57 protein-coding genes and 1 other annotated feature (1 of these 58 running past the window's edge) are annotated in these 57,671 nt (G+C 38.4%); of the genes, 30 read left to right on the top strand and 27 right to left on the bottom strand.

Annotation, left to right across the window (positions count from 1 at the left end; genetic code table 11):
- Together ileS and PQ479_RS13570 are read left to right on the top strand one after the other, a co-directional pair.
- Positions 1-2,657 carry the 3' portion of an isoleucine--tRNA ligase gene (gene ileS / locus PQ479_RS13575; RefSeq protein WP_420535546.1) on the top strand. It extends 424 nt beyond the left edge of the window, so 2,657 of the gene's 3,081 nt are visible here — the last part of the coding sequence; its start codon lies off the left edge, out of view; it ends in the stop codon at positions 2,655-2,657.
- 161 nt (positions 2,658-2,818) lie between these two features.
- A complete protein-coding gene (locus tag PQ479_RS13570; protein ID WP_047989689.1) occupies positions 2,819-4,840 on the top strand; it encodes a HelD family protein in 2,022 nt (673 codons plus the stop codon).
- Here PQ479_RS13570 and PQ479_RS13565 read toward each other — a convergent pair.
- Positions 4,832-5,554, bottom strand: coding sequence for a MerR family transcriptional regulator (locus PQ479_RS13565; RefSeq protein WP_047989688.1), 723 nt, complete (start codon positions 5,552-5,554; stop codon positions 4,832-4,834). The two genes, PQ479_RS13570 and PQ479_RS13565, sit on opposite strands and share 9 nt — an antisense overlap.
- Before the next feature lie 154 nt (positions 5,555-5,708).
- Positions 5,709-5,922: a binding site (T-box leader), on the top strand.
- 53 nt (positions 5,923-5,975) lie between these two features.
- On the opposite strand from PQ479_RS13565, the gene PQ479_RS13560 reads away from it, so the two are divergent.
- From PQ479_RS13560 to PQ479_RS13545, 4 genes are all read left to right on the top strand, one after another.
- Positions 5,976-6,416 carry an HIT family protein gene (locus PQ479_RS13560; protein WP_047989687.1) on the top strand — a complete coding sequence of 147 codons (441 nt, stop codon included), beginning with the start codon at positions 5,976-5,978 and terminating at the stop codon, positions 6,414-6,416.
- A 24-nt stretch (positions 6,417-6,440) separates the two neighbouring features.
- Positions 6,441-7,244, top strand: a complete 804-nt coding sequence (locus PQ479_RS13555) for a class I SAM-dependent methyltransferase (protein ID WP_047989686.1) — start codon at positions 6,441-6,443, stop codon at positions 7,242-7,244.
- Positions 7,245-7,281: 37 nt separating this feature from the next.
- Entirely contained in the window at positions 7,282-8,055 is a 774-nt protein-coding gene (locus tag PQ479_RS13550) for an SDR family oxidoreductase (RefSeq protein ID WP_047989685.1), read from the top strand.
- Positions 8,056-8,451: 396 nt separating this feature from the next.
- Positions 8,452-8,925: a DinB family protein gene (locus PQ479_RS13545; protein WP_047989684.1), complete on the top strand. Its 474-nt coding sequence runs from the start codon at positions 8,452-8,454 to the stop codon at positions 8,923-8,925.
- Between the two features lie 93 nt (positions 8,926-9,018).
- Here the strand turns inward: PQ479_RS13545 and PQ479_RS13540 are convergent, their stop codons facing one another.
- From PQ479_RS13540 to PQ479_RS13515, 6 genes are all read right to left on the bottom strand, one after another.
- Positions 9,019-9,987, bottom strand: coding sequence for an ABC transporter ATP-binding protein (locus PQ479_RS13540; RefSeq protein WP_047989683.1), 969 nt, complete (start codon positions 9,985-9,987; stop codon positions 9,019-9,021).
- Positions 9,984-10,970, bottom strand: coding sequence for an ABC transporter ATP-binding protein (locus tag PQ479_RS13535; RefSeq protein WP_420535545.1), 987 nt, complete (start codon positions 10,968-10,970; stop codon positions 9,984-9,986). The genes PQ479_RS13540 and PQ479_RS13535 overlap by 4 nt, the downstream gene beginning before the upstream one ends.
- A 5-nt stretch (positions 10,971-10,975) precedes the next feature.
- Entirely contained in the window at positions 10,976-11,902 is a 927-nt protein-coding gene (gene opp4C / locus PQ479_RS13530) for an oligopeptide ABC transporter permease (protein ID WP_047989682.1), read from the bottom strand.
- A 14-nt stretch (positions 11,903-11,916) separates the two neighbouring features.
- Positions 11,917-12,873: an ABC transporter permease gene (locus tag PQ479_RS13525; protein ID WP_083991306.1), complete on the bottom strand. Its 957-nt coding sequence runs from the start codon at positions 12,871-12,873 to the stop codon at positions 11,917-11,919.
- A gap of 119 nt (positions 12,874-12,992) precedes the next feature.
- Positions 12,993-14,732 carry an ABC transporter substrate-binding protein gene (locus PQ479_RS13520; RefSeq protein WP_047989680.1) on the bottom strand — a complete coding sequence of 580 codons (1,740 nt, stop codon included), beginning with the start codon at positions 14,730-14,732 and terminating at the stop codon, positions 12,993-12,995.
- Between the two features lie 44 nt (positions 14,733-14,776).
- Positions 14,777-16,513: an ABC transporter substrate-binding protein gene (locus PQ479_RS13515; protein ID WP_420535550.1), complete on the bottom strand. Its 1,737-nt coding sequence runs from the start codon at positions 16,511-16,513 to the stop codon at positions 14,777-14,779.
- Positions 16,514-17,162: 649 nt separating this feature from the next.
- Between PQ479_RS13515 and exaC the strand changes: the two genes are divergently transcribed.
- From exaC to PQ479_RS13500, 3 genes are all read left to right on the top strand, one after another.
- Positions 17,163-18,680, top strand: a complete 1,518-nt coding sequence (exaC, locus tag PQ479_RS13510) for an acetaldehyde dehydrogenase ExaC (RefSeq protein ID WP_047989678.1) — start codon at positions 17,163-17,165, stop codon at positions 18,678-18,680.
- A gap of 33 nt (positions 18,681-18,713) precedes the next feature.
- Positions 18,714-19,079 (top strand): DUF779 domain-containing protein, encoded by a 366-nt coding sequence (locus tag PQ479_RS13505; protein WP_047989677.1) that lies wholly within the window; start codon positions 18,714-18,716, stop codon positions 19,077-19,079.
- 281 nt (positions 19,080-19,360) lie between these two features.
- Entirely contained in the window at positions 19,361-20,293 is a 933-nt protein-coding gene (locus PQ479_RS13500; RefSeq protein WP_053070453.1) for an alpha/beta hydrolase, read from the top strand.
- A gap of 38 nt (positions 20,294-20,331) precedes the next feature.
- On the opposite strand, the gene PQ479_RS13495 is transcribed toward PQ479_RS13500, so the two are convergent.
- Positions 20,332-21,087 (bottom strand): (S)-benzoin forming benzil reductase, encoded by a 756-nt coding sequence (locus tag PQ479_RS13495; RefSeq protein WP_047989676.1) that lies wholly within the window; start codon positions 21,085-21,087, stop codon positions 20,332-20,334.
- A 154-nt stretch (positions 21,088-21,241) separates the two neighbouring features.
- Between PQ479_RS13495 and PQ479_RS13490 the strand changes: the two genes are divergently transcribed.
- Together PQ479_RS13490 and PQ479_RS13485 are read left to right on the top strand one after the other, a co-directional pair.
- Positions 21,242-21,538 carry a hypothetical protein gene (locus PQ479_RS13490; protein WP_273717031.1) on the top strand — a complete coding sequence of 99 codons (297 nt, stop codon included), beginning with the start codon at positions 21,242-21,244 and terminating at the stop codon, positions 21,536-21,538.
- Between the two features lie 564 nt (positions 21,539-22,102).
- A complete protein-coding gene (locus PQ479_RS13485; RefSeq protein WP_047989674.1) occupies positions 22,103-23,161 on the top strand; it encodes an LLM class flavin-dependent oxidoreductase in 1,059 nt (352 codons plus the stop codon).
- A 105-nt stretch (positions 23,162-23,266) separates the two neighbouring features.
- On the opposite strand, the gene PQ479_RS13480 is transcribed toward PQ479_RS13485, so the two are convergent.
- From PQ479_RS13480 to PQ479_RS13455, 6 genes are all read right to left on the bottom strand, one after another.
- The gene (locus PQ479_RS13480) at positions 23,267-23,665 is read right to left on the bottom strand and encodes an ectoine synthase (RefSeq protein WP_047989673.1); all 399 of its coding nucleotides are present in this window, start codon (positions 23,663-23,665) and stop codon (positions 23,267-23,269) included.
- Between the two features lie 73 nt (positions 23,666-23,738).
- Positions 23,739-25,022 (bottom strand): diaminobutyrate--2-oxoglutarate transaminase, encoded by a 1,284-nt coding sequence (ectB, locus tag PQ479_RS13475; protein ID WP_047989672.1) that lies wholly within the window; start codon positions 25,020-25,022, stop codon positions 23,739-23,741.
- An 88-nt stretch (positions 25,023-25,110) separates the two neighbouring features.
- Positions 25,111-25,587 (bottom strand): diaminobutyrate acetyltransferase, encoded by a 477-nt coding sequence (gene ectA, locus PQ479_RS13470; protein WP_273717057.1) that lies wholly within the window; start codon positions 25,585-25,587, stop codon positions 25,111-25,113.
- Positions 25,588-26,212: 625 nt separating this feature from the next.
- Complete coding sequence (locus tag PQ479_RS13465) at positions 26,213-26,332, bottom strand: YfhE family protein (RefSeq protein WP_273717030.1); 120 nt, start codon at positions 26,330-26,332, stop codon at positions 26,213-26,215.
- A gap of 98 nt (positions 26,333-26,430) precedes the next feature.
- Positions 26,431-26,994, bottom strand: a complete 564-nt coding sequence (locus PQ479_RS13460; RefSeq protein ID WP_047989670.1) for a GNAT family N-acetyltransferase — start codon at positions 26,992-26,994, stop codon at positions 26,431-26,433.
- A 332-nt stretch (positions 26,995-27,326) separates the two neighbouring features.
- Positions 27,327-28,235: a TIGR01777 family oxidoreductase gene (locus PQ479_RS13455; RefSeq protein WP_047989669.1), complete on the bottom strand. Its 909-nt coding sequence runs from the start codon at positions 28,233-28,235 to the stop codon at positions 27,327-27,329.
- 781 nt (positions 28,236-29,016) lie between these two features.
- On the opposite strand from PQ479_RS13455, the gene recX reads away from it, so the two are divergent.
- Positions 29,017-29,838, top strand: coding sequence for a recombination regulator RecX (recX, locus tag PQ479_RS13450; protein ID WP_047989668.1), 822 nt, complete (start codon positions 29,017-29,019; stop codon positions 29,836-29,838).
- 13 nt (positions 29,839-29,851) lie between these two features.
- Positions 29,852-30,160 (top strand): YfhH family protein, encoded by a 309-nt coding sequence (locus tag PQ479_RS13445; protein ID WP_047989667.1) that lies wholly within the window; start codon positions 29,852-29,854, stop codon positions 30,158-30,160.
- Between the two features lie 70 nt (positions 30,161-30,230).
- On the opposite strand, the gene PQ479_RS13440 is transcribed toward PQ479_RS13445, so the two are convergent.
- Both PQ479_RS13440 and sspK read right to left on the bottom strand, forming a co-directional pair.
- Positions 30,231-30,380, bottom strand: coding sequence for a YpzG family protein (locus PQ479_RS13440; protein WP_083991305.1), 150 nt, complete (start codon positions 30,378-30,380; stop codon positions 30,231-30,233).
- Between the two features lie 27 nt (positions 30,381-30,407).
- Positions 30,408-30,557, bottom strand: coding sequence for a small acid-soluble spore protein K (gene sspK / locus PQ479_RS13435; RefSeq protein ID WP_047989666.1), 150 nt, complete (start codon positions 30,555-30,557; stop codon positions 30,408-30,410).
- Positions 30,558-30,648: 91 nt separating this feature from the next.
- Between sspK and PQ479_RS13430 the strand changes: the two genes are divergently transcribed.
- Positions 30,649-30,915 (top strand): YfhJ family protein, encoded by a 267-nt coding sequence (locus PQ479_RS13430; protein ID WP_047989665.1) that lies wholly within the window; start codon positions 30,649-30,651, stop codon positions 30,913-30,915.
- A gap of 52 nt (positions 30,916-30,967) precedes the next feature.
- On the opposite strand, the gene PQ479_RS13425 is transcribed toward PQ479_RS13430, so the two are convergent.
- On the bottom strand, positions 30,968-31,951 hold the full coding sequence (locus PQ479_RS13425) for a metal-dependent hydrolase (protein WP_047989664.1): 984 nt from the start codon (positions 31,949-31,951) through the stop codon (positions 30,968-30,970).
- Between the two features lie 188 nt (positions 31,952-32,139).
- Here PQ479_RS13425 and PQ479_RS13420 point away from each other — a divergent pair, with 188 nt between their 5' ends.
- The 3 genes from PQ479_RS13420 to PQ479_RS13410 all read left to right on the top strand — a co-directional run bounded on the left by PQ479_RS13420 (position 32,140) and on the right by PQ479_RS13410 (position 34,382).
- Positions 32,140-32,451: a hypothetical protein gene (locus PQ479_RS13420; RefSeq protein ID WP_047989663.1), complete on the top strand. Its 312-nt coding sequence runs from the start codon at positions 32,140-32,142 to the stop codon at positions 32,449-32,451.
- A gap of 1 nt (position 32,452) precedes the next feature.
- Complete coding sequence (gene mutY / locus PQ479_RS13415) at positions 32,453-33,538, top strand: A/G-specific adenine glycosylase (RefSeq protein WP_047989662.1); 1,086 nt, start codon at positions 32,453-32,455, stop codon at positions 33,536-33,538.
- A gap of 79 nt (positions 33,539-33,617) precedes the next feature.
- Positions 33,618-34,382: an SDR family NAD(P)-dependent oxidoreductase gene (locus tag PQ479_RS13410; RefSeq protein WP_047989661.1), complete on the top strand. Its 765-nt coding sequence runs from the start codon at positions 33,618-33,620 to the stop codon at positions 34,380-34,382.
- 548 nt (positions 34,383-34,930) lie between these two features.
- Here PQ479_RS13410 and PQ479_RS13405 read toward each other — a convergent pair.
- The 3 genes from PQ479_RS13405 to PQ479_RS13395 all read right to left on the bottom strand — a co-directional run bounded on the left by PQ479_RS13405 (position 34,931) and on the right by PQ479_RS13395 (position 36,578).
- On the bottom strand, positions 34,931-35,266 hold the full coding sequence (locus PQ479_RS13405) for a hypothetical protein (protein ID WP_047989660.1): 336 nt from the start codon (positions 35,264-35,266) through the stop codon (positions 34,931-34,933).
- A gap of 75 nt (positions 35,267-35,341) precedes the next feature.
- Positions 35,342-36,307: an NADPH:quinone reductase gene (locus PQ479_RS13400; protein ID WP_047989659.1), complete on the bottom strand. Its 966-nt coding sequence runs from the start codon at positions 36,305-36,307 to the stop codon at positions 35,342-35,344.
- 94 nt (positions 36,308-36,401) lie between these two features.
- Entirely contained in the window at positions 36,402-36,578 is a 177-nt protein-coding gene (locus PQ479_RS13395) for a hypothetical protein (protein ID WP_273717029.1), read from the bottom strand.
- A 350-nt stretch (positions 36,579-36,928) separates the two neighbouring features.
- On the opposite strand from PQ479_RS13395, the gene fabL reads away from it, so the two are divergent.
- Together fabL and PQ479_RS13385 are read left to right on the top strand one after the other, a co-directional pair.
- Positions 36,929-37,678: an enoyl-[acyl-carrier-protein] reductase FabL gene (gene fabL, locus PQ479_RS13390; protein ID WP_047989658.1), complete on the top strand. Its 750-nt coding sequence runs from the start codon at positions 36,929-36,931 to the stop codon at positions 37,676-37,678.
- 68 nt (positions 37,679-37,746) lie between these two features.
- Positions 37,747-37,902 carry a gamma-type small acid-soluble spore protein gene (locus tag PQ479_RS13385; protein ID WP_083991304.1) on the top strand — a complete coding sequence of 52 codons (156 nt, stop codon included), beginning with the start codon at positions 37,747-37,749 and terminating at the stop codon, positions 37,900-37,902.
- Between the two features lie 197 nt (positions 37,903-38,099).
- Here the strand turns inward: PQ479_RS13385 and PQ479_RS13380 are convergent, their stop codons facing one another.
- Complete coding sequence (locus tag PQ479_RS13380; RefSeq protein WP_047989656.1) at positions 38,100-39,155, bottom strand: NAD(P)/FAD-dependent oxidoreductase; 1,056 nt, start codon at positions 39,153-39,155, stop codon at positions 38,100-38,102.
- Between the two features lie 204 nt (positions 39,156-39,359).
- On the opposite strand from PQ479_RS13380, the gene PQ479_RS13375 reads away from it, so the two are divergent.
- From PQ479_RS13375 to PQ479_RS13350, 6 genes are all read left to right on the top strand, one after another.
- Positions 39,360-40,211 (top strand): ABC transporter ATP-binding protein, encoded by an 852-nt coding sequence (locus PQ479_RS13375; protein ID WP_047989655.1) that lies wholly within the window; start codon positions 39,360-39,362, stop codon positions 40,209-40,211.
- Positions 40,156-41,085, top strand: coding sequence for an iron-hydroxamate ABC transporter substrate-binding protein (locus tag PQ479_RS13370; RefSeq protein WP_047989654.1), 930 nt, complete (start codon positions 40,156-40,158; stop codon positions 41,083-41,085). The genes PQ479_RS13375 and PQ479_RS13370 overlap by 56 nt, the downstream gene beginning before the upstream one ends.
- A gap of 65 nt (positions 41,086-41,150) precedes the next feature.
- Positions 41,151-42,158, top strand: a complete 1,008-nt coding sequence (locus PQ479_RS13365) for a FecCD family ABC transporter permease (RefSeq protein ID WP_047989653.1) — start codon at positions 41,151-41,153, stop codon at positions 42,156-42,158.
- Positions 42,155-43,168 (top strand): FecCD family ABC transporter permease, encoded by a 1,014-nt coding sequence (locus PQ479_RS13360; protein ID WP_047989652.1) that lies wholly within the window; start codon positions 42,155-42,157, stop codon positions 43,166-43,168. The genes PQ479_RS13365 and PQ479_RS13360 overlap by 4 nt, the downstream gene beginning before the upstream one ends.
- A gap of 263 nt (positions 43,169-43,431) precedes the next feature.
- Positions 43,432-43,959 carry a nucleoside tri-diphosphate phosphatase gene (gene ntdP / locus PQ479_RS13355; protein ID WP_047989651.1) on the top strand — a complete coding sequence of 176 codons (528 nt, stop codon included), beginning with the start codon at positions 43,432-43,434 and terminating at the stop codon, positions 43,957-43,959.
- A gap of 146 nt (positions 43,960-44,105) precedes the next feature.
- Entirely contained in the window at positions 44,106-45,854 is a 1,749-nt protein-coding gene (locus PQ479_RS13350) for an ABC transporter ATP-binding protein (protein WP_047989650.1), read from the top strand.
- A 235-nt stretch (positions 45,855-46,089) separates the two neighbouring features.
- Here PQ479_RS13350 and PQ479_RS13345 read toward each other — a convergent pair whose 3' ends face one another.
- From PQ479_RS13345 to sda, 3 genes are all read right to left on the bottom strand, one after another.
- The gene (locus PQ479_RS13345; protein ID WP_047989649.1) at positions 46,090-47,169 is read right to left on the bottom strand and encodes an aromatic acid exporter family protein; all 1,080 of its coding nucleotides are present in this window, start codon (positions 47,167-47,169) and stop codon (positions 46,090-46,092) included.
- Positions 47,170-47,545: 376 nt separating this feature from the next.
- Positions 47,546-48,844: a glutamate-1-semialdehyde 2,1-aminomutase gene (locus tag PQ479_RS13340; RefSeq protein WP_047989648.1), complete on the bottom strand. Its 1,299-nt coding sequence runs from the start codon at positions 48,842-48,844 to the stop codon at positions 47,546-47,548.
- A gap of 96 nt (positions 48,845-48,940) precedes the next feature.
- Positions 48,941-49,117, bottom strand: a complete 177-nt coding sequence (gene sda / locus PQ479_RS13335) for a sporulation histidine kinase inhibitor Sda (RefSeq protein ID WP_083991303.1) — start codon at positions 49,115-49,117, stop codon at positions 48,941-48,943.
- Between the two features lie 199 nt (positions 49,118-49,316).
- Here sda and bcp point away from each other — a divergent pair, with 199 nt between their 5' ends.
- The 4 genes from bcp (at position 49,317) to perR (ending at position 51,709) form a co-directional block, all read left to right on the top strand.
- Positions 49,317-49,784 (top strand): thioredoxin-dependent thiol peroxidase, encoded by a 468-nt coding sequence (gene bcp, locus PQ479_RS13330; RefSeq protein ID WP_047989647.1) that lies wholly within the window; start codon positions 49,317-49,319, stop codon positions 49,782-49,784.
- Between the two features lie 30 nt (positions 49,785-49,814).
- The gene (locus tag PQ479_RS13325) at positions 49,815-50,771 is read left to right on the top strand and encodes a D-2-hydroxyacid dehydrogenase (RefSeq protein ID WP_047989646.1); all 957 of its coding nucleotides are present in this window, start codon (positions 49,815-49,817) and stop codon (positions 50,769-50,771) included.
- A 36-nt stretch (positions 50,772-50,807) separates the two neighbouring features.
- Positions 50,808-51,122, top strand: a complete 315-nt coding sequence (locus tag PQ479_RS13320; RefSeq protein ID WP_047989645.1) for a cyclic-di-AMP receptor — start codon at positions 50,808-50,810, stop codon at positions 51,120-51,122.
- Between the two features lie 149 nt (positions 51,123-51,271).
- Entirely contained in the window at positions 51,272-51,709 is a 438-nt protein-coding gene (gene perR / locus PQ479_RS13315) for a peroxide-responsive transcriptional repressor PerR (protein WP_047989644.1), read from the top strand.
- A 204-nt stretch (positions 51,710-51,913) separates the two neighbouring features.
- Here the strand turns inward: perR and PQ479_RS13310 are convergent, their stop codons facing one another.
- The 3 genes from PQ479_RS13310 to PQ479_RS13300 all read right to left on the bottom strand — a co-directional run bounded on the left by PQ479_RS13310 (position 51,914) and on the right by PQ479_RS13300 (position 56,404).
- Positions 51,914-52,771 (bottom strand): amidohydrolase family protein, encoded by an 858-nt coding sequence (locus PQ479_RS13310; protein WP_047989643.1) that lies wholly within the window; start codon positions 52,769-52,771, stop codon positions 51,914-51,916.
- Positions 52,758-55,823, bottom strand: coding sequence for a GNAT family N-acetyltransferase (locus PQ479_RS13305; RefSeq protein ID WP_053070452.1), 3,066 nt, complete (start codon positions 55,821-55,823; stop codon positions 52,758-52,760). The genes PQ479_RS13310 and PQ479_RS13305 overlap by 14 nt, the downstream gene beginning before the upstream one ends.
- A gap of 218 nt (positions 55,824-56,041) precedes the next feature.
- Positions 56,042-56,404: a YgzB family protein gene (locus tag PQ479_RS13300; RefSeq protein WP_047989642.1), complete on the bottom strand. Its 363-nt coding sequence runs from the start codon at positions 56,402-56,404 to the stop codon at positions 56,042-56,044.
- A 156-nt stretch (positions 56,405-56,560) separates the two neighbouring features.
- Here PQ479_RS13300 and PQ479_RS13295 point away from each other — a divergent pair, with 156 nt between their 5' ends.
- The gene (locus tag PQ479_RS13295) at positions 56,561-57,433 is read left to right on the top strand and encodes a nucleotidyltransferase-like protein (protein ID WP_047989641.1); all 873 of its coding nucleotides are present in this window, start codon (positions 56,561-56,563) and stop codon (positions 57,431-57,433) included.
- Positions 57,434-57,671: the final 238 nt, after the last annotated feature.

Here is a 57,671-nt window from a genome sequence, read left to right as displayed (position 1 = left end):
ACGTAACACTAGACAATGATTATATTGAATCTGTCTGGAATATTCTTGCTAACATTCATCAAAAGGATTTGTTATATAAAGGACATCGTGTCGTGCCGTATTGTCCACAATGTGAAACATCGTTAAGCTCACATGAAGTCGCACAAGGGTATGCTGACGTGACGGATTTATCGGCAACGGCAAAATTCAAAGTAGCAAATAGTGCTAACGAATTTTTCTTAGGATGGACAACGACACCGTGGACATTACCAGCTAACGTCGCCTTGGCTGTTCATCGTGATATGACGTATGTGAAAGTTCAACAGCAAAATGAAACATTTATTGTTGCCAAAACATTAGCACCGACTTTATTTGCAGAAGGGTATCAAGTCGTAGCAGAGGTAAAAGGTAGTGACTTAGTAGGTGTCCAATACGTCGCACCATTTGATTTCATCTCGGTACAAAAAGGACATGAAGTCGTAGCAGCTGATTTTGTTACCGATAAAAGCGGAACTGGGATCGTGCATATCGCACCAGCTTACGGTGAGGATGATTACCATGTCATTAAAGAAAATGGCTTTGATTTTGTTCATGTTGTCAATGAAAAAGGTCAGTATAAGGATGTCATCGTTCCACTTGCAGGGAAGTTTGTAAAGGATTGTGATGTCGAGATCGTCAAAATGCTTGCACATAACGGCCGTTTATTCCAAAAAGAACGTTACGAGCATAGCTATCCACATTGCTGGCGTTGTGATAGTCCGCTGCTATATTACGCAATGGAAGGCTGGTTCATTGAGACAACGAAGGTAAAAGAACAAATTTTAGCTAATAATCAAACGGTCGAGTGGTATCCAGATCACATGAAAAATGGACGATTTGGAAATTTCTTAGAGAATTTAGTCGATTGGAATATCGGTCGTAACCGTTATTGGGGAACCCCGTTAAATGTTTGGGTGTGTGATAATTGTGAGGAGCAAAAATCACCGGCATCACTTGAGCAGTTACGATCATGGTCTGAGCAACCACTTGCAGCTGATTTTGAGCTTCATAAGCCGTATGTCGACCAAGTCACGTTTAGCTGTTCATGTGGTGGCACGATGAAGCGTACAAAAGAAGTCATTGATGTCTGGTTTGATAGCGGATCGATGCCTTTTGCTCAATATCACTATCCTTTTGAAAATGAAGCGTTGATGCAAAGCCAATTCCCTGCTGATGTTGTCATTGAGGGGGTTGACCAAACGCGTGGTTGGTTTTACAGCTTACTCGCAGTCTCAACATTATTTACAGGAAAAGCTCCATACAAACGCGTCCTCTCACTCGGGCATATTTTAGATGAGAATGGTCAGAAGATGTCCAAAAGTAAGGGCAATGCCTTAAACCCTACCGAGTTAATCAATGAGTTTGGAGCAGATGCTTTAAGATGGGCCTTACTTGGTGACAGTGCACCATGGAATAATAAACGATTTTCGAAAAAAACAGTCAGTCAAACGAAGTCTAAAGTCATTGATACCTTTGCAAATGTGTACTCTTTTTATGCGATGTATGCAAAAATTGACCAATTTGAAGTTGAGACTGATTTTGTTGGAAAGCGTTCAAGGTTAGATGAGTGGGTTTTATCGAGATTAAACACGGTTGTAGCAGAAGTAACGAATAGTTTAAATGCCTATGATGTCACAAAAGGGGCAAGAGCAATTGCAACTTTCCTTGATGAGGTCAGTAACTGGTATGTCCGTCGCTCAAGACAGCGTTTCTGGAGTAGTGGTATGTCAGCCGATAAGAAAGCCGCTTATCATACGTTACAAGAAGTGCTTGTTAAAACGGCTCAACTAATGGCTCCGTTTGCTCCGTTTATGAGTGATGAAGTTTATCGGGCATTAGTTGGTGAGAGTGTGCATGTGTCTGATTTCCCAAGTGTAAATGAAGAGGCGATTGATGTTAACTTAGAGGAAAAAATGCAGTCTGTTCTTCAGATTGTTGAGTTAACTCGTTCGATTCGTAATCAAGTTGCGATCAAAACGAAGCAGCCACTATCAAAATTAACGGTCGTAACCTCTAGCGGTCATAGATTAGAAGGGCTTGATGAATATAGTGAAATCATCGCTGATGAGACAAATATGAAGCAGATTCAATTTGAAACATCGCTGCAAGATTATGTGACATATGAATTGAAGTTAAACTTCCCGGTTGCTGGTCCAAAATTAGGTAAACTGGTCGGTCTCGTGCAAAAGCAAGTGGCTCAGCTTTCAACAGAAGAAGTTCAAGCATTTGTTCAAACCAAAAAGCTAGAGTTTTCCGTGACGGAAGGTGAGACGGTCGTATTAGGGGAAGAGGATATTCTGATTGAAACTCGTGCTCCAGAAGGTTTAGCGTTAGCCGAAGGGGATATATTCACGGTATTACTCGATACGACTTTAACGGATGAATTAAAGCAAGAAGGCTTTGTGAGAGAGTTTATTCGTGCTGTTCAAACCTATCGTAAAGAGCTTAATTTACCCGTAGAATTACGAGTCGTATTAAATATTCATGCAAGTGAGACCGTGCAAAACGTATTACATGATTTTGACGCTTTCTTGTATGAGAATCTAATCATAGAATCCTACCGATTTGTAGAAGATACGGCAGGAATGGAGCGATTAGAAGTAGAAAGTGAAGAGGTTTATTTAGCGATACAATCATAATCGAACATAATAGTTAGAAGAGGCAGTGACTTTAAGTGCTGCCTCTTTGTGTTGGAAATACACTGTATAAAAGTGGCAATGAAAAAACAAACCCTCCATATAAACACCAGCGAGAATTTCTTTGGTAGACTTGATTTTATATTTCAAAAGGGGGGTCATTGATGAATCATAAAATAGAAGAAGTTCATCTAGAAAGTACGCTCATTCAATTAAAAAAAGCTTATTTAAAGTTAACAAGTAACATAGATGAACAAGATCAAAATTTTAAGAGTTTACAAAAATATATGGTTGATTATAAGAATGAACTCGATAAGTTTGAGGTGTATAATTATCAACAGTCATTAAGTATGATTGATAAACGGGGTTTTGCTGAGGTAATAGAACGCGAGCAAGTGAAAAAGTTGATTCAATCACCCTATTTTGGTCGTTTTGATTTTGTATATGATGGAGATGACAAGAGTGAGGCAGAAACGTTTTATATTGGGCGTTTCGGCTTTTCTGATGAGGACGGTTTACCGTTGATTTATGACTGGCGAGCTCCTGTTTGTAATATGTACTATGAATTTGAGCTAGGCAAAGCCTTTTATGTGACAAACGAGCGCCATTTCGAAGGAGAACTCACTTTGAAGCGGCAAATTAAAGTAGAAAATTCAGAACTAGAATATGTGCTGGATAGCTCTTTAACGATACAGGATGAAATTTTACAGCAAACTTTAAATCACTATGCTAGTGAAAAAATGAAAACGATCGTTACGTCGATTCAGCGTGAGCAAAATAAAATCGTACGTAATGAATCAGCCTATAATGTCATTATTCAAGGGGTAGCTGGCTCTGGGAAAACGGCTGTAGCTCTTCATCGGATTGCCTATTATTTATATAAATTTAGTGATACGTTACGGGCTGAACGTATTTTTATTTTGTCACCTAATCAAGTATTCGGAGATTATATATCAACGGTTTTACCTGAGCTTGGTGAGGAGCCGGTTCGTTCCATGACTCTTGATGAGCTTACAAAAAGTTTATTGCCTAGTAATTTCTTATTTCGTTCATTTGAGGATGAAACGAGAGAGATACTGGCGAATCCAGATAGTGCTTTAGTTAAACGGGCGAAATCGAAGGGGGATTACTCGTTCGTTGTCCAATTACAAACTTTCTTAGAAGAGCTAGATCTGACATTATTAAAAAAAGAGAATATCAAGATAGCGGGAGTAGAACTTTCTTATGATTATTTGCAAAGTCGTTTTCTTCATTATCGCAAGGAGCCGGTTTTTGACCGTTTAAAGCAAATGGTTGAAGACATTTGGCAAGTCCTTAAATCAAAGTCATTTCTAGAAGGTAAGATTCCGAGTAAAAATGAAATGATGAAACGATTAAAAAAACGCCTTCTGTATTCATCGACACTAGCCATTTATCAGGCTTTTCATGCAAGTTTTCAAATAAGCTTGTTTCAGTTCGAGGATAAAAGCTTTGAATTTAATGACGTCTATCCATATTTATACGTGAAGTTATATGTTGAGGGGATGAAGCAATATGAACATGTACAGCATTTTGTCTTAGATGAAATGCAGGATTATACACCGATTCAATATGCGGTATTATCTAAAGTTTTCACGTGTAAACGAACGATTATTGGGGATTTTGGTCAGGCATTATTTCCGTATGTAACGATTTCAAAAGAGGCATTTGAGGCTTTATTCAAACAGACTGAATATGTAGAGTTAACTACCACATATCGCTCTACTTTTGAAATTGCCGAATATGCGAACCGATTTATACGTCATGGACCTATGCAGCCAATCGCTCGACATGGGGAAAAACCGAAGGAAATCGCTTATTCAGACTTCGGACAAATGATGGCACTCATCCATCAAAGTGTTACAAAACGTTATCAATCGACGGCGATCATTTGTAAAAACGAGAGTGATCTTCATGCTATTCAAAAACACTTGCATGTTCCATTTTCCGTGCTTGATGGTCAAACGAAAAAGTTCCAAACAGGTATTATCCTAACGACGATTCAATATGCGAAAGGATTAGAATTCGATGCGGTTATTGTTCCTTTTGTCAGTGATGAGAATTATCATACTGCCTTTGATTGTGGATTATTGTATATTGCTGTTACAAGGGCCATGCATGATTTAACGATATTAAAGGATGCGACCGCACCTTCAAGCTTATTGTAATTCCTTTAAAATCGTGATGATTTGTTTGACGTTATTCATCGCTATGTTTAATTGGTTCAATAAATCATCCGTAACATGGAAGAATTCGCTTGTAAATGAAGTTGACTGTAATAAGTCATGGATATTTAAGATTTCATTTGTTTCATTCAGCTTAGAAAATAAGTGAGAGATACTCGTAAGGGAGAAATGGGCACTGCGTAATGTACGAATTATAAGTAGTTTTTGGATGTCACTCTCACGATAAATTCGACGGTTTTGCTTATTTCTTTCGACAGAATATAAACCATTTCTCTCCCAATTCCGTAATGTGCCCTCTGTTAATTGGAGGGTGGCAGCGGCTTCTTGATGTGAAAATGTCTGAGCTGAACAGGGCGCCACGTGTAAATTCTGTTCGACTGTTTGGATTGCCTGTAAGGCAAACTCATATTCCGTTTGCAAAAAAGCTAAGTATGATGTTGCTGCTTGTATACTTTTCTTAAATTGTTCATGACCACTATATTGGACAATTTCAGTTGCTTTTTTACGTAGATTGTTTTGAACAAATTCCTGTTTAAAAGCCAGTCTCGCTATTTTGATTTGTTTGAGATGTAGCTCACTATATTCTCGATAGCCATTTTCCTTCCTTGGTACAGGAGAGATGAAATGCCATGTTTCATATAGTCGAACGGTATTAGGATGGATATGGGTGAGTGCTGCGATTGTACTTGTTCGCATACGATCCCGCCTTTCGAACATATTCCATCTTTCTATTTTAAATCGGTTGTCTATGATTATTCAATCATTATGAGATTAGTCATTACCAAACATCATCAATGTTGGGAGGTATTGACAAGTGGTTGATTTGTGATAGAATATTTTAAAATCATATGAAAACACAATGAGTAGGATTAATAAGGAACCTCTATTTTTTAGAGAGCTGTCGGCGGGTGTAAGACAGTAAATAGATTCCCGAACTCGCCTAGGAGTGGATAGATTGATAAGTAAATCTATACGGTTAACTTCCGTCATCAAGTCTGAAGATGTTTCCTTGTCAAAGTGAAACAAAAAAGAGTGGTACCGCGATTAACCATATCGTCTCTTTCGTGGAGATGATGTGGTTTTTTATTTTTTTATAGATAAGGGGGCGTTATGTATTATGGGAGATTGCTTTATTTGTAATAAGCATCAAGGGAGAATAACAACGGCAAGTATGAGTGTTTATGAAGATGATTTTGTATATGTCGGTCATATTGATCGGAATGGTCAACCTAATTATTTGGGGCATATGATGATTGATTTAAAAAGACATGTTCCATCTTTAGCGGATATGAGTGAGGAAGAGGCTGAAGTATTTGGCGTCACGTTAATGAGAGTGAGTAAAGCTTTAAAAGAAGTTGCCAAGGCAGAGCATATTTATACCTTTGTCGCAGGGGATGCGGTACCACATCTTCATATGCATATCGTGCCAAGATACCCGAATACGCCTAGAAAATATTGGGGGGCATCTGAAGTTTATCAATGGGAGGAGGCGCCGATAGTAGGTGAGGAGGAGGTCGCTGTTTTTTGCGATCGTATGAAAGCATTCCTCAGCAAATAGAATCGTAGAAAGTGGGTGCTAAAAATGAACGAAATCATTAACTATTATAATCAATTTGATGAATGGGGGAGGCTTGATCGTGAACCGATTGAGTTTCAAGTGAACTGGCATTTTATAAAGCGATATTTACCAAATGCGGGTACGGTTTTAGATAATGGTGCTGGTCCTGGCAAGTATGCGATGGAGTTGGCGAAAAGTGGACATAGGGTTACCCTAACGGACTTAACGCCAAAGTTGGTTGAACTGGCTAAGGCTAAAGCGAAAGAACTAAAGCCTGAGGATAGGTTTGATGTGTTTTATACGGCGGATGCGAGGTCACTTCAACCTTTAGGCGATGAAACTTTTGATTGCGCCCTTATGCTTGGTCCTTTATACCATTTGCAAGAAGAGAGTGATAGATTAAAGGCGGTTCAGGAGTTAAACCGAGTTACCAAAAAGAAGGGAATTGTGTTTGTTGCTTTTATGTCGCGGGTACGTCATATATTGACATCCTTACAAGCTCCTGAAAACTGGAAGCCCCATCATCATCTAGCAACCATTCAAGAGTTTTCTCAAACAGGTCGGTTTGACCATGCTGATGCTGGCAGATTTACGGGTGCCTTTTATTATAATATTGAAGAAATTAAGCCTTTTATGGAGTCTAATGGATTCGAAACGGTAGAGTTGATCGGTTCAAATGTGGGAGCAAGCTTAAGTAAAGAGAGCTGGACCTATTGGCAAGACAAAGGGGAAGAGCAGGCACTGATTGAGCTATTAAAGGAAAAAGCGACAGACCCCCATCTACTAGGAATCTCTTCCCACTTAATGTATATTGGTAGAAAGCTATAAGAATAGATAGAAATTTTTGCAAAAAGAGGTAGATAATTTGAAGGTATTACAAGGTAAAATCGCCATCATTACGGGTGCTAGCAGGTTAAAAGGGATTGGGGCTGCGATTTGCAAGGAATTAGCTGCAGCAGGCTGTGATATTTTTTTCACTTATTGGAAGGAATATGACAAGGAAATGCCATGGGAAGTACAGGAAAATGAACCGGCTAGTTTAAAGCAGGAATTAATGGATTTGGGTGTCAATGTAGCTTCAATGGAATTAGACTTGTCGCTTGTTGATTCACCAAAGTTATTGGTAGAGCAAGTAAGTAAAGAGCTTGGTTACCCAGATATTCTTATTAATAATGCTGCTTACTCGACGAATAATGATTATCGTAATCTAAAGGCTGAAGTATTGGATAAGCATTATTTAATTAATGTCCGAGCTACAGCAATGTTAAGTAGTCATTTCGCTCGCGGATTTGATAAAAACAAAGGTGGTAGGATTGTGAATATTACCTCGGGGCAATTTCAGGGACCTATGCCTGGTGAGGTTGCCTACGCTACAACAAAAGGAGCGGTTGATGCATTAACAATTACATTATCTGCTGAGCTTGCTCCTTTGGGCATTACCGTTAATTCTATTAATCCAGGCCCGACCGATACAGGGTGGATGACAGAGGACATCAAAGAACAATTAGCTCCAAGGTTTCCGTTTGGAAGAATAGGAGAACCGAAAGATGTCGCAAGAACAATTAAGTATTTAGTCAGTGAAGAAGCTCAGTGGATAACCGGTCAAATTATTCATTCAGAAGGTGGGTTTAGAAGGTAATAATAAGAAATGTCTGTATTCGAGAGGTCATGTTAAGTGTTGGCAAAGTTTAAAAAGCAATTACTTATCTTAACTGTGGTGGCCGATTAGCTCAGCGCCACCCCGCAGGACGCGGAGCATAATTTTCGGTAGCGACGAGTAACGCTCCATGTTCGCACTAACTTTCATACAAAACGTCCATGGCGAAGCCCGATTCACCTTGCCACCAACAAAAACAAAGTAGTGGCGACATCTTAAACAGTTGGCACTCCATACAACTCCATTACCACTAGGAGTCCGCACGCACAAAAAGGGAGCAGTGGCCTGTTAAGTCATCTATCGCAAGATGGATGACCAGCTAACTTCAAGGCACAACCCATCGCCCCTTACAACTTTCACACAAAAGGAGGCAATCATATGTTCAAGCTATTTGAATATAACTGGCAAGTAAGAAATGACTGGTTCGCATGGTGTGAAAAGCTACCAGAAGAAGAATTACATAAAACGAGAGTAGGTGGAGTAGGAAGTATTTATTTAACCTTGCTTCACATCATCGAAGTAGAAAAAAATTGGATTCATGATGTGAATCGTGAACCAATCCCGGAATTCAAACAAGAGAATTTTAAAACTTTAGCACAACTCATCGAATTGTCCGAGAGCATAAAGCCGGCTACACTTGCGGTACTCGAAGCTTACAACAGCGAGAGAGATTATGAAATTGTATCTTGTCCTGAATCAGATGGTACACATTCCATTTATACTTTTGGCGAAATATTGAGGCACTTAATTGCTCATGAAATCCATCATATCGGGCAGATTTCCGTATGGGCTAGAGAAATAGGGGAAACTCCAGTCACAGCAAATCTAATCAGAAGAGGGTTGTTTAAGTAAGAAGGCCATTCGAAATGGGAACGCACTTTCCAACTATTATTAAAAAGACTGTACAATCAAAAGATGATTCGTACAGTCTTTTTTAATCAATCTTTATACAAGGTGGCAAGCTACATAATGGTTTGGCTCTACCTCACGAAATTGAGGTACCTCAATACGACACTGTTCAGTTGCGAATGGGCAGCGAGTATGAAATTTACAACCTGAAGGCGGATTACTCGGGTCTGGAATATCACCCTTCAAAAGAATGCGCTCACGCCTTAAAAGGGGGTCAGGTATTGGAACAGCAGATAGCAATGCCTTGGTATAAGGGTGTAATGGGTTTTGATAAATATGATCTCTTGAACCAAGTTCCATCATTGAGCCTAAATACAGCACACCGATCTTGGAACAAAGATGCTCAACAACACTTAAATCATGAGAAATAAATAATAAAGTCACTTCTTGTTCTTCTTGAAGCTTTTTAAATAAATTAATAATCTGAGCTTGAATCGAAACGTCTAAAGCAGAAACAGGTTCATCAGCAACAATAAAATCAGGATTTAAAATCATCGAACGAGCAATGCCAATACGTTGGCGTTGACCGCCACTGAATTCATGTGGATATCTGTCAATCTGGTATTCAGATAAGCCGCATAGTTCCATGACTTCAATGACTTTTTGTCTGATTTCCTTTTTTGTTGCTATCCCGTGATCGAGTAATGCTTCCCCAATGGCATCACCGACACGAATACGCGGGTTTAACGAACTATACGGATCTTGAAAAACAAATTGTAAGTGAGGTCGTAAACCTCTCATTTGATCCTTTCGGAGTTCATGCAAATTTTGACCCTTATATAGAATTTCTCCGCTAGTAATATCATGCAACTTTAAAATACTTCGTCCGATTGTGCTTTTTCCACTCCCGGATTCACCGACGAGTCCAAATGTTTCACCGCGATTGATCGTAAAACTAACATCATCAACGGCTTTGACAATATGGCTCTTTTTCTTCAGCAAGCCTTTCCCTTCTTGGAAATATTTCTTTAAATGTTTGACTTCTATTAAAGGCGTTGTACTCATTGAACCTTTGCCTCCTCATATAGCCAACAAGCGACAGAATGACCTTCCTCATCTTCAACTAATCTGGGCATTTTCGTTGTACAAATGTCCATACATTGCCGGCAGCGAGCACTGAAATAACAGGAAGGCTTCAAATCAACTAAGTTAGGGACTTGGCCTGGGATTGTATATAAACTTTCTTTTCGCTGATTAATAACGGGTTTAGCAGCGAGCAAGCCTTTTGTATATGGATGCTTAGGGTTTTTAAATAATTCCACAACAGGGGCATGCTCGATGACCTTGCCTGCATACATTACGATCACATAATCGGCAACTTCTGCTACGACACCTAAGTCATGTGTGATTAATAACATGGCCATTTGTCTCCGCTCTTTTAGTGTCCGTAGTAACTCAAGAATTTGAGCTTGGATGGTGACATCAAGTGCGGTTGTTGGTTCATCGGCAATGAGGAGTCGCGGATTACAGCAAAGAGCAATCGCAATCATAATACGTTGAAGCATGCCGCCACTTAATTGATGTGGATAGGAGTGGAAAATTTCATGACTACGCCCAATACCTACAAGCTCTATTAATTCGATTGCTTTTCTTTTCGCTTCTTTTTTTGATAAAAGCTCATGTTCTCTAAGTGGTTCAGTGATCTGCTCGCCGATGGTTAAAACAGGATTTAATGATGACATCGGTTCTTGGAAAATCATCGATAGGTCGTTCCCACGCAAACGACGTAAGTCACCTTTACTCATTTTTAATAGGTCATGACCTTCGAATAAAATTTCTCCACCTGTCACTCCACCTGAAGTAGGCTCAATTAATCCCATAATTGACATAGCTGTTGCACTTTTCCCACAGCCAGACTCACCGACTATACAGACGGTTTGCCCTTCTTTTATTTGAAAACTAACGTCATTCACAGCATTGACGATGCCACTCTCGCTCGTAAATTGCGTTAAGAGGTTTTTTACTTCCAATAAAGATTTTTCAATCATTGTTCTCACCTTCTTTTCATATTAGGATCGATCGCATCGCGTAAGCCATCACCCAATAAGTTAATACTAATAACCGTTAAGAAAATCGCGACTCCTGGAGGAATCCAGAGCCATGGACGTTTCTGAAAATCGATTAATGAGTTCGCAGCATTGATCATATTCCCCCATGATGCAGTGGGAGGAACAACACCTAGCCCAAAATAGCTTAGGACTGACTCACTTAGAATCGCACCACCAACACTTAATGTTCCACTGACAATTAAGATGGGAACAATATTAGGGAAAAGGTGACCAAATAATTTCCGCCGATCCTTTAACCCTAGAGCATCGGTTGCTTGCATAAATTCTCTTTCCCGTAGACTTAGGATTTGGCTACGAACAAGGCGGGCGAGGCCGGCCCATCCGACGATACTTAACATCACCATGACAATGTACAAACGTTGCTCCGCTGGGACTTTCCATTCAGACATGACGGCGGCCATAATGAAAAGTAATGGAAGACCAGGTAATGTCATTAAAATATCAGCTGTCCTCATTACAATTTGGTCGGGAATTCCGCGATAATAACCAGCAATCATACCAAGTGTCGCTCCGATAGCAATCGATAATACCATCGCTCCAAGACCGACTGTGAGTGAAATACGTCCGGCTAGCATGAGGCGTGTTAAGACATCACGTCCTAAATTATCGGTGCCAAGCCAATGTTCGAGGCTGGGTGATTGATGAAGATTGGTTGGATTGACCGTATTACTATAAGGTGATAGGTAAGGACCAATAAATGAAAATAGAAAGATAAAGACGAGGAAGCTAAGTCCAACAATCGCCATCTTCTTTTTCAAAAATCGCCTAAGAACTTGCCGCCAAATCGATGATTTATGGGCTATTTTAGGTTGGATAGGTGCGTTTGGATTAACAACGGGAGCTTTTTCCATAGTTATTCATCTCCTTACTTTAACCGAACACGTGGATCGGCGACCCCGTATAAAATATCGGCAATTAAATTACTGATTACCGTTAGAAGAGCAATAAACATCGTAAAGCCCATTAACAATGGATAATCTCGTACCGTAAAGGCTTGCATGTAAATCGCCCCTATTCCAGGCCAATTAAAAATTTGTTCGGTAATAATCGCTCCACTAAATAAAGCAGGTAGCTCAAAAGCAAATAATGTAATAGCTGGCAGCATAGCATTACGTAGGGCATGCTTGTAAATGACGACTTTTTCCTTTAATCCTTTAGCTCGAGCTGTTCGAACAAAGTCCTGCTTAATCACTTCAAGCATATTTGTTCGGAAGTACCGAGTTAATCCCCCGATTCCTAACATCGTTAAGACAAGGACGGGGAGGATCATATGCTCAGCAACATCGATAAAATAATCCCATCCGCTCAAATCACTTCCGGTCGTAATCATACCTCCAGCGGGTAGCCATCCTAGGTCAACGGCAAAAAACTTAATTAATATAAGTCCAAGAAAAAAAGATGGAGTAGCCATAGCGGCAAAAACTAATACCGTGACAACAGAATCAAATAATGAATATTGCTTAGTTGCTGAAACAACACCGATAATAACGGCGATAAGCCATGTTAGGAACAGGGAAGCAAGTGCGACGATAAAGGAGCTCCAAATATAATTCCCTAATACTTCTGTTACAGGTCTTTGAAATTGTAAAGAATATCCTAAATCACCTTGAAATAGATTTCCAATCCAAATGAAATAGCGTATATAGATAGGTTGATCAAAACCATAAAGGGCATAAAGCTCGGCTTTTCGCTCTGCCGTTAAATTAGGGTCAGAATCAACAAAATTCCCAGGTACTAAAGAATAGAGAAAAAAGATTAAAATAGAAGCACCAATTAATGTGGGAATCAAATAGAGGAACCTTTTTAAAATGTAACCTTTCAAAATCATACCTCCTTCGTAACAAAACGCCGTAAGCGGAGTCATGTATGTAATCTAGTAGTCTTTATCATAGAAAGAAAGCGTATCCGCACCAAACATAGCGGATACGCTCATTAAGTTCTTTATTCGATTTCTTTCACTTTTAAGTTAGGCAAACTTGGCGTAATACCTCGGACACCATTTGGATTAAAGCCTTCTACTCGCCCATTCGTACCAGCAAGGATTTTTCCATAAGATAAGAAGATGTATGGTGGATCTTCTGATAGTTCTTCGTAAAGCTCATGATAAATCTCCGTTCGTTCTTGGATATCAAACGTGCTAACACCTGCTTTAATAAGTTCATCAACCCGTTCATTGGAGTAACCATTCGTATTTTGGAAGCTACCCCCACCATTGGTTTGGAAGTAACGAACACCATCAGATGGATCAGATAACATGGTTGTAGAAAAGCTTGCTAAATCATGTTCGCCATCAGCTGTTCTTGCTAAAACAGCATTATAGTCCATTTGCTCGGCCTCAAATTGAATGCCAATTTCCGCATAATTTTCCTTGGCGATTGGAATTAACACTTCAGAGAGAGCACCTTGTGTAACAAAATAATAGACAACGAGTTTTTCCCCATCTTTTTCACGAATACCATCATTTCCTTCAACCCAACCAGCCTCTTCAAGCAGCTGCTTTGCTTTTTCAGGGTTGTAGGCATAAGGTTCAACATCTTCTGTGTATGCCCATGAAGCTGGTGAGATAGGGACGTTCGCTACTTGTGCAAAACCTTGGAAAGCTGTATCAACAATGGTTTGACGATCCAGTCCGTAAATGAAGGCTTGCTTCACGCGTGGATCTTGGAATTTCTCTTTTTCATGATTAAATTTAATAAAGCTATAAGCAGATGATTGGTAGACATTAATGTCAGCAAAACCTAATAGCTCAAGTAATTCTAAGTTATCTGGATTTGCGGGAAAGCCGCTATAATCAACTTCACCTGTTTGAAAAAATTGAGTAGAGTCTCCTTCAGATGTTTTGTATATGAAAAAATCAATTTCCGGTTTTCCTTCATAATATAATTCATTGGCAGCATAACGGATTTCCTGACCTGGCAAATAGCGGTCAAACTTAAACGGACCTGCCCCAACTGGTTCAAGGTGATAATCACGAATATAATCAAGCTCACCTTTTACATAACGGTCACCGTAATAAGCTTTTGATAAAACTTGACCACCAAGTAAACGTAAGGAACGATAGTTTGCTTGCTCTGTATCGATCTCAATCGTCAAGGCATCAATAACACGAATACCAGAAACGGACTCCGCATTACCTTCTTTATAATCCAGCCCGCCTACGACCTGTGCTTCGGTTATATCGGTCACGCCAGCATATGCTGGGTCATGTAATAAAGTTAGAGTAAAAGCAACATCCTCCGTTGTAAGAGGTGTGCCATTGTCGAACTGTAATCCCTCACGTAATGTGAACGTATACGTTAACCCATCTTCAGAAACCGTCCAATCCTCAGCTAAGCGTGGATAAGGTTCCCCGGTCTCATCAACATCGACGAGTGGAGGGAACATGACGGCGGTGACATTGCCATCATATCCATTTGTATAAAAGAACGGATTAAAAACACCGCCAGGTTCTAAGAGGGTTGCGACGACCGTATTGCCTCGCTGAACCGCGTTAGCAGGAATGGCGGACAAATCACTAGCTGGTATGGACTGATTTTCAACAAGTTCATACAAAGGGGCAGGCGCGGTTTGTTCTTGATCAGAATTTGCATCTGTTTCTGGTGCTGTCGTTGTATCATCATTGCCGCATGCAGCTAAAACTGTAAGTCCTACTATGGTTAAAATCATTAATAGTTTTTTCATTTGGTTCCCTCACATAAGATGATTTTTGATTGTGGACGTATCATTTATTCATTGACATCCATAATTTTTAAATCCTTCAAGCTTGTTGAAATCCCACGGTAGCCATTCGGCAAAAAGCCCTCAACTCTAGCATTATTTGCAGATAAGACCTTCGAATAAGAGAGTAAAATAACAGGTGGATCCTCATCTAAGGCTTCATAGAGCTCTTTAAATGCTGCTGTTCGTGCTGCTTGGTCGGTTGTAGCATTGGTCGCATCAATGAGAGCATCAATTTCAGCATTTTCATAGCCTTTTACGACAGACGTTGTATTTTTTGAATGAAAACTTGCGACACCGTTATATGGATCAGTTAGCATCGGGGTTGAGAAGGAAGCAAGATCATGCTCACCGTTATCAACTCTTGATAATAAGGCGTTAAAATCCATTTGCTCGACTTGGAAATCAACACCAAGCTCTTTATAATTCTCCGTTGCAATCGGGATGAGTGTATCAGCAATTCCACCTGCTGTTGTGAAATAATAGATTTGTAGCTTCTCGCCATCTTTTTCACGAATACCATCTGATCCTGCAATCCAACCAGCTTCCTCTAATAACGCCTTTGCATTTTCTAAATCATAACTTGTTTGGCCAACCTCATCAGTATAAGCCCAGGAAGCAGGTGATACAGGGACATTCGCGACATTGGCGTAGCCTTGGAAGTGAATATCAATAATCGTTTGACGATCCAATCCATGTATTAAGGCTTGACGAACGCGAGGGTCCTCAAAAATAGGGTTTTCGTGATTAAATGTAATGTAGCTATAAGCGGAAGAAGTATATAAATTAATGTCAGCAAAACCAAGCGATTGAAGTAGTTCGAAGTTATCAGCATTGGCAGCGAAGCCACTGTAATCTAATTCACCTGTTTGGAAGAACTGCTGAGAATCTCCTTCTGTTGTTTTATAAATAAATAACTCAATGTCTGGTTTTCCTGCGAAATAATGCTCATTGGCTTCATAGCGAATTTCTTGCCCAGGAAGATATTGAACAAAACGGAAAGGTCCGGCTCCTAGAGGTTGGAGATGTAGGTCACTTAAATAATCTAAATCACCTTTTTCATAGTTAGCCCCGTAATAGGCTTTTGATAAGACTTGGCCTCCTAATAACCTTAATGCCCGTGCATTCACTTCTTCTGTTGTAATTTCAACTGTTTGCTTATCGATAATGTGGATACCTGAAATGGACTCCGCAGCGCCTTCTTTGTATTCAAGTCCACCAGCAATGCGTGCTTCCGTAATATCTGTACCACCGGCATAGCTTGGATCATGTAAAAGTGTTAGCGTAAAGGCAACATCTTCAGCTGTTAAAGGACTTCCATCATCAAACTTCAAATGCTCTCTAAGTTTGAACGTATACGTAAGCTCATCATCAGAAATCGTCCACTCCTCAGCTAGACCTGGGATAAATTCACCTAATTCGTTGATCTCTACTAAAGGAGGGAACATAACGGATTGGACATTTCCATCATAACCACTCGTATTAAAATAAGGTGTAAAAACTCCGCCGGGTTCTTGTAAACCAACGACTACCGTTCCACCACGATTAATTGCTAATGCTGGTGAAGCTGCAGGATTTTCAGCTGGGATGACCGTATCTGCAATCTCATCGGACACAGAGTCCTCGCCAGTCGCTACGGGTTCTGTGTTAGACGGTGCTGTTGTTTCTTCGGTATCGTTATTGCAGCCGATTAAAACAGCGATACTTAGTATTAAAACCAACAAAAAAATGGAAATCTTTTTCAATTGCACATCAATTCCTCCCCTAATCATTAGTAATTTGATAATTCCTATCAAAATACTATGAGTTATAATCGATAAATTTGATAATAATCAATCATTTCAAATAAGTCAACGATTATTCGTAAAAATATGGTATGTTTCTTTTATAATATGTGAGAATGTCGAAATTAAAACGATACATCTAAATGAAAAAGAACTAAAAATCATGACATATTTTAGGTCTTTTTGCTGAAAATGCGAATAGAAAACCTAGTTGTTTTGTTGGTTTTTCTGGGTATTCTTAATCAATGTTCTGTGACAAAAAGAGTAAACCATTGTTAAAATAGTTGCATGATTAGCAGTGAATGTAAAAAGATAGGTGACGTATGGACATAACAAATTTTGTGACACTGGAAATCATTTTTGGTAAAAATTCTATTCACCAAGCAGGAGAATTAGTTTAAGTTTTTCGATTTAAACTGTTTTAATTGACTATTCAAAAAATAGACGATAAACTCAAAGGGAACACTCTATGAAAACGCTTACTTAATCTAGTTTCCTAGAGTTAATCCCTAGTCTAAGCCATTGCTAAGTAGTAGTGGTGAACCGAATAGCGAGCTTGAAGCATAGGTAGCACAAGTAGTCTAAATTATTGAATTGGAGGAATGAGTAGATGATTTATGCAAATCCAAATCAAGACGGTTCAAAAGTATCTTTTAAACCAAAGTATGACAACTTTATTAATGGTGAGTGGGTTGCACCAGTGAAAGGACAGTACTTTGAAAATGTGACACCCGTAACAGGCGAAGTGTTTTGTGAAATTGCTAGGTCAACAGCGGAGGATATCGAACTTGCTTTAGATGCCGCTCATGCAGCTAAAGAGACCTGGGGTAAAACCTCCCCTACAGAAAGAGCGAATCTCCTGAACAAAATTGCTGATAGAATAGAAGAAAATAAAGAGATGTTAGCCGTTGCAGAAACGTGGGATAATGGAAAAGCTGTACGTGAAACCTTAGCAGCAGACGTACCATTAATGGTGGATCATTTCCGTTATTTTGCTGCGACAATACGTGCTCAAGAAGGATCGCTCAGTCAAATTGATGATGATACAGTCGCTTATCATTTTCATGAGCCACTTGGTGTTGTCGGACAAATTATTCCTTGGAACTTTCCTTTGCTTATGGCGACTTGGAAGCTCGCCCCAGCACTCGCTGCTGGTAACTGCGTCGTTTTAAAGCCAGCAGAGCAAACACCAGCATCTATTATGGTTTTACTTGAGCTCATTGAAGATCTATTGCCAAATGGTGTCATTAATGTGGTGAATGGTTTTGGGGTTGAAGCTGGTAAGCCACTTGCCTCTAATCCAAGAATAGCTAAAATTGCCTTCACAGGCGAGACAACAACAGGCCGCTTAATTATGCAATATGCTTCACAAAATATTATTCCAGTTACTCTTGAGCTTGGCGGTAAGTCACCTAATATTTTCTTTAAAGATATTATGGACGAGGATGATGATTTTTTAGATAAAGCAGTTGAAGGATTTGTTTTATTTGCACTCAATCAAGGGGAAGTATGTACGTGTCCTTCAAGAGCTTTAATTCATGAAGATATTTATGACGTGTTTATGGACCGAGCCTTAAAAAGAGTAAAGGAAATAAAAGTTGGAAATCCGCTGGATACGTCTGTGATGATGGGTGCTCAAGCATCAACGGAGCAAATGGAAAAAATCCTATCCTATATTGATATCGGTCAGCAAGAAGGAGCAGAAATGCTTGTTGGCGGTGGTAGAAATGCAATAGAAGGACTTGAAAATGGTTATTATATTCAACCAACCGTATTTAAGGGAAATAATAAAATGAGAATTTTCCAAGAGGAAATATTTGGTCCAGTTGTATCTGTAACAACTTATAAAGATGAAGAGGAAGCGCTAGCTATTGCTAACGATACTTTATATGGTTTAGGTGCAGGTGTGTGGACACGTAATATTAATAAAGCCTACCGGTTCGGTCGTCAAATTGAGGCTGGCCGTGTCTGGACGAATTGTTATCACGCCTATCCGGCACATGCTGCATTTGGCGGATATAAGAATTCTGGAATTGGCCGTGAGAATCACAAAATGATGCTCGAACATTATCAACAAACAAAGAATTTACTCGTCAGTTATGGTACGAGTCCAGCTGGATTATTTTAATCAACCGTTTTTTCGCCCTAAAGGAGGCTACTCATGACTGTGAAAAGAGTAACCGCAACACCTGAAGCGATTGAGTTAATTGAAGAATTAAAGGAGAAACATGGTCCGCTTATGTTCCACCAATCTGGCGGTTGCTGTGATGGAAGCTCACCGATGTGTTATGCCCAAGGTGAATTTCTAGTTGGAGACAGCGATATATGTTTAGGCGAGATTGGGGAAACACCGTTTTATATGAGTAAAGTTCAATATGAATATTGGAAGCACACACAGATTATCATTGATGTTGTACCAGGTCGTGGTGGGATGTTTTCCCTTGAAGGACCAGAGGGCAAGAGATTTTTAACAAGGTCGAAAGTGTTTACAAAAGATGAGCAAGCTCAGTTAAACCAAACCATGTGAATCAAAAAGCTAGGGGGAGACCCTAGCTTTTTGTCTGGAGAGATGATAGGAATCTTATATAACTTTTAAAGTATTGTACATGTGGAAAAGCTAATCCACCTATTTTATATAGGAATTACACAGATTTTTCTAAGTGAAATGAGTAGTGCTACGAATAGCGTACTCTTTTTTTTATTTTTCAAAAATAAATTATGTAAACTTTCTTTTTTATAGTTAAAAAGGTCGGGAAGTGGGAATACAAACAGTAGCATATAGAAAAAAGGACGGTAGGAGTGGTAAATTTGAGAGAAGGGACAAGTGTTGCATTTGAACAAATAAAAGATGAACAAAGGGATTTTTCCTTTATAAATACTAGTTATTCAGAAGCAGTCCAACATTATTTGCAATTTTATCATTTACCTCATAAGAACATAAAATATTGTCATGGTTATATTCACTCCAGTAAAGAGAAGATATTTGTCCAATCGTTTAGTAAAAGTAATCCAAAAGGGACAGTATTTCTCATGCATGGCTATCTCGATCATGTCGGCTGTTTAAGTCGCTTTATTCATTATTTGATTGAACAGAATTATCAAGTTATTGGATTTGATTTACCAGGTCATGGTTTGTCAACAGGTGAAAAAGCTTCGATTCAAGACTTCGAGGATTATGTCGAGGTGTTAGATGATGTGATTCACTTGGTTAAGGATAACATAGCACAGCCACTGTATTTAGTAGCTCATAGTACAGGGGCAGCCATTAGTTTTTCTTACTTATTAAACCATCAAAATATGTTTAAGCGAGTTGTTTTGATTGCACCTTTAATAAGAGCAGCATCATTTAGAGTTTCAAAATGCCTGTTTTGGGTTGCAAAACCATTTATCCGTCAATTACCTAGAGTATTCCGGGCTAACTCAAATGAACAAGCTTTTTTAGAATTTATTAAATCGGATCCGCTCCAAGCAAGGGTTTTACCAATGAAGTGGATCGGAGCAAAGTTAACGTGGTTTAAGCGAATTAGTAAAGGTCAAACTTGTAGTTCTGATGTTCTAATTTTGCAAGGTGACCGAGATAAAACGGTTGATTGGAAATATAACTTATCTTACTTAGAAAAAAGTGTACCGAATAATGAAATTCATCTTGTGAAGGGGGCCGGACACCATTTATTAAATGAGGTTCAAATCGTTCAAAATCAAATTTTTAAACAAATTGAACGGTTCTTTACGATCAAATAAGAAAGCTGCCTCATAATTGAGAGACAGCTTTAACGTTATTATGTGTATTGTTGAATGCTAACAACTTCACCGTTCGGGAATTGGTCAGAGAATAAAAGCTCACGAATCACTTTCGCTACTTTTTCAGCTGACATCAAATGACCCTCTGCTTTGTATGCCTGAAAACGAGCTAATTCGCTGAAATCCGTTTTATCGGTTGAACGTATTTGCTCCTGCATACCTGTGTCGATTATGCCTGGGGCAAAGGCACAAACTTGAACCGGAAAAGGTTGTTGTTTTTGTTCAATAGCTACAGTTTGGCTAAATAAATTCACACCCGCTTTTGCACTACCATAGCTACTCCAACCAGAAATTGGTGAGCGAGAGGCACCCGAACTAATATTTATTATTCTTTTGTCTAGTTTATATTTTTCAGTATGCTTGATAAAACAAGAGCTGAAAATTAATGGAGCCGTTAAGTTAATGGAGATGTTTGTTGAAATATCGGTAGCTTCAGCATTTTGTAACGGTTTGATGGGTGATATCACACCCGCATTGTTTATTAAAAAAATACGATGAGCTCTTTCAAGGTTAATCTTTTGAAAAATGCTTGAAACAACTTCGGGAATGCTGTTAATGTCACTTAAATCAAATGAGATATTTTCAAAGGTTGTATCATTTGCTTCAGTAGTTAAAGCTATTTCTTCATTATGTGATCGTGCTACTGAAAAAATATGTACTGGTTCTTGAAGTAACTCTTTGACAATAGCGGAACCAAGCCCTTTAGAACCTCCAGTAATAATCGCATAGTTCATCTCTATGTTTCACTCCTTTTCACTCTTTTTATCATAGCTTTCTAAGGAGAGTTTGGCAAATTATTTTTGTGAAGTAAAGCTTGATTCTCTCAAGAAAAAAAGTAATATAGTTTATATATATTATAATTATATGGAAGTAGAGGTGTTGGTACCTATGAATTTGTATAAGGCTCATGCCGTACACCCTCAAACAGATGTGCCTCTAATTATTTATTTTAATAAAAGAGATGGTTATGTAACATTTGCCAAGGATGAAGAAGTCATTCATATTTTAAAAAGTATTCGTGAAGACTTGTGGGAAAATCAGAGGTTTTTAGCTGGTTTAGATAATGTCGAGAGATTATGCCATACTCAATATCCTGTGAGTAATTTTAAGGAAATGATTGAGTTTTTACAAAGTGTTGGATTTAATAAGGATGATTTGGAGTTTAAGCAAATGGTATTGCATTGAACGTGGAGTTTGGATAAGAATACGGTATAGGGAGCCATTCAGCTTCTTATATCGTGTTTTTTTGTATAAAAGTTATTTATGGGCGATAGTTTGTGCCGTGAAGTTTGCTCGTCATCGATCTCGCGATCAATGACCTTAGTAGGACAGTGCTCCCTGTGTTTGTTCAGGCCGACTCCTGATAGTGATCGAGTTGTAAACGTGCCAACAGTTTGAACAGTCACCACTACTTTTATCTTTGTTGGTGGCGAAGTGAAATCGGGCTTCGCCATGTGGGTTTTATATAATAAATGATATTATGAACGAAAGATTTTCTCGTAATTCAGCGGACGAGTGATGCCGAGACTCTCGTGTGACGCAGTGGCAGAGCTGAGAGCCGCTGGCTGCACCGACTAACTCTGCACTACGTGATTGCCTCGGAGTATGATTTTCGGTAGCGACGAGCAAAGCTACGCATATCGCTTTTCGTACACTTTCATACAAAAGGCACTATCCTTGTATCTTGAGGGCTTCTGTTGTTTAATTAAGATTAGTTACGATAAAAAAGTAAGTGAAGGAGAGTTATAGATGGAGTTAGGAATAAGTACCTTTGTTGAGACGACACCACATGTGGATACTGGTAAAACGACGAGTCACGCGGAAAGAATTCGTGAGGTTGTGGCAGAGATTGAACTAGCTGATCAATTAGGTTTAGATGTGTTTGGGGTAGGGGAGCATCATCGTGAAGACTATGCGGCATCATCACCAGCTATTATACTAGCTGCTGCTGCCGCGAAAACAAAAAATATACAGTTGACAAGTGCGGTTACGGTTCTATCATCTGCAGATCCGGTTCGTGTTTATCAAGATTTTGCCACGGTAGACGCCGTATCTAATGGAAGAGCTGAAATAATGGCAGGGAGGGGATCTTTTATTGAGTCCTTCCCCCTGTTTGGTTATGATTTAAAAGATTATAATGAGCTCTTTGAAGAGAAGTTAGAGTTACTATTAAAAATTCGTGATTCCGAGAAAGTAACTTGGGCTGGTAACCATCGGGCGGCTATTAATAATCTAGGGGTATACCCTCGTTCTGAACAAGAGAAATTACCTGTCTGGATAGGTAGTGGTGGTAATCAAGAATCAGTTGCTAGAGCAGGGATCTTGGGTTTACCTCTAGTTCTGGCGATTATAGGAGGTAGCCCACAGCAATTCAAGCCGTTAGTTGACTTATATTGGCGAGCTGTTGAACATGTTGGTCATGATGCTTCAAAGCTTGCGGTAGCTTCTCATTCACATGGCTTTGTTGCAGAAACAAATGAAATCGCTGTGGAGAAATTTTATCCACCAACCGCTCAAGTCATGACTCAGCTAGGTAAGGAAAGAGGCTGGCCACCATATACAAAAGATACGTTTCATGCAGCTAAAAGCTTAGAAGGTGCTTTATATGTAGGGGATCCAGAGACTGTCGCTTATAAGATTATCCATCTTCGTAAAAATGTGGGGATTACTCGTTTTATGTTACATGTTCCTGTAGGATCGATGCCACATGAAGATGTTATGAGAGCTATTGAACTTTATGCAAAGGAAGTAGCTCCTATAGTTCGACGGGAAGTAAAGAAGTGGGAAGAACAAGAAATAAACTTGTAAAAAGTAAAACAGCAAGTAGTGATTGGTGGTTACCACTTGCTGTTTTTCATTTACTATTAGCTTGAGTTATTGGAGGTGGAGTTTAGTTATTAATGATCACTCGTTTTATTCATCTGAGTTATCTACAGGGTAGACACCATTTTCATCATGTACTTCATTCCCAGTAATAGGTGGATTAAAGACACAAACCATTCTCATGTCTGTTTTTGCTCGAAGTAAATGCTCATCATGTTTATCAAGCACATAGATTTCATCTTTTTTAATTGGCCAAACTTTTCCATCTGCCAATGTTTCTACTTCACCTTCACCTTCAATGCAATAAACTGATTCAAGGTGATTTTGATACCAAATATGAGTTTCTGTTCCTGCATAGATAATAGTGTCATGTACGGAGTAGCCCATTCCATCCTTTTTTAATACTAGGCGTCGACTATTCCATGTTTTATCTTCGTTTTTTACATCATGTTCTGTTCCGATTACATCTGCAAGTTTGACAACTTTCATTAGTGATTACCTCCATGTATTCGTCTATATATTCTTTTAATCACATCTATATTTTCCAAGTTTTAACGTCTAATTAATTCGTCACCGCTTCTTTTTGACCTACAACAGCTTTGACACTTTCTTCTAAAATGGTAAAGCCCTTTTCTAATGTAGCATCATCGATAGTTAAGGCAGGGAATAGCTTGAAAACTTCATCCTCTGGTCCAGACGTTTCCATAATTAAGCCTCGTTCAAAAGCTTCTGCCGCTACTTTGGCAGCCAGACCTTCTACTTCAGAGCATATCCCTACCATTAAGCCTCTACCACGGAAATGACCTTTTATTTCAGGGTAATCCATTACAATTTTTTCTAAGAAGTCTTTTGTTTTCTTTGATTTTGCAGCAATTGTTTGTTCAAACTTTGGATCTTCCCAATAAGATAATGCGACCGTTGCCGTAATAAACGCATGGTTGTTGCCTCTAAATGTCCCATTATGTTCTCCTGGTGCCCAAATATCTAGATCAGGTCTAATTAGAGTTAGTGCTAAGGGGAGCCCCATACCACCAATTGATTTAGATAAGCAAACAATATCAGGAGTAATTCCGGCTTTTTCAAAACTAAAGAATGTGCCAGTACGACCAATTCCTGCTTGAACATCATCGATGATTAATAAGATTCCCCAGCGTTTACAAATGCTTTCGATTCTTTGTAGCCACTCGTAGCTTGCGGCGTTAATACCACCTTCACCTTGGACTGTCTCGAGAATCATGGCTGCAGGTATTGCAACACCACTTCCTCTATCTTCGAGGAACCGCTCGAGATACTCCAGAGTGTCGAGATTGTTACTTACAAAGCTGTCATAAGGCATCGTAACGACGTTGTGTAAAGGAATTCCTGCACCTTTTCTTTTAAACGAATTACCTGTGACAGATAATGAACCAATGGTCATACCATGAAATCCATTTGTAAAGCTTATAATATCTGTGCGTCCTGTTACTTTTCTTGCAAGTTTAAGGGCGCTTTCTACTGTATTTGTTCCTGTTGGTCCAGGGAACATGACTTTATAGTCTAAGTTACGAGGTTTTAGGATCGTTTCATTAAAAGCTTCAAGAAACTGTGCTTTAGCTGTTGTCGCTTTATCTAATGAATGAGTGATACCATCAGATAAAATATAATCGACTAATTTAGCTTTCATCTTTGGATCGTTATGTCCATAATTCAATGCTCCAGCACCTGAGAAGAAATCGATAAATTCAGTCCCTTTTTCGTCCCACATTTTTGATCCAGTCGCTTTTGTGAATACGGTTGGAAAGCTCCTTACATAACTACGAACCTCTGATTCTAATTGTTCAAATAGCTTCATATTGGTTTCCTTCATTTCTCTCGTACTCCTCCTATTTTATATACCAATACTGTGTATAGGTATATTTTATTGTGGACAACACCTATTTTTTTAATTACTTTCTTTAAGATGGTAATGGTCCAATTTTAAACATTAATTCTTCTTCATGATGTTCACCTGGAAATAAATCTTCCTGATAGTAAGGGGTGATATCACAGTTTGTTTCGTACGTTTGTGCTAGTTTTTTGAATAGAGCTTGAGAGGCACCATTTGATGGAGTAACGGTGGCTTCAACAAATTCAATTTTGGGTGAAAGTCGACTTTTAATTAATTCCTGCAATAGTTGAGAGGCAATACCTAAGCCTTGAGCAGAAGGTTTAACACCAATTTGCCAAATAAACAGAGTATTCGGTTGATTAGGTTGTCTAAAGGCCGTAACAAAGCCAACCACATCGTCTTTTTGTTTAGCTACAAGGCATGTTTCAGCAAAAAAATCTGCCATCATAATGTACTTATAGGCTGAGTTTTGATCTAATGAGGTCTCGTTTACGATTTCCCACATTGCTGAGCCGTCTTGTTTGGTGGGGTGTGAAAATTGAATCGTGGCATTCTTTTGTTTCGTTACAACTGCGGTTTGAATACTAATAGCTGTTTCCTCCGTTTCTAGTTTTAATGTTGGTCAGACGTTTCAGTTATTGCTATTCCCCAACGTTTTTGTAACTAAACTACATATTTTATCTTATTGGAATCGTGTATGACTGGCAAATGGGCTTATCGGGAATTATTGTGCTCTGAATAGCCTTAGCAATGCTTAACGTCTCTTACAGTTACCATTAGTGAATATCCTCCCAAATTGTTAGGTTTTCTCATAAGGTTAAAAAAAGTCGCAATTTTTTGTTGTTATTATGTGGAGGAAGGTGAACAAAGTCATGTTTTAAAAAAATGGGTATATATTTTGAATGTTAATGCGAACGGTCCAAAAATACGTGGATATTGGATACTAACCCTGATGAGTGACTACTTTTTTTTGTTGGTGAGGATTGTTTGTGCGGGGCTACGGCAAAATATGTGGAGCCTTAAAACTGTTTATGAATGAAAAGGCATTAGTTAAAGCATGAATCCTTTTTAAACTTATGGTGGAGCACAGCTATTTTGCTATGCTCCAATAGTGACTGTTTTTGGGAGGGAGAAATGGTTAAACTCTACCTGGATTAAAGTGGAAATTACTAAAGATTCTTTGGATTCCTCGCTGCTCGATCTGCGGCTCGAAACTCGGCACCAAATTGCATTTCTTGTGCTTTTCTTAATGACTTCTTTTCATTTTGCTGTCCATTCTTTTTAGCCATTGGAACTCACTCCTTTCAAATCTTATTAGTCTTAGTTTGTACGAAAATAAACAAATTATTCCATTATTTATGAAGGTAAATGAAAAAGAAGCCTATAATTAGGCTTCTTTCACTTCGTGAATTTCAAATTCTTCTTGTTGCATACGAACCATATGAAAGTAATAATGATCTTTCTCTATTTGAAAAAGGTCATATACGTCAGCACTTTGATTAAGCTGTGCATAAATATCTGATCTAATTTCATTAGCTAGTGTGCAGTATGGAAGTTTTTTTGCGGCTTGAAGTGAGCGAATATTTTCCTTACGAATGCACATAAAAACAGTTTGAATTTCGCAATGGTAAAATAACTCTTCAAAAAAAGATTCCTTGGCCACTTTATTGTAGCCCTTACCAAAGAAGGGCTTTCCAATCCAAGTTCCTAAGAACCCAGCTTTATTATCAATATCAAACAAGTTAATTGTTCCGATTGGTGCTCCCCATTCGTCAGTAATTGTACGTGAGATGATTTCTCCACGTTCCTCTGCTTCCATCGTTTGTTTCGTTAAGAAAACAAACTCATCGTATGATGCTGCCTTATGGCGAACATACGGATAAACGGCTGGGTCAATTAAATAATCATACAATACGTGGCAATCGGAAACATCGCGTTTTTTTAAGTACATGAGAAAAGCCCTCCTTTTAAGACGAGGGCAAATCACAAAAAATCCACCCTCGAATTTAATAGTTGTTACATTATCAAATTCGGGGTGGGAATCGAACCCACTAGGACCAGTAAAAATGGTGGCGCACCAATTGCCTTCCCAATGTTTATATAATTGGATATATCAGTGTATAGCTTTATAATTAGCTCTTAGATAAGGTTATAATTGATTTACATCCTTATTACATAACTATTTCGCTAATATACTCTTGATTCCTCCTATATATTAATGTTTTTTTAGAAAAAAAGATACATTTTTTTTGTAAATTTTTTGTGAGAATTTTTGTCAGTGCCTTATTCTTGTAACAAGTCGGTCAGTGCTTGTTTCAAATGGGGGTACTGGAACTGGTATTCGTGAAGTAAGGCTTGATTTGGCAACACTTTTTGACCGTCAATGACTAAGGTGCTCATTTCACCAAGTAATAACTTCATCACTAATCCTGGAATCGGAATCCAATGAGGTCTGTTTATCACCGATCCGATTGTGCGTCCGAATTCATTCATTTGTGTAGGATTAGGGGAAGTGAAATTCACAGGCCCGTCAATTTCTGCTTTTAATAACACAAAGTAAAATAATGAAATGACATCTTGAATATGAACCCAAGAAAACCACTGCTTGCCTGAACCTAGTGGACCGCCGATTCCTAACTTATAGGGGAGTAGCATTTGTTTGAGAGCTCCTTCTTTTGGGTGTAAAACAATGCCTAGGCGTGCATAAACAGTCCGTATACCTAATTCTTGTGCTTTAGCAACTTCTTTTTCCCATTCTCCAACAACCGTTGTTAAAAATGATTCGTCAACAGGTTCATCTTTTTCTGTAAAGATAGCGGATTCTGAGTTGCCATAAAAACCGATTGCTGATGCACTGATGAGGGTATTTGGTTTCTTATTTAGTTTAGATAGTATAGACATTAAGGCTCTAGTTGAGTCGATACGGCTTTTTAGAATCTTTTCTTTTTGATTAGCTGTCCAACGCTTATTTCCGATTGATTCACCTGCTAGGTGGTATACGGCCTGAATGCCTTCTAGCTCTTTTTCGGGGGTAGCATCCTCCTGTAGCCATTTTACGTAAGTGACATTTTCTTTTTTGGGCTGTTGTTGGGGGTTTCTAGTTAAAATGATGGCTTCATGTCCTTGTTCTATTAAATGATTGACGAGTCTAGTGCCGATAAAACCGGTTCCTCCGGTTATAGCGATTTTCATTGTTTATACCTCTTTTCTTTTTTATATGAAAGTTACTTATGGGCGATAGGTTGTGCCTTGAAGTTAGCTGGATCTTGATTACCTTCGCACCTTTTCTTGCAGATACTCCAAGGATTGGCCTCTGCATCTTCACGTTAACCACCATTTTGTTCAGATGCTCCATGGTTTGGCGTTTGCATCTGAACCAACCTTTATTAATCGTTAAGGCGATAGCTGACTTTCATGTTTGTTGGTGGCTTCGATATGTGGGTTTTGTTTGAAAGCTAGTGCGAATACTTCAAATCAGGTTGACTCCTAGTCGATGTTTTGAACGCATAAGCAGATAAGCGAGCTTGACTGACGGTCAAAAATAGCTTGATGCAACTACTCTCCTTTATAGTTGATGACACTTTACTTATGCCTGTTAAGTTATATAATTAAACATTCGATTTGAGTTGACGTTTTCCTTTAGAAAGTGAAATACTATTAGAGTAAAGTGTACTAGTGACGATAGCTTGTACCTTGAAGTTAGCTAACACTGCACCGTTTTTGATCGTGGGACTCCTAATGATGGCGTTGCTACCGTGCCAACTGTTTAAAAAGCCGCTTCTTCTGTTAGAGCTGTTGGTGGCAAGTGAATCGACTTCGCCAACAAGCATGAAGATGAGATTTGCTATGGATTTTCATTCACTTTGTTTTTGTTCTTATCTATTTTAATGAATGTTGTAAGAAAGTTTTTTGAACTTGAGAATTGGCCATGTGGGCTTTGTGTAATAGATGATCTTTGTGTGGAGGTGAATATGTGAAGGTTACAATTACGAAAATTACCACTCATAAGCGCTTTAAGCAGCGGTATCATCTTTACCTTGATAAAGGTCAAGGTGAGGAGTATGGCTTTAGTGTTGATGAGGATGTGTTGATTAAGAGAGGAATAAAAAAAGGGTTAGAGCTGGATGAAGAAGAGCTTCTTCGAATTATTGATGAAGATGAGAGAAAAAAAACATATCATCTAAGTATTCATTATTTATCGTATCGGATGCGCTCTGTGTGGGAATTACGCCAATACTTACAAGAGAAAGAGCGTAAGGTAGAGCATATTGAAGCCGCTATTGAAGAGCTATTAAAACAGAAACTGCTAAATGATGTAGAATTTGCGAAAAGCTTTGTTCGTACAAAGAAAAATACTCAATTAAAAGGACCGATTAAAATTGCTCAGGAGTTAAAGCAAAAGGGTGTGTCGATACAAAATGTCGAAGTCGCACTCCTTGAGTATTCTTTGGATGAGGAAATAGATAAACTACAACAATGGTTGCAGAAACAAAAGCCTTCAGAAAGGGAATCTGTAGCTATCTTTCGTCAAAAACAGCAGCAAAAACTACAATTAAAAGGTTTTCAACAATCTGCTATAACACAAGCTTATAGTGGTATAGAATTAGAAGAGCAGGACGGACAGGAATGGCTGGCTTTGCAATATCAAGCTGAAAAGATGAAAAAAAAGTACCTTATGAAGTATAATACGTTTGAATATGAGCAGAAAATAAAACAAGGGCTATTCAGAAAAGGTTTTGCCATTGAGGATATTAACCGTTGGCTAGAAAAAGAAAAAGAGCTCGATGTTGATTAGGGGGAGAAATAGGATGGAAGAGAAGCGTTTTAGTGAAATGGGTGAAACTGAGCTTCACACGGTCATTCGAACATTTAATGAGAAGGCAAAAAAAGCAGAACAGCTCGGAATGATGAATGAATATGCAGTCTATGAGCGAAAAGTTTGGATGGCAAAAGCGTATTTACTAGATCCTAAGGATTTTGAACCTGGAAAGTCTTACCCTATGTTTGATGGGGAATCCACGTTTCAAATATCCTATTTAAATGGCCATTTTGCATGGGGTTATCGGAATCAGGAAGCCAATTTAGATGCAGTACCGATCTCGCTATTAAAGAAATAAGGGGGAAAACAGCTTCTAGATGATTACATAGAAGCTGTTTTGATGGTTGAGCTGAAGCTTATTACGTAACTTATGAGCGTTTCCGAGTTTGGATCGCTAACACGTAATTATGATAGCTTTGTTGGGTCTCACCGTTCACCTGATGGAATGCCCGTTTTGGGTTTGCACGAGGTGATGAAAAAGGGTCTTGATAATGATATGACTTTTTTTCCTTACCCATAGGAAAAGTCCCTCCTTGATCAAGTTATCATGATTTAGCTTTGTTAGCAGATTGCATCCTTTGTTGCGGATGATCGTTGATGGAACCATTCGCACGTTGAGATGCGTGCCGTTCATCGCTTGCAGATGCTCCTGAGAACTTAATATGGTTAGGAAAGCCTTTTGCTTTATTGCGCATCGGTGAGCCTCCTTCCTGTGAGCTCATACTTATTATGAGAAAAAAACGTTTTAATTATTTGTGAAATGAACGTGTAAATGGAGGAAAACAAATGGAAGATATTTTTAAAAGATTAACGGAGAAATTACTGGAAAAAAATGAACAATTGTCAGTCAATCAAGCTAGAACATGGGTGGAAGGCCTTTGGGAAGATTTTGAAGCGACAAATGCAAAGGCCGGAAGAACATATAAAGGGCAAGATGTTACAGAAAAGATTGTGTTAAAGTGGATTGAACAATATGGCCCTCATTTACATAAATATCAACCTAGAAATGAGAAGTTTGCTCATTTGAATGAGGATGATGGCATTCAGCATTAAAAACGTTTGGAATAAAAAAAGAAGTAGGGACATGGCTTTGTCCCTAGCTTCTCTAATTATCAGTTACGACATTTAATTTCTTTTTTAACGTGTTTTCATTATATACCCAACCAGTATAGGAATTTAAAATCTCTAATTGATCATTTAATTGAACAATGGCAACGAATGGATAATGTCCTTTGCTGCGATACCTTAAATCAATAAAGCGAATTTCTGTATACCTTTCAAGGTGCTCAATTTCCCACCGGTATGTTGGTGAGAAAGATAGGAAAGCGTGCAAATTATCATCTTTCCGTGCCGCATCCATGATTGGCGTATGAGGGATAGGTTCAAATGCATAGTGCTCAAAGTAATTAATTTCATTACGAATAGATTCCGCGACGTAAAGGGTCTCCTTCGTACGAATGACTAAATGCCACTGGTACCATCTAAATGAAGGTGACACAAATATGTGCGTAGCTTTAGGATGAAGATTTCGAGCATGCTGAATAACTTTGTTTTTTTCAATAAAACGCCAAATATAATAAAGAACTAATACACTAAATAAACTAATAAAGGTTGGGACAGGTGGTGCTCCAAGTGCCCAAAGGATTAAGGCAACAATATGTGAGAAAAAGATAAAGGGATCAAACGTATTAATGACACCTAATGCTAGCCATCTTTTAGAGAGCGGTCGTAAGGCTTGGGTGCCATATGCATTAAAGATGTCAACAAAGACATGTAAGAAAACCGCGATAAATGACCATAATAGGACGGTTTGCCAAGTTATTTCAGGTACAAATAAAGCAAGTGCCCCTGTTATTAAAATTGGCCAAAGTAGAATTGCAGGTAATGAATGTGTAATTCCCCGATGGTTTCGTAAATAGACGGCATTATTTCTTAACTTTAATACCGTATCAAAATCAGGTGCTTGGGAACCAATGAGCGTAGCGGCAAGTACCGTTTTTTGCATCAGGGGGTCACCGGCCACATTCGGATCAACCATTGCTAATCCACCAAGAGCAAATCCCATTACAACATGTGTTCCTGTATCCATATGGACTTCCTCCTTCTTGGTGAATGATACTCCTCCGACTAAGAAAGAGTGGATTTCCCCATAATATCAAACCCAGTTTTTATTTTCTATAGCTAAAAAGTTGCAGGGCATAGTCAAAAAGTTTGATGGTAACACTTATTTTATTTATACCCGAAATGGCAAAGTTTAAAAATGAAAGGTGGAAAATCATGACCAAAGAATTAGAGATTTTTATGGAATATAAAATTAAACTTGAACATGTAGAGGAATATGAGCAAGTGATGTCAGAAATAACTACATCTTTAGAACGGTTAGGTGCAAAAGATGTGAGATGGTTTGAAGCATTGGACCAGCCTGGCCTTTATGTGGAGATGTTTAAGCTTCCCAATCAAGAGTTATATGAGAAAATCAAACAACTACGACAATCTCATTCAAATCCTACGTTCAAAAAGATTATCCCGTATGTCGTAGGCGGAGAAAATAAAGTTCACTGTTGGGCTTTTTTGCGTAAGGAGTTTTAATGTGAGGCATCAAGATTTAAAAGATTTTTATGTAACGGCATTTCAGCAAGATTTATTGAACTGGTTTGAGACTCATAAGCGTGATTTACCTTGGCGTGAAGATAATAATGCTTATCGTGTGTGGGTATCAGAAATCATGTTACAACAAACTCGAGTAGATACGGTTATTCCGTATTTCACTAACTTTATGAGAGAGTTTCCTTCTATGGAAGCCTTGGCTGAAGCTGATGAGGAACGGATTTTAAAAGCATGGGAAGGGCTTGGCTATTATTCAAGAGTCCGTAATTTACAATCAGCTGTTCGTGAAGTAGTAGAGAGTTATGGAGGCGTCGTACCAAATAATCGTCAAGAAATTGCTGCCTTAAAAGGTGTCGGACCTTATACTGCGGGGGCAATTTTAAGTATAGCTTATGGGTTACCAGAGCCTGCGGTTGATGGTAATGTGATGCGGGTTCTTTCAAGGGTATTACATATTGATGAGGATATAATGAAACCGAAAACAAGAAAAAGGTTTGAGGCGATTTTATATGAATTGATCGCCAAAGAGGATCCTTCATCATTTAATCAAGGGTTAATGGAGCTTGGAGCATTAATCTGCACACCTACGTCACCAGGCTGCTTATTATGTCCGGTTCGAGAGCACTGCCGGGCATTTGCAAAAGGGATACAAACAGAACTTCCAGTCAAGATTAAAAAAGTAAAGCAAAAATTGAAGCGTTTAAATGTATGTGTGATTGAAGATGAAAAAGGACAAGTATTAATTGAAAAGCGCCCTGAGAAAGGTTTGTTAGCAGGATTATGGCAATTTGTCACTTTAGAGACAGAGGGAGAGACGGATTTTCGAGAGTCGGGGATAGGTGAGCTTAGTGAGTTTAGCGAAAGCTTATCAGCTCAATCCTTACAAGGACCTGTGCAAGAGGTAGAGCATGTATTTTCACATTTAAAATGGAAAATGGATGTGTATCGATTAGTTGTTGACCACGATACTTGGCAGCTTAAGAACTTACAGAAATGGGTAAACAAAAATGAGATAGAAAACTATGCCTTTCCAGTACCTTATCAGAAAATAATTGAGCGGCAATTATGATCTAAATCCCTACTTTGACATTGTCATAGTAGGGTATCTTACTGTAAGATATGCACGATAAAAATGGAGGAATTAAGGTATGGATTTACAATTAACAGGGAAAAAGGTCTTAGTTACAGGTGGTTCTAAAGGTATTGGTCAAGCAATCTCATTAGCATTTTTAACAGAAGGAGCTATTGTGGCTGTAGTAGCAAGAAGTGAATCAGATTGGATGAAGGAATTACATGGCTTCCATTCTGAGCGCTTTTTATTTATAAAGGCAGATTTAATGGATGAGAGTAAACGTGTAGAAGTAGTGAAAGAGGTTGAATCAACATTTGGTGCTGTCGATATTTTAATAAACAATGTTGGTGGCAGTAATGGGGAGCAAGTGTCTAATACGGAACTTGCATTATTTGAAGAGGCTCTCCAGCTTAATTATTTATCTGCCGTCCATATGAGTCAGCTCGTTTTGCCTAATATGAAGGTACGTGGAAGCGGTGTCATTATTAATATTTCATCTATTTTCGGGCGTGAATCGGGAGGGAAACCAACCTATAATAGTGCCAAAGCGGCGATGATTAGTTTTACGAAAGCCATAGCTGATGAAGTGATTAAAGATGGTATCCGTGTAAATGGAGTGGCACCTGGAGCGATTTTACATCCAAATGGTAATTGGCAAAGGCGGCTTGAGCAAGAGCCAGAAGGCATTAAGCAATTTGTAAGGGAACAGATACCAGGAGGTCGCTTTGGAACGGTTGAGGAAATTGCGAACGTAGTCTTGTTCCTAAGCTCAGAAAAAGCAAGCTGGGTCGTCGGTGCTACATTAAATGTAGATGGAGGCCAATCAAAAGCTAACTTTTGAGGAGGCTATCTAAGCTATTAGCCGCAATCAATTTTATGTACTAAGGCTAGCTTTGCCGCTAAGCCAAGATCCTGCGGAGGGTAGCGAGCCCTCATTCCCTTCATCGACCACCCATGGGCGAAGCCGAGTAACTTCGACAAAAACAAAAACTATAAAGTCATGTTACCTTGAAGAATGAGCAATCATCATCTATTGAACTTTTTTACAAAACCCACATGGCAAAGCCCAATCCACTTCGCAACCAACAAACATGACAGTATGGTTTGTTGGTGGCTTTTCATTCAATAACGGTTTTGAGGGTTCTCACACTTTGCCGTAGCCCCGGCACTTTTTAGGAAGGAGCCGCAAGAGCTTTCCTAAAAAGATTCAGCGCATCACACAACCAGCCACCACCAACTAAAAAAAGTGTGTAGTAACCCATCAGGATTAGTATTTAAGATCCAAGTGTTTTTTGACCGAAAGGTCAAGTTATTTCGAGAAAAGGCAACATGTAACTTTCATACAAAAAACGCGGAGTACTGCTAACCAAGCAGCTCCGCGCCTTACCCTTAAATATCATGATTTGTTAAATGAATGTCCTCAATAATCCTTTTCGTTTCAGGCGTACCCAGTCGGTATAGAGCTTCAAAAACATCATCAAGTCCTCTTTGGAATTCCTCCTGATCACGATCAGAATAAGTCGTATCAAAATGCTTTAAAGAAAACAAATTACCACGCTCTAAATCATGTTTTTGCACTTGCCTTAATAACTCAGATAAATCTTTTTTCTCAGCCTCAGTCGCTTCAATCTCATACTCAATTAGCTGACCGTCGCCTACTTTAGTCGGGCTAATATCATCCATGCTAATTGGATTTAAGTTCACATAATATAATTGTTTATCCATTCGTTATGCTCCTTTTCCCGTGTGTTGCTTTTAGGATATCCAGACAGGAAAAAAGCATGTATGATTTCAAGTAGTCTAGGAGTGAGTTAAAATGGCTCTGCCAATAATCTCTTTTGCTTCTAATGCAGCGTGAGCTTGAGCAGCTTGATCTAAAGGAAAGCTTTTGAAATCATGGGCATTTACTTTCTTTTCCTTAAACAATTTACTAATATGTTGACCAGCAGAAATATATGCAAAAGAAGGAGCAGTAAATAGTAATAGTCCTAATAATGACGCATTTTTTTGATTTAATTCTCTCCACATAAGAGCAGGCGTGTTGTCTTTTGGTGAGCCAATCGTTACGATTCTGCCTTCATTAGCTATTACCTGAAAATCAGTTTCCATATTTTCACTTAGCGACATTTCTAAAATCAATGGAACTCCTTGGCCATTGGTAATTTCAAGAATGTTATCGACCAAATTCTCTTCTTTGTAAAGAATGACATGGTCGGCACCGGCCTTTTTAGCAACTTCGGCTTTAGCTATTGAACCAGCCGTCGTAATAACGTTAGCACCGGCTTCTTTTGCTAGCTGTATAGCAGCATGTCCAACGGCACCAGAGCCACCTACAATAAATACGGTTTCATCTTTGTGTAAATTCCCACGGTGAAATAACGCTAAGTGTGCTGTCAGAAAAGGCATGGAAAGTGCAGCACCTTCTTCAAAAGAAATATCAAAAGAAAGAGGGAAAGCAATATTAGCTGATAAAGCAACATATTGACCGGATGCTCCTTTTGCATTCGATGCCCAAACATGGTCTCCGATTTTATGTGAAGTTACGTGTTCACCGACTTCTTTCACCACTCCGGCTAAATCAAAGTGAGGGATATGAGGGAAACTAGGTACTTGTCGAATACCTTTTCTAAAATAGGTATCAACAGGATTAATGCCACTCGCTTTTACCTCAATTAACACTTCGTCTGCTTTAATGGTTGGTTTACTAACTTCATCTATTTCTAATACTGTAGGTTCGCCATATTGTTTATATACTAATGCTTTCACAAAACCACTCCTCTTTGAATAGATACTCTCATCATACGTAATTTCTGATGAAAAACAAAGAGATTTGATTGAAATCTTTTTGTTTAAGCAGCTTTTATAAACCACCACGTTCTACAATTTCTGCTTGAATTTGATGGTGAAAAGAGACACCTTCTGCATTTAGATAGGGAGCCATTTGCTGAAGGTGAAAATGAAAGTGACTCAGTTCCTCTTTTGACCATTCCTCTATTAGTGTCATCGAAAGTTCTGTCATATCCCGACCTTTGTACATAATCAAACCTCCATTCATACTTAGATATTAGTACTAGGTATTAGTTTTTCTGTTCATGAATGAGGCTATACAGTATAATTAAAAATATCCTTAAAAATGATAAACAAAAATGATTGAACAGATAGGCAACGTCCATTCATCTAATCATTGCTTTTTGACTGGTGGTATTTTTAAATGGTGATTTTGAATAGTCATTAAATCAGCATACATACTCCATAACAACAAAGAAGAGAGCGTATAAAGGGTTAAGATTAGCAACTAAGGCTTGAGGTTTTTTTGATGTATTTCAAAAGTATCTAGATCTTACGGGCAAGCACTTACTTTTATTTAAAATTAGGAGGCATATAAAAATGGCAAAAAAAGTAGCATTAGTAACGGGGAGTAGTCGAGGAATTGGAAAGGAAATTGCTTTACGGTTAGCTAAGCAGGGATATGATATTGTTGTGAATTATGCGAGAAATCAAACGGCAGCTTTAGAAACAGCCGCAGAAATTGAAAACCTTGGTCAAAAAGCAATCGTTGTTAAAGCAAATGTAGGCAAGCCAGAAAAAATTAAAGCAATGTTTGCAGAAATTGATCAACATTTTGATCGACTAGATGTTTTTATTAACAATGCTGCTTCTGGAGTTTTAAGACCATTAATGGAGTTAGAGGAGAACCATTGGGATTGGACGATGAATATTAATAGTAAAGCATTATTATTCTGTGCTCAGGAAGCTGCCAAAAGAATGGAAAAAAGTGGCGGGGGCAAGATTGTTAGCTTGAGTTCATTAGGCTCAATCCGCTATTTAGATAACTATACGACAGTAGGGGTATCAAAAGCGGCTGTTGAAGCATTAACTCGTTACTTAGCCGTTGAGTTAGCGCCAAAAAACATCGTCGTAAATGCAGTATCTGGTGGAGCTGTTGATACGGATGCGTTAACTCATTTTCCAAATCGGGAAGAGTTGTTACAGTCTTCAGCAGAAAGAACTCCTGCTGGCAGAATCGTTGAACCTCAAGATTTAGCAAATGCTGTCATGTTTCTTGTATCTGACCAAGCTTCAATGATTCGAGGACAGACGCTTATTGTTGATGGTGGTATTTCACTTTTAACATAAAAAAATTTAAAAGCTAAGCATAAAAAATGATCTCTTGGACATCTTAAGGTGTGTGGAGGTGATTTATTATGAAAAAGCAAAATCAAAATCAAAACCAAGCACAGAAGCAAAACCAAGCTTCTCAACAAAATCAACAATATCAAACTGAATTTGCCAATGAGACTGATGTGCAAGAAGTAAAAAAACAAAATGCACAGTCTCAAAAAAAGAAAAACCAACAATAATTAAGTGGCCACTGTGAGACACATCGTCTCTCAGTGGCCTTTTCATTACTGATAAGGGAGTGCATAAAAAGGTACCAAATATGCTAGAAGAGGAAAAGCTAACATCAAGGCATGACTTATCGTCCTTAAGCACGCTCTCATACATATAAAACTAGAGCATCTCACCACTCCTTACACGTAATGAACATGAGAATATCCTATCTAGTTTGATATAACACCTTTTTGAGCTCTTTATTTCGAGTTTTAAAGAGCTCGTTATGTGAAGAAACCATCCCATAACCATGGGCATCAGGTTCGATATATTGCTTCGCTTTATTCACCGCGTTAGCGGCATCTTGAAAGGCACCCGCAATTAAATGCACCTTTCCAGGGTGAGCTAAAATGTCCCCAGCTGCAAACAATCCTGGTATATTTGACTCGCTTTGTGCTGTACCATCAATATAAAAGTCGTCTTTTAAGACAATATCCAAAGGACTCTCTTTTAGTAGTTCACTGTCACGCTCGTAGCCGTGATTGATGACAACTTCATCAACTTCCACATAAACTTTTTCATTTGTAGCAAGGTTCGTAAGCTCAACGGTTTGAATGGAGTCGTGTTCTTCGTTAGGAAGTAACTTGGTTATAGACGTTTGTAAATAACATGTGCAACCACTGTTCAGAAGCTGTGAAACCTGTGCTTCATGACCTTTCAGTTCTTCTTTTCGATAAGTTATATATACGTGACTCGCAATCGGCTCTAACTCGTTAGCCCAATCTATAGCTGAGTTACCTCCACCTGAGATGAGTACTTTTTTATCTTTAAACTGTTTTAAAGATTTTACCGTGTAATGCAAGTTAGTCATCTCATAGCGTTCGGCACCTTCAATTTCAATCTTTTGTGGCGATAAAATTCCACCACCAACAGCAATAATAATCGCTTTGGAAAAATGCTTTTCGCCAGTGTGAGCCGTTAGTTCAAAAATGCCATCCTGTAAACGAGCGATCGTTGTTATTTTTTCATTCAGCACGACTTCAGGATTAAACGTTAAGCCTTGTTGGACCAGTTGTTCAATGAGATTTGCCCCAGGTGTTGGTGTTAGTCCACCAACGTCCCAAATCATTTTCTCGGGGTATATATGAACTTTTCCGCCTAAGTGAGGTTGGAATTCAATAATTTTAGTTTTCATTTCTCGTAAGCCACTATAAAAAGCAGAGTATAATCCGGCTGGACCGCCACCAATAATTGTTACATCGAATAAATCTTGAGAGTTCATTTTTTTCACTCCTCAATATGTAGATTAACATTGATAATCATTTTCAATTAATAGTACAACTGTTTATTAATTTATGCAATAGATATTGACAATCATTCTCAATCAGATTATATTCATGATATTGCTTAATAATGATAATCGTTATCAATATATTGATATTGACGAAGATGAATCAATAATGGCCAAAGGAGGTCGAGTAGATAGATGAGTCGAATTTATACAAAAGATTTACAAATTTCTTATCACGATAAAATGATTGTAAAAGATATGAATATAGAAATTCCTGATCATCAAATAACGACAATTATAGGTGCTAACGGTTGTGGGAAGTCTACATTACTTAAAGCAATGACAAGGATTATCCCTTATCAAGTTGGGGCTGTTGTATTAGATGGTAAAGAAATTATTAAAGAGAATACGAAGCAACTCGCCAAAAAATTAGCAATTTTACCGCAGGCTCCTGAGAGCACAGGTGGTTTAACGGTGAGTGAATTAATTTCTTACGGTCGTTATCCACATCAAAAGGGAATGGGAAGGCTTACAAAAGAAGATTTAGAAGTGATTGAATGGACACTTGAAGTTACGGGACTAACGAGTTTACGATATCGTTCTATTGATGCTTTATCTGGTGGTCAAAGACAGCGTGTTTGGATTGCGATGGCATTGGCACAAGAAACAGATATTATCTTTTTAGATGAACCAACGACCTATCTTGATCTGGCTCATCAGCTTGAGGTGCTCGAATTATTACAAAAATTAAATAAAGAACAAGGTAGAACGATTGTTATGGTCTTGCATGATTTAAACCAAGCTGCTCGTTTTGCCGATCATTTAATTGCGATGAAAGATGGAGCTGTTGTAAAAGCAGGGTCTTGTGAGGAAGTGATGACGCCACCTGTACTGGCGGAGGTATTTAATATTGACGCAATGATTGGCACAGATCCGATCACACAAAAGCCGATGTGTTTAACATATCGTTTAATAAAAGGAGAAAACAAACATGAAAAAAGCCATAATGAATTTAGCCATCGTATTCCTGTTTCTGCTGCTCGTTAGTGCATGTGGACAAACCAATTCAAGTGAAAGTCAAAACGAAGCACCGGAAGAAAAAAATGAGACGATTACGTATGAATCTGAAAATGGACCGGTTGAGGTACCGGCAAACCCAGAAAGAGTGGTCGTACTAGGTGGATTTACTGGTAATGTTATGGCTTTAGATGCGAATTTAGCTGGTGTCGAATCATGGGCAAAGTCAAATCCTCGTTTTATAGAACAACTTGAGGATGTTGAGGAAGTTTCGGATGAAAGCCTTGAGAAAATTATTGAACTTGAGCCGGATTTAATTATTGGTTATTCAACGACCAAAAATATCGACAAGCTTAAACAAATTGCTCCAACGGTTACTTATACATATGGAGCAGTCGATTATTTAACTCAGCACATTGAAATTGGTAAGGTATTAAATAAAGAAAAAGAAGCGACCGAATGGGTCAATGATTTTAAAGAGCGGGCCAAAGTAGCTGGCGATGACATTCGTGCCCATATTGGTGAAGAAGCAACGGTTTCAGTCATTGAAAACTTTGATAAGCAGCTTTATGTATTCGGTGATAACTGGGGACGTGGAACAGAAATCCTCTACCAAGAAATGAAGCTTAAAATGCCTGAAAAAGTAAAGGAAATGGCATTGGCTGATGGTTATTATGCCCTATCTGTAGAAGTATTAGATGACTATGTAGGTGATTATTTAGTTGTTAGTAAGTCAGAGGAGACAGAAGGTTCGTTCCAAGAGACTGATACGTATCAAAATATGGATGCTGTAAAAAATAATCGAGTATTTCAGGCGGATGCAAGTGAGTTTTATTTTAATGACCCTATTACTCTAGACTACCAGCTTGAATTTTTTATTAATAGTTTCTTAGAGAGTGAATAAATCGAAGCGATTGTCTGGAATTCTCTTTTTGAGGATTCCTTTCGCTTTTTGGTGAGGGAGATCATATGGAAAAAGGTTCAAAGTGGATGCTAACAGTTTCAATGAAATTGATTGTAGCGATAGTTGCAACCTGTTTTGTATTTATTGTGGCTCTGACATTCGGAGCTGCACAAACGGGTGTAGGGGATGTATGGGGAGCCTTATTTAATACGAGAACGTCTGATTTGATTGTGATGCTTCAAGAGATTAGAATTCCACGTGTAGTCGCTGCTGTTATCGTAGGAGCCGCTTTAGCGGTTGCTGGAGCAATTATGCAAGGCATGACGAGAAACCCACTAGCAGATCCAGGCTTGATTGGATTAACGGCTGGCGCTAATGCCGCATTAGCCTTAACGATTGCCTTATTACCGAATGTTAATTATTTTGGTTTGATGATTGCTTGCTTTATTGGAGCAGCAGTCGGGGCTGCCCTTGTTTTGGGAATAGGCTCCCAGCAAAGGGGTGGATTATCTTCATTCAGGATTATCTTAGCAGGTGCGGCTATTTCGGCTTTTTTACATGCAATAGCAGAAGGAATCGGGTTATATTTTAAAATTTCAAAAGATGTTTCAATGTGGACAGCAGGTGGATTAATCGGGACGACATGGGTTCAATTACAGATTGTTATACCCATTATCTTGATTGGTCTTTTACTTGCCATTCTGTTTTCGAAACAGCTAACGATATTAAGCTTAAGTGAAGAGGTTGCAACAGGTCTAGGACAGAAAACATTTGCTGTAAAATTGGTCCTGTTCTTATTGACGGTTGTGTTAGCAGGTGCTGCCGTATCATTAGTAGGGAATTTAGTTTTTGTCGGTTTAATGATTCCTCATATAGTCCGTATCCTAGTCGGAATGGACTATCGGGCCATTGTCCCCATGTCTGCGATTATTGGAGCCGCTTTTATGCTACTAGCAGACACTGCCGCTCGTACGGTTCATGCCCCTTTTGAGACACCTGTTGCCGCTATTGTTGCACTACTCGGGCTTCCTTTCTTTTTATTAATCGTACGTAAAGGAGGCAAGGCATTATGATTGTTACAAATGCCTATAAGAAAAAATACAAATGGATCGTCAGCACTTTGTTAATTGGATTAATTGGCATGATGGTAATGGGTATGAGTTTAGGCTACTCTTCCATCTCAATAGATCGACTAGTTCCAACGATAATAGGCCAAGGTTCCTTTAAGGATGAATTTATTCTGTTTTCTATTCGCTTACCGCGTATGCTTATTACTGTTTTGGCTGGTATAGGACTTGCATTATCAGGTGCTATTTTGCAAGGGGTAACAAGAAATGATTTAGCTGATCCGGGAATCATCGGTATTAATGCGGGGGCTGGTGTTGGTATTACTTTATTTTATTTGTTTTACCCTTTAGACACCGGTGGTTTTGTTTACTTATTACCTATTATCGCCTTTTTAGGTGCGACGCTTACAGCCATCCTTATTTATCTATTTTCTTATGAAAAAGGGAAGGGGATTCAGCCAAGTAAGATGATATTAACAGGTGTCGGTTTTTCGATGGCACTTTCAGGATTAATGATTGTATTAATTTCTTCATCTGAAAGGCAGAAAGTTGATTTTATTGCCCGTTGGTTAGCGGGAAATGTTTGGGGGTATGATTGGTCACTAATCGTATCAATCCTGCCGTGGTTTTTCTTATTAATCCCGTTTATTCTTTTCAAGGCACATCAATTAAATGTTTTAGGGTTAAGTGAGTATGTGACAATAGGAATCGGAGTATCCTTGCAAAAAGAGCGTACTTTTTTATTGTTGGCAGCGGTTGCCATTGCAGCAGTCAGTGTATCTGTAACGGGTGGTGTTGCGTTTGTTGGATTAATGGCACCGCACATAGCCCGGGCATTAGTTGGTCCTAGGTATCAGTACTTTTTGCCTGTTGCGATGTTGCTAGGTGGTTGGTTATTACTTATGGCTGATACAATTGGTCGTAATGTATTAGAGCCTGACGGAATACCAGCAGGAATCGTCGTTTCCCTAATTGGTGCACCTTATTTTATCTATTTGCTCGTAAAATCCAAATAAGTTATAAGTTTAAGTCCTGATAAATCAGTCATACTGATGGAAGGGGCTTTTTGGTTATTTGTCTTTTTTTAGCTAACAGGGTACTTACCGTTTCAAATATGTAGATAAAACGGTATAATAGAAAAGAATGAACAGAAGTGAATATAGAAGTGTAGGTGAAGTACATTAGCGAGTCGGGAGTAGGGAGCTTTCATCGTACAAGCACCCAGTCAACCACCGTTATGTATGGACGTCCAAGAATCATACACAGAAAGGAGTCGAAAATGAATTTTCCCAAAGTGGGTAGTAGTATTCAAATCCACAGCTATAAGCATAATGGAGCACTTCATCGTGTTTGGGAGGATACGATAGTACTAAAAGGGACGTCAAAGGTTGTGATTGCTGGAAATGATCGAATCCTAGTAAGAGAATCGGATGGCCGCAATTGGCGTACGCGTGAGCCAGCTATATGTTATTTTGATTCTGAGCAATGGTTTAATACAATTGCCATGCTTAGAGCAGACGGTATTCATTATTATTGTAACATTGGTACGCCTTTTACATGGGATGAAGAAGCATTAAAATATATTGATTATGACCTTGACATTAAAGTGGCACCAGACATGACATTTAAACTATTGGATGAAGATGAATATGAGCTACATCAAAGAAAAATGAATTATCCACCAGAGCTAGATGCAATTTTGCAACGGGGTGTTGATACGTTAATTTCTTGGATCCACCAAAGAAAAGGACCATTTGCACCTCAATTTGTAGAGAGCTGGTATGAACGTTTTTTGCAATATCGATAAGGAAGTGATTATCAGTGGAAGGGGAAAAAGCCTGAATGTTGGGCTTTTTTTCGTGAGTCGGACTTTTTTTGAGTGGAGTTGAGCAAATATGGAGTGTTTGCGCTAAATTTCGCTCATAATAAGGACTGGAGAGGGGGAGTGGCGTTTTGGGAAGTATTAAGCGCTATTTATTATTCGTAAAACCATATATAAAACAAATTATCATTACGATTATTATCGGTATATTAAAATTTGGGATTCCACTACTATTACCTTTAGTGGTCGCATATGTCATTGATGATATTATTTTGGCAGAAGGATTAACGCTAGAGGAGAAACAAACGACATTATTTACGTTAATGGGCATTATGCTTTTTATTTTTGTTGTTTTGAGACCGCCGATCGAATATTACCGTCAGTACTTTGCACAATGGATTGGAAGTAAGATTTTATATGATATTCGTGATCAATTATTTAGCCATATCCAAAAGTTAAGTTTACGTTTTTATTCAAATCGAAAAGTGGGAGAGATTATCTCAAGGGTTATTCATGATGTGGAACAGACGAAAAACTTTGTCATTACGGGATTAATGAATATTTGGCTAGATTTATTTACGATTGTTATTGCAATTATTATTATGCTAAATATGAATGTGTGGCTGACACTCGTTGCGATATCCATGTTCCCGTTATACGGTTTCTCAGTGAAGTTTTTCTATGCTCGCTTACGGAATATCACTCGTGTACGTTCCCAAGCATTAGCCGAGGTACAAGGTCATTTACACGAACGTGTTCAAGGGATGAGTGTCATTCGTAGCTTCGCGCTTGAAGAGCATGAACAAAATCAGTTTGCCAAAAGAAATCGAAACTTTTTAGCGAAAGCCTTAGAGCATACGAGATGGAATGCAAAGACTTTCGCTGTTGTCAATACGATTACAGATATTGCCCCATTACTCGTCATTGCGGTCGCCGGTTATTTTGCTTTAAATGAAGTCATTGAAGTGGGTGTGATGACCGCGTTTGTTCTCTATATGGAGCGGTTATATGGTCCGTTACGTCGTCTAGTCAATTCATCGACGGTCTTAACACAAGCAATTGCCTCGATGGACCGAGTCTTTGAATTTATCGATGAAAAATATGATATTTCTGATAAGCCCGGCTCGAAGGAGTTAGCGTATACAGACGGTAAGTTAGAATTTTCCAATGTCTCATTCTCTTATAATGAAGATGGGATGCACGCTTTGAAAAATTTAAATTTAACCGTAAAAAGTGGTGAAACGGTCGCATTTGTTGGAATGAGTGGTGGAGGTAAAAGTACGTTAATTAGTTTGATCCCGCGCTTTTACGATGTGACAAGTGGAAGAATTTTACTTGATGGTACTGATATTAGGCAATATCAAGTACGCAGCCTACGCGATAAGATTGGAATGGTGCTGCAAGATAATATTCTATTTAGTGAATCAGTCAAGGAGAATATTCTGATGGGTAACCCCAATGCGACGGTTGAGGAAGTAGAAGACGCTGCCAAAGCAGCCAATGCTCATGATTTTATTATGAGTTTGCCACAAGGGTATGATACGGAAGTTGGAGAACGAGGTGTTAAGCTATCAGGTGGCCAAAAGCAACGTGTTGCGATTGCTCGTGTTTTCTTAAAAAACCCACCGATCCTTATTTTTGATGAAGCGACCTCTGCGCTTGACTTGGAAAGTGAACATTATATTCAAGAGGCCTTAGAGAAATTAGCTAAAGACCGAACAACCTTTATCGTTGCTCACCGACTTTCAACCATTACGCACGCAGATAAAATTGTTTTAATTGAAAACGGTGAAATTAAAGAAGTTGGCACACATGTAGAGTTAATGGGTAAACAAGGCGGCAGCTATAAGCGTTTATTCGAAGTTCAGCAGTTGCAGTGACAACTAAGTGGAAGGTTCTTAGTTATTGGGGAAGGTGGATGTCGCTTCTTACGTAGGGGAAAATGGCTCTCGTGTTGGAAGCTGTGAAGTAACAACATAACCAGCGGACAAGGGACGTGTTGTTGTGGGAAAAGGCCGGAAGTAACAACATAAGCCCCGATATTCACCCACCACAAAGCCCCCTTAAACCTTGAAGAAGACCCCACCATGATCATGGTGGGGTCTTCTATTGGAATTATTCCTCACCTTGAATATCCAAGGTGCTTTCTTCCGTATGATACTTAAAGAAGCTGTTTACAAGGTGATTGAGGTGGGCAAGCTCTTCGTGGTATTCAATAATTTGAGAAACGGCCGGAAATGTATGCATCCATGTTTGTTGGTCAATTGCATCTTGATTGTAAAAGTCAATAAACTTCTTAGCCAAAGCTTCCTTACCTGTGGCTAAATCGTCCAGAATCTCCTTAGACGGCGAAGAGGTTACTTTACCAATATAGCGAAGTAAAATGCGATTATGGAAATTCGTTAATAAGTCTAATTGCTGTTCAAACTCTTCCTGAATCGCTTTTGGCAAATTAGAAATATCCTCTGAGCGTCGCTCTAAATTTATAAGTACGGCCTGTGATTGTTTTAACGTAATAAGCATTTGTCTAAATAGTACAAGCTTTCTTGCTTTACTATATTTGTTTCGCTGTAAATAATTACGTTCTTCCTTATATAAATTATACAGGTTATCGAGCTTTTGAATTTGTGTGTCTAACCGCTTCATATCGCCTTTTAAGGAACGAGAATCGGCGTCATTTCGGACTAATAACATCATCCACTGATTAATGTTATCAGATTCCTTCAGCATGGATTGATAAAATTTTGTTTCATATCTTGGTGGAATAAAGAAAAGATTTACAATAAAGGCCGTTAATACACCAAGCATAATCAATAAAAAACGATCGGTCGCAAAACTAACAAAATTCTCAGCAGGGCTTTCCATGATGATAATGACTGTAACGATAGCTAGTGGGATTGTACTAGCTTCTAATTTTAATTTAGAGATGATAGCAATCACGAGAATGACAACTACACCAACTACAAATGGCTCATGTCCAAAAGTTAATACGAATATGACAGCTAAAACAGCACCAATCACATTGGCCTGTACTTGATCCAATATTGTTTGGAAAGTACGATGGATTGATGGTTGAATTGCAAAGGCTGCGGCAATCGCTGCAAAGGTTGCGCCTTCAAAACCTAGCCAAATTGCAGAATACATAGCTAAGGCAAGAGCAAGTCCCGTTTTAAAAATACGAGCACCAAGTTTCATTGTGTTAAGAAGTCCTTTCTGAAGTCCATTCTTTCGTCATACTGACATTTTTTCTATTCATGTTATACCCGCTTGGAACAACGAGAAATCAAAAAAAAAAACGTGGAATTAAATCGTCCATATTCTCAGTTTATATCAGTAACGAACGTACTATACCGTGATTAGGTAGAAGAAGCAAGTGCTTTTTTGTTAAAAATTGTGATGAATTACTTTATTTTATGAAAAAGCATCAAAGCCATACATGTATATTATATAAGAAAAGTAGCGAGGTTAGAACTAAAGCCTAAGAAATCGCTTAAAACAAATTATGTAGTAATAACAAAAAGTGATGAAAGGACTGTTATACCTATCCATCACTTTTTTAATATATTTTTTATTAGATGTGTAAAGAGACAGCGGCAAATGCTTCATCGACTGCTTGTAGCGTTTGTTTCACATCCACTTCCGTATGCTCGGTTGTTAAGAACCAGGCTTCGTATTTGGAAGGAGCCAAATTAATGCCTTGCTTTAACATCTCTTGAAAGAAAATCGCAAATAAGTTACCATCAGACGCTTCGGCTTCTTCATAATTGGTTACAGTTGTTGTAGTAAAATATAAGGTCAGCGCACCCTTAAGGCGATTTAATGTCATAGGGATATGGTGTTTATGTGCTAAAGATCGAATCCCTTCCTCTAGCATCTTCCCTAATGAATCAAGATGTTCATAAACGCCATCTTTACTTAAAACTTCTAAGCACGCTATTCCAGCTGCCATGGATGCTGGATTTCCTGCCATCGTTCCTGCTTGATAGGCAGGGCCGAGTGGTGCGACTTTTTCCATAATATCTACTCGACCGCCGTAAGCCCCAATTGGTAGGCCGCCACCAATTATCTTACCAAGAGCTGTCATATCAGGCTCAATCTCTAAATAGTTTTGGGCACCTCCGTACATAAAACGAAAAGCAGTAATGACCTCATCGTAAATAACGAGGGCACCAGCTTCATGGGTTAAGTCATTAACAGCTTGTAAAAAACCTTCTTTTGGTTCTACAATCCCGAAGTTACCGACAATGGGCTCAACTAAAACGGCAGCGACTTCATCGCCCCATTTATCGATTGCCTCTTTATAGGCATCCAAATCATTAAATGGAACCGTAATCACTTCCTGAGCAATACTTTTTGGCACTCCAGCTGAATCTGGTGTACCAAGTGTGGATGGACCAGAACCGGCTGCTACTAGAACTAAATCTGAATGACCGTGATAACAGCCTGCAAACTTAATAATTTTATCTCGACCAGTATAAGCTCGAGCCACTCGAATGGTTGTCATAACTGCCTCAGTGCCCGAATTAACAAAACGAACTTTATCTAAAGACGGAATGGCTTCCTTTAGCATTTTGGCATAAGTGACCTCTAATTCAGTCGGTGTCCCATATAAAACACCATTTTCAGCTGCTTCTTGAATGGCTTTGGTAATGTGGGGATGGGCGTGACCGGTAATAATCGGGCCATATGCCGCGAGGTAGTCAATGTACTGATTGCCATCGACATCCCAAAAGTACGCACCTTTCCCTTTTTTCATATAAACAGGTGAGCCTCCACCAACGGCCTTAAATGAACGAGACGGACTATTGACACCACCAACAATGTGTTCTTGCGATTCTTGATGTAAAGATTTAGATGTAGAAAAATCCATAACGTGTTAATACCTCCAAAAGTGATTCCTATGTATGATTCGATATTCTACAGTCCATCATAAAGCAAGGATCACGGCTTGACAACTTGAATAAAGTCATTTTTGAAGGTGTTCAGCAGATGAATGATTTTCTTCCTTATGATAAGGAATGGATACGTGTAATCCACGTTTTTCTATTTCATGTAGCAATAATTGAATAAAGTCTTCACTTAAGTTTAAACTCTTAGCTTGGACATAGCTTTCAAGTAAGAGTGAATTTGATAAAGATTCCATCAGTCGCCTCTCCTTTTATAATTTTTTGATGAAGAAAAGTTGAAAAAAGACCGATAAGGTGGTTAATACCCGATTATTTAATTCTTAAACCTGTTTTTCGGAAAAAATATAAAAAGATTTATAAGAGGCGAAAGGGTTGCTTTTTTTTCACCAATTCCGCTAATCTATATAGAAACCTACATAGGAAAGGATGAATGTTATGACGATTAAAGTCGGAGAAAAAGTACCTGCAGTTTCATTGCCTGCGAGCACAGGAGGAACTATTTCTATCAGTGATTACAAAGGGAAATATGTTATTTTATACTTCTACCCGAAAGACATGACGCCAGGTTGTACGACACAAGCGTGTGATTTTAGAGATTATAGCAAGGAATTAGAGAAAGTGAATGCGGTGGTTTTAGGTGTAAGCCCGGACCCGCTTTCTAGACATGAGAAGTTTATAGAAAAATACGACCTGCCATTCCCTTTACTTTCTGATGAAGAACAGGAGCTTTCTAAACTATTTGATGTGTGGAAGTTAAAGAAGAACTTCGGTAAAGAATATATGGGTATTGAGCGCTCGACTTTTGTGATTGATCAAGAAGGAAAATTAGCAAAAGAATGGAGAAAAGTGAAAGTACAAGATCATGTGAAAGAAGTATTGGATTATATTTTTCAAATGAGTTAAATGGCTAACCACTTCTAAGGAGTTGCGTCTATGATCATCATTTATTCAGCAAAAATTAACCAAGCTATCCAGACAGACTTAGTTCAATCATTCAAAGAGGCCAGCTTCTATTTCTTCTCTAATATAGAAGAAGCGGAGCAGTTATTGCCAGAAGCCGAAATTTTAATTACTTATGGGGAAGATTTGCAGGAAAAACAGATACAAAGTGCGAAACAATTAAAATGGATTATGGTGATTTCAGCAGGGCTTGATCAAATGCCATTTCAAGCGATTAAGGAACGTGGTATTCTTGTTACAAATTGTCGTGGTATTCACGCAAAGCCTATGGCAGAATATACGATTGGAATGATGCTTCAAGTAGCAAGGCAATCGAAACAGTTAATCAAAAATGAAGAGCAGCACCTTTGGGATAGAACTGTACCTATGCTTGAGTTGAATGAAAAGTGTCTCGTTATTTTGGGAACAGGTGCGATCGGTCAAGAAATTGCCCGATTAGCACAGGCTTTTCAAATGCAGGTTTATGGTTTAAATACTTCCGGGAAATCTGTTTCTCATTTTGATCGATGTGTTCCTCTATCGAATGTTGCTGCTATTTTATCTGAGGCAGATTACGTAGTAAATGTTCTTCCATTAACAGAGCAGACTAACAATCTTTTAAATAAAGATATGTTTTTGAATATGAAAAAAGAGTCGGTCTTTATTAACATTGGAAGGGGAGGTACAGTGAATGAGTCGGACCTCCTGACTATTTTACAGCAAGGGTTAATCAAACACGCAGTTCTAGATGTGGTTTCACAAGAGCCTCTGCCACCTGAACATGAGCTTTGGGAGATGGAAAATGTTACGGTTACACCGCATTTGTCAGGTATATCCTCATTTTATCAACCAAGGGCTTTTGAGATTTTTAAACAGAACCTAGAGAAGTATTTAGAAGAAGATACGAACGAAAGCTTTCTAAATCGAATAGACTTAGATCAAGGGTACTGAGTCACATGATAAGAGGTGAAGGGGGATTGCAGAGCCATGAAGCTTTTCATTTGTATAGTTGAACACATGTATACTGATGAAGTGGAGAAAAGTTTGAGAGAAAAAGGTTACCGTATGACTGAGCTTGCGAGTTCGGGAGGTTTTTTACGAAAAGGAAATACGACTTTTCTAATTGGCTTGGAAGAGGAACATCATCTCGAATTAAAAACTGCCTTACAGCAAGCTTGTTTAAAAGTGGAAGAGCGAAAGCAAAGAAAAAAACAGAATGGCGCGCACCGCTACACCTCGTTTCTTATTGATGTGAAGGACGTTGCTTTATTTCTTGAGAATAAAGGATTTAAAAAAAGGTGAAGGCTCTCATAAATAATTCGCTAATTGATAACAAAATCCTTCTAAATTCCTACTACAATGACTGAAAACACTAATTGACAGCCCTCTTATTTCTATACTATACTTATTATAAAGTAAGAATTGTTGTATCGAAAGAGAGGTGCATGACGATGTCAAACCATCGCTTGCAAGATGCCATTGAAGCACTTAAGAGCACCCGTGTACGTATGACACCACAACGTCATGCTATCTTGGAATATTTATATGATTCAATGAAACATCCAACGGCGGATGAAATTTATAAAGCGCTTGAAGGCAAATTTCCAAATATGAGTGTTGCTACAGTTTATAATAATTTACGTGTTTTTAAAGAAGTCGGGATTGTCAAAGAATTAACTTATGGGGATTCCTCGAGCCGTTTTGATTGTGTCACAACAGACCATTATCATGTAATTTGCCAAGATTGCGGTAAAATTGTAGATTTTCATTATCCTGGTTTAGATGAAGTCGAAACGTTAGCAGAGCATGTTACAGGATTTAAAGTGCATACACATCGTATGGAAATTTACGGTTCATGCCCAGAATGCTCTAAAAAAATCCAACATTAATTCATTATAAAAAACACGGCTCCACGTTAAAATGGAGCCGTGTTTTCATTTTATCTGAAAGTTCAATGTGGGTGTTTAGGCTAAATGTGAGCACCCTCAAAATCATTTATCAAAAGACCACCAGTTAAAGAATGGAACGGTTCTTTCATGTAATTGTTGGTGAAGTGAACCAGCTTCGTCATGAATGTTTTTACGAAAGGGTAACTACTCCTTTAAAAAGTTTTGAATTTTAGGAAAGACTTTTAAAGCATTCAGATAGAACACTTTTTCATGATGTTCCACTGGAATGAACGTTTTAATGAATTCAATATAGGGGCCAACAGGTACGAGTGGCCAGTCAGTACCAAACAATAATTTGTCATAAGAATCGGCAAAGGTTATTGCGTGACGTAGGTGGTCAAAAAAGTTCGTTTGATTTAGCCTTTCAATTTCCTTGTCGGTACCTACAAGCAAGCCAGATAGGTCGGCATAAACATTCGAGTTTTTATAAATGATTTCTGCTCCTGTTAAAGTCCACGGGTCTCCTAAGTGGGCAATCATGAAGGTGATGTCACTGTAGATAACAGCTACTTCATCAATGGTTAATGGATGAGAATACTTAAGTAAGCCTCGTTCGGAATACGTATCGCCAGTATGAAATACAACGGGCAGGTTGTATTTTTTTGCAAGAGCGTAGACGGGCTTATACACGTCATCATAGGCATAAAATGGATAATAGCCTAAGTAAATTTTCAGTCCGACAACTTCTGGCTTTTGAGCGTTCAACTCAATGGCAGCAAGTGCATCTTGGTCAAGTGTGTACGGATTTATTCCTAAACAATACACGACATTGTTAGGTTTCTTCTCTGATAAATCAACGCCCATAGGAGTTTTGGCTTCATTGTCTGGGAATCCATTTTGATTAACTTCAGTTACCCCCATAGCAATGCTAAGCACAACATTGGCTTGTGCAAACTCTTGCTCGTACCCACCCTTGCTGTATTGGACTAAGGAACGTTCATTTGCAGTTTGGTGAAAGGATTGGATATTTGAATAGTGAATATGTGCATCAATGATTTTCATACTTGCTCCTTACTTTAAATTGAATTCGATCGAATGGTTGTAAGAGCTTCTTGTTTAGTATGTCTTCATGAAAGATTAAGAAGACTGGTTTACTTATGCAAGAAGCGTCTTGTTCTAAAAAGTTTTCGAATACGTCTTTATTCATATAGGCACTCTTTCTAGCGTGAGTAACAATAAATAACTTCTGGTTACTAGATGAAGAAGTTATATAATGCTCTCCCGTTGAAAGGATGGAACGCTCGGCAGAGCCTGCCCTTGCCGTCCTTAATGAATCCTTTTGAATCGCTAAGTCACTAATATGGTTACTCGTTAAAAAGAGATTGGTATATAATTCCTCGCCTATTAATGATTTGCCATCTAGTGTATCAAACTTAATGAAATGGCTTAAAATCGGAATACCTGGCAGTGTCGCAAAGTACTGGGTAAATGTCGTATTACCCCAAACTTCATGGTTTGATAATGTTGTTTGGATAGCGATCGCCGACCATAGATTATTGTTCGTATCCTCTACCTCTATAAATTCAGCAGTTGATGTCGCTTTTAAATAGGAAAACATATTAAGTTTAGAAATTTGTGTGGTCATTCCACCAAGCCATGGATTCCACCAGCCCTTTGCGATTGGTTGAGGAAAGCTTGTATCTAACCACTCGTGATTGTTGTGCTTTAATGAATACATCCCTGGGAAGAAAGAGGGAGCTACTTTAATTTCAATAGGTCCGTTATTGAGGATCCATGTTTCGTAATCGGCATGGTCCTCTTTTCTTTTCTCGACTGAACCACTTTTTGTAAGAATTAGTGCAGATGATACGATATTTTCTTTGTTGTTATTTAGGCTTGCCTTTAAATTTGAGAGCGGTTGAAGTCCTTTTGTTTGTATGGTCGTACTATATTCTGCTTTTTCTTCGGATTCATGAATCGTTACCTTCTGAATGTCCCGTTCATTAATTGTGAAGGATAACGTCCCATTTAAGTGTTCAGCACGACTTGTTTTGAACGTGGCATTCACATGTTCTTCGTCACAAATTAGTAAGCTCTCTTGATTAAATGAGAGGTGGTGTTCTGTTAAAGTTTGTTTTTTCTTATTAGATTGTTCCGCATAAACTTGCTGTTCTTGCCATGTCTGAAAGGCTCCGATGGAAACAATGAGTGGCTTGAATGTAACGTGCTCACTAGTAGTTAAGTGACCAGTTTTGTATTCAAGATTCATTTTCCAGCCTTCAGGGTTAACGATAGCCTCCGTACTCCAGCTAACCCCTAAAGGTTTTCCATTATTGGACGTAAACATCCAGTTTCCTAACTTTTTGTTTGTAGGCAATTGGCCAAAATTTAACTCTAATTCATTTGAGTATTCGATCACTTCTTCACCTAGAGGAATAAAGGCGTGCTCTTTATCAAAATGTATTGATTCAAGTACTCTTAATGGATCTGACAATGGTTCATTCGTGTTATTTACTGCTAGTTCTCTTTTTAGCAAACCATCGGCATAAAGGGTGTGATAGATAAATAGTTGGATTCCTGGGAAATCATTAGAGTGAAATTCTGACTCTAAAACGATGGCACCCTCTTGTTGGTATGATTTTACGGCAACTGGCTTATCTTTAAAGAATTCACTAGAAAAAGGTCGGCCTAATTGAGGTGGAAAAGCATGAAAAGGGACGGCTTCATCTTTTCGATAAATACTAAGTATGTGATTCCGTTTTGTGACACGTATGTCGTAAATTCCATTGGCTATATACCATTCTTTCTTCGATTGTCCAAAGAAAGAGGAACCGAACCCCTTAAGTAGTAAACCGATATGAGCGTTATGGATATTATATTCATTCCCGCTAGCAGCTTTTACATTCATATGAATAGTTGGCTGATAAGAACCGAACTTCTTAGTCGTAAATGGTAACTGAATGAGTGAACGTTGACGACTGGATAGGTGTAAGGAGATTTGCTCCTTGTCTAATGCTACATATTCATTTTGAGGGAAGACGATAGATACCTGGGCATCTTCTTGCAGTTGATTGACTAGTTCTAGCTCAATCACACCTGTTTCATCAATGAAACCGTGTAATGGCTGCATCAGTGCTTGAAGTTTAATAGCTGGTTTTGGGTTGACACCTAAGGATAAATATCCCTGCACGCCGTTGAGCTTCAAGTCAACTTTTAACGTCGGGTGAGTATTCCAAGGTGATGGTTCTTCCCCTTTGCCTACTGTCACTTTTCCGCTAAATATAGCCTCGTCACTTACGTATTCATCGACCGAAAAAGAAGAGAGAACGCGACTATCACTAATCGATACGGCTTCAATATGTAGGGGCTTTTTGTTTTTATTGATGACGTTTAAATGAAAGGTTTGTTGTTCTTCTTCAATAATGTCATGTGACAATAAAGTTAGTTCGACGATAACATCGTTCGTTTCAATCTTACTAATGCCTCTACTTGTTCTCTCGATTTCTACAGATAGCTGCTCCTTGCCGAACGACCAATCATATGTGTAATAGGTGAAACCATTCTTTTTTAATCCATCTGGTTTCACATCTATAAGCTTTTTGTTATGAGTGTACCAATCAGCTTGTTTGAAAAAGGGCTTTAATAAATCTGTCTGTAAAACAGTCGGTACAAAGTTCATTAAGTGTGTCGTGTCGTCACGATCCTCCCAAAAGAATCCGCATTTTTTGTAAAGAGGTACAGCCTTTGTATTGCCTGGCCATGTAAAAAGGTCAAGTCTGCCCCATCCGAGCTCTACCGTCCTCTCGATAGCTTTTAATACAAGCAACTTACCAATTTTCTTTCCGTGATAATCAGGGCGGACATTTAATAATGGGATATACAGTGAGCCTTTGTCTTCTTTATAAATAGATAAGCCACAATACCCGACAACCTCTTGTTTATCAAAAGCTAAATATAAGGTAAGATTATCTGAATTAGCTTCCTTCTTTATGACTTTTTCTGCAGTCATAACGGTGTCGTCCCCGCCCCAACTGTCACGACTTAGATTCCACATCTTAGCAACTTCTTCGGCATACTCATCTTTATATTCTTTGAGTATAATATTTGTAGTCATAATGAACCCCCTGATATGTATTTGTTATGTCATGGAATGGTGCCTGTAAATTTTGTTATAGGCTTCCTAATCTTCCTAATCTTCTCGTAATTTGGCCTCCTTTCATTCATTAAAAAAATTCACTCCTTTCTATAGTATGTGTTTCTGGTTTTTGAGTAAAGAAAATTCAGAATAAATTATCTTTTATTAGGGGTTATAAAGAAAAAAAGCAGAGCCTATTAAACTTCGCTCTGCTTTGATTTGTTATTATATTTTTCGTCGAAGTCTTTTCCTTCTAAAGACTTGTCCATTGTTAATGGTTGACTACAGTGCATGCATGCATCGACGCGACCGAGAACCTTCGTCGGTTTTTCACAACTTGGACATGTCACTTGGATGGTTTTGGTTGAAAGCATTCCAATCCAGAAATAAACGAGTGTACTAGCAATAATCCCTAGGAAACCAATCATCATTAATATCATCATGACAATGGGTGTAGATTTGAAGATTAAACCGAGATACATGACAAGAATCCCGATAAAGACTAACGATAATGCAAATGTACGAATTTTATTAATCTTATTTGTATATTTTAATGCCATTATATGTCCCTCCTGTGGTTTAGTATAGCATAGTCATTTGTGATTCGTTTGTGAAGTTTTTTTGTAAAAAGGATTTTAGGAAGTGGAGATAGAAATAATTATGTAAGAGAATATTATAATGGTTCTTACGTGATGTCGAAAGGGGAGTCTAAAGATATGGTTGAAATTATGTTGAGACAATTGTATCAAGACCTTGCAAGTGAAAGAGACACTTGTGCGATTTTATTATTAGAGAATACAGAAAATCGTTCATTTATTACAGATGGGTTTGATGCAATCATTTTAATTATTAAAGAATACCCTGAGAAAGAATGGGATATTAAGCATTATAATTTAGCGGAAAAGAAAGTCGCATTACACATACTAGACAAAGAGCTTATGCATTATTCATTAATAGTAGGAAATAATCGTCGTTTAGTTGGTTGGATCGTCAATGGAAAGATCGTCTATGATCGAAATGAGTTTTTAGCAGATGTTAAAGAAAGGATTGCCATTTTCCCTCCAGGAGACCGTGCGAAAAAGATGGCGATACAATTCACGAAAATGTTACGTAGATTTGAAGAAGGGAAAATACTATTAGCACATGGCCACTATTTTGATGCTTATTCAAACATGATGCATGCCCTGCATCATCTTGCAAGATTAGCTGTTATTCGACAAGGGTTTTATCCTGAGGTTACAGTGTGGGATCAAGTTCGCCAAATTGAGCCGGAAACGTATAAGTTATATCATGAATTACTCAAGAGTGAAGAATCGCTAGAAAAGAGAATTGAACTTATGGTCATTGCAACAGAGTTCGCGATACATTCTAAAACACTAGAAGGGTGTCAACACATTATTCAAATTCTAGACTCTCCGAATGAGAACTGGTCTATTTCTTGTCTAATGGATATGCCTGAAGTGGAAGATTATAAAATAGACTTAGAGTTATTATTGAGTTTCCTCATTGAAAAAGGTATCGTAATAACAGAAAGTGTTGATATGAAGGCTAAAGGAATCAATCAGTTTCGTTATAAAATAAATATATAATATCTTGTAAAAAAGTATTGCACTATAAAAAATCCTATGATATATTATTACATGTCGCTAAGATGCGGACGAGAAACAATGGCTGTTTTGAGATAGTGTTCTAACGAATAATATTTTAAATAAAGTTATTGACTCGATTCGCTGAAAGTGATATATTAGAAAAGTCGCCAATGAGCGATAAAAAGTTCTTTGAAAACTGAACAAAAGCCAAGCGAATTAAAGAGATACAAGGTATCTC

This window comes from Alkalihalobacillus pseudalcaliphilus, from assembly GCF_028610675.1.
GTDB lineage: Bacteria > Bacillota > Bacilli > Bacillales > Bacillaceae_D > Alkalihalobacillus > Alkalihalobacillus pseudalcaliphilus.
The sequence above is the reverse complement of the archived record's forward strand: the minus strand, read 5'-3'. Positions and strand labels throughout refer to the sequence as shown.

Coding starts and splice junctions, on each gene's coding strand:
- PQ479_RS13440 (WP_083991305.1), bottom strand. CDS start 30,380: ATGGGTAAGGAAAAAAAGTCATATCATTATCAAGACCCTTTTTCATCA.
- PQ479_RS13480 (WP_047989673.1), bottom strand. CDS start 23,665: ATGAAAGTTGTCAAACTTGCAGATGTAATCGGAACAGAACATGATGTA.
- PQ479_RS13545 (WP_047989684.1), top strand. CDS start 8,452: ATGTTCAAGCTATTTGAATATAACTGGCAAGTAAGAAATGACTGGTTC.
- PQ479_RS13310 (WP_047989643.1), bottom strand. CDS start 52,771: ATGAAAATCATTGATGCACATATTCACTATTCAAATATCCAATCCTTT.
- opp4C (WP_047989682.1), bottom strand. CDS start 11,902: ATGGAAAAAGCTCCCGTTGTTAATCCAAACGCACCTATCCAACCTAAA.
- PQ479_RS13365 (WP_047989653.1), top strand. CDS start 41,151: ATGGAAAAAGGTTCAAAGTGGATGCTAACAGTTTCAATGAAATTGATT.
- PQ479_RS13395 (WP_273717029.1), bottom strand. CDS start 36,578: ATGTACAAAGGTCGGGATATGACAGAACTTTCGATGACACTAATAGAG.
- PQ479_RS13320 (WP_047989645.1), top strand. CDS start 50,808: ATGAAGCTTTTCATTTGTATAGTTGAACACATGTATACTGATGAAGTG.
- PQ479_RS13465 (WP_273717030.1), bottom strand. CDS start 26,332: ATGGCTAAAAAGAATGGACAGCAAAATGAAAAGAAGTCATTAAGAAAA.
- PQ479_RS13540 (WP_047989683.1), bottom strand. CDS start 9,987: ATGAGTACAACGCCTTTAATAGAAGTCAAACATTTAAAGAAATATTTC.
- PQ479_RS13520 (WP_047989680.1), bottom strand. CDS start 14,732: ATGAAAAAACTATTAATGATTTTAACCATAGTAGGACTTACAGTTTTA.
- PQ479_RS13430 (WP_047989665.1), top strand. CDS start 30,649: ATGGAAGATATTTTTAAAAGATTAACGGAGAAATTACTGGAAAAAAAT.
- sspK (WP_047989666.1), bottom strand. CDS start 30,557: ATGCGCAATAAAGCAAAAGGCTTTCCTAACCATATTAAGTTCTCAGGA.
- PQ479_RS13380 (WP_047989656.1), bottom strand. CDS start 39,155: ATGAACTCTCAAGATTTATTCGATGTAACAATTATTGGTGGCGGTCCA.
- PQ479_RS13340 (WP_047989648.1), bottom strand. CDS start 48,844: ATGGATTTTTCTACATCTAAATCTTTACATCAAGAATCGCAAGAACAC.
- PQ479_RS13405 (WP_047989660.1), bottom strand. CDS start 35,266: ATGGATAAACAATTATATTATGTGAACTTAAATCCAATTAGCATGGAT.
- PQ479_RS13305 (WP_053070452.1), bottom strand. CDS start 55,823: ATGACTACAAATATTATACTCAAAGAATATAAAGATGAGTATGCCGAA.
- PQ479_RS13325 (WP_047989646.1), top strand. CDS start 49,815: ATGATCATCATTTATTCAGCAAAAATTAACCAAGCTATCCAGACAGAC.
- PQ479_RS13570 (WP_047989689.1), top strand. CDS start 2,819: ATGAATCATAAAATAGAAGAAGTTCATCTAGAAAGTACGCTCATTCAA.
- PQ479_RS13420 (WP_047989663.1), top strand. CDS start 32,140: ATGACCAAAGAATTAGAGATTTTTATGGAATATAAAATTAAACTTGAA.
- PQ479_RS13460 (WP_047989670.1), bottom strand. CDS start 26,994: ATGTACTTAAAAAAACGCGATGTTTCCGATTGCCACGTATTGTATGAT.
- ntdP (WP_047989651.1), top strand. CDS start 43,432: ATGAATTTTCCCAAAGTGGGTAGTAGTATTCAAATCCACAGCTATAAG.
- PQ479_RS13295 (WP_047989641.1), top strand. CDS start 56,561: ATGGTTGAAATTATGTTGAGACAATTGTATCAAGACCTTGCAAGTGAA.
- ectB (WP_047989672.1), bottom strand. CDS start 25,022: ATGAAGGAAACCAATATGAAGCTATTTGAACAATTAGAATCAGAGGTT.
- PQ479_RS13360 (WP_047989652.1), top strand. CDS start 42,155: ATGATTGTTACAAATGCCTATAAGAAAAAATACAAATGGATCGTCAGC.
- PQ479_RS13535 (WP_420535545.1), bottom strand. CDS start 10,970: ATGATTGAAAAATCTTTATTGGAAGTAAAAAACCTCTTAACGCAATTT.
- bcp (WP_047989647.1), top strand. CDS start 49,317: ATGACGATTAAAGTCGGAGAAAAAGTACCTGCAGTTTCATTGCCTGCG.
- PQ479_RS13485 (WP_047989674.1), top strand. CDS start 22,103: ATGGAGTTAGGAATAAGTACCTTTGTTGAGACGACACCACATGTGGAT.
- PQ479_RS13445 (WP_047989667.1), top strand. CDS start 29,852: ATGGAAGAGAAGCGTTTTAGTGAAATGGGTGAAACTGAGCTTCACACG.
- PQ479_RS13505 (WP_047989677.1), top strand. CDS start 18,714: ATGACTGTGAAAAGAGTAACCGCAACACCTGAAGCGATTGAGTTAATT.
- PQ479_RS13555 (WP_047989686.1), top strand. CDS start 6,441: ATGAACGAAATCATTAACTATTATAATCAATTTGATGAATGGGGGAGG.
- sda (WP_083991303.1), bottom strand. CDS start 49,117: ATGGAATCTTTATCAAATTCACTCTTACTTGAAAGCTATGTCCAAGCT.
- PQ479_RS13425 (WP_047989664.1), bottom strand. CDS start 31,951: ATGGATACAGGAACACATGTTGTAATGGGATTTGCTCTTGGTGGATTA.
- PQ479_RS13370 (WP_047989654.1), top strand. CDS start 40,156: ATGAAAAAAGCCATAATGAATTTAGCCATCGTATTCCTGTTTCTGCTG.
- PQ479_RS13410 (WP_047989661.1), top strand. CDS start 33,618: ATGGATTTACAATTAACAGGGAAAAAGGTCTTAGTTACAGGTGGTTCT.
- PQ479_RS13565 (WP_047989688.1), bottom strand. CDS start 5,554: ATGCGAACAAGTACAATCGCAGCACTCACCCATATCCATCCTAATACC.
- PQ479_RS13560 (WP_047989687.1), top strand. CDS start 5,976: ATGGGAGATTGCTTTATTTGTAATAAGCATCAAGGGAGAATAACAACG.
- PQ479_RS13300 (WP_047989642.1), bottom strand. CDS start 56,404: ATGGCATTAAAATATACAAATAAGATTAATAAAATTCGTACATTTGCA.
- PQ479_RS13385 (WP_083991304.1), top strand. CDS start 37,747: ATGAAAAAGCAAAATCAAAATCAAAACCAAGCACAGAAGCAAAACCAA.
- PQ479_RS13490 (WP_273717031.1), top strand. CDS start 21,242: ATGAATTTGTATAAGGCTCATGCCGTACACCCTCAAACAGATGTGCCT.
- PQ479_RS13375 (WP_047989655.1), top strand. CDS start 39,360: ATGAGTCGAATTTATACAAAAGATTTACAAATTTCTTATCACGATAAA.
- fabL (WP_047989658.1), top strand. CDS start 36,929: ATGGCAAAAAAAGTAGCATTAGTAACGGGGAGTAGTCGAGGAATTGGA.
- PQ479_RS13455 (WP_047989669.1), bottom strand. CDS start 28,235: ATGAAAATCGCTATAACCGGAGGAACCGGTTTTATCGGCACTAGACTC.
- PQ479_RS13345 (WP_047989649.1), bottom strand. CDS start 47,169: ATGAAACTTGGTGCTCGTATTTTTAAAACGGGACTTGCTCTTGCCTTA.
- perR (WP_047989644.1), top strand. CDS start 51,272: ATGTCAAACCATCGCTTGCAAGATGCCATTGAAGCACTTAAGAGCACC.
- PQ479_RS13495 (WP_047989676.1), bottom strand. CDS start 21,087: ATGAACTATGCGATTATTACTGGAGGTTCTAAAGGGCTTGGTTCCGCT.
- exaC (WP_047989678.1), top strand. CDS start 17,163: ATGATTTATGCAAATCCAAATCAAGACGGTTCAAAAGTATCTTTTAAA.